At 46.6% G+C, this 57,671-nt stretch carries 40 protein-coding genes, 1 pseudogene and 1 riboswitch (1 of these 42 cut by a window edge); of the genes and pseudogenes, 21 read left to right on the top strand and 20 right to left on the bottom strand.

The genetic code is table 11. The features are described 5' to 3' along the window. The 5 genes and pseudogenes from QHH26_06465 to metW all read left to right on the top strand — a co-directional run. A protein-coding gene (locus QHH26_06465; GenBank protein MDH7481603.1) for a uroporphyrinogen decarboxylase family protein crosses the window boundary here: on the top strand, positions 1–122 show its final stretch. It extends 910 nt beyond the left edge of the window; the window shows 122 of its 1,032 coding nt (coding positions 911–1,032); the start codon falls outside the window, past its left edge; the stop codon is at positions 120–122. A 114-nt stretch (positions 123–236) separates the two neighbouring features. Further along, positions 237–343, top strand: a riboswitch (TPP riboswitch). 86 nt (positions 344–429) lie between these two features. Further along, positions 430–1,200, top strand: a complete 771-nt coding sequence (locus QHH26_06460) for a sulfide-dependent adenosine diphosphate thiazole synthase (GenBank protein MDH7481602.1) — start codon at positions 430–432, stop codon at positions 1,198–1,200. 67 nt (positions 1,201–1,267) lie between these two features. Beyond that, positions 1,268–2,575: an O-acetylhomoserine aminocarboxypropyltransferase/cysteine synthase gene (locus QHH26_06455; GenBank protein MDH7481601.1), complete on the top strand. Its 1,308-nt coding sequence runs from the start codon at positions 1,268–1,270 to the stop codon at positions 2,573–2,575. Positions 2,576–2,724: 149 nt separating this feature from the next. Next, positions 2,725–3,837 (top strand): annotated as a pseudogene (locus tag QHH26_06450) (homoserine O-acetyltransferase). Between the two features lie 29 nt (positions 3,838–3,866). Continuing rightward, a complete protein-coding gene (metW, locus tag QHH26_06445) occupies positions 3,867–4,517 on the top strand; it encodes a methionine biosynthesis protein MetW (GenBank protein MDH7481600.1) in 651 nt (216 codons plus the stop codon). Positions 4,518–4,640: 123 nt separating this feature from the next. Here metW and yfcE read toward each other — a convergent pair whose 3' ends face one another. The 5 genes from yfcE to QHH26_06420 form a co-directional block, all read right to left on the bottom strand. Then, positions 4,641–5,210, bottom strand: a complete 570-nt coding sequence (gene yfcE / locus QHH26_06440; GenBank protein MDH7481599.1) for a phosphodiesterase — start codon at positions 5,208–5,210, stop codon at positions 4,641–4,643. Between the two features lie 124 nt (positions 5,211–5,334). Then, positions 5,335–8,070, bottom strand: a complete 2,736-nt coding sequence (locus tag QHH26_06435) for a family 10 glycosylhydrolase (protein MDH7481598.1) — start codon at positions 8,068–8,070, stop codon at positions 5,335–5,337. Between the two features lie 15 nt (positions 8,071–8,085). Continuing rightward, entirely contained in the window at positions 8,086–10,866 is a 2,781-nt protein-coding gene (locus QHH26_06430) for a family 10 glycosylhydrolase (GenBank protein ID MDH7481597.1), read from the bottom strand. Between the two features lie 79 nt (positions 10,867–10,945). Next, on the bottom strand, positions 10,946–12,946 hold the full coding sequence (locus tag QHH26_06425) for a family 10 glycosylhydrolase (protein ID MDH7481596.1): 2,001 nt from the start codon (positions 12,944–12,946) through the stop codon (positions 10,946–10,948). Positions 12,947–13,071: 125 nt separating this feature from the next. Then, entirely contained in the window at positions 13,072–15,702 is a 2,631-nt protein-coding gene (locus QHH26_06420; protein ID MDH7481595.1) for a family 10 glycosylhydrolase, read from the bottom strand. Between the two features lie 694 nt (positions 15,703–16,396). Here QHH26_06420 and QHH26_06415 point away from each other — a divergent pair. Further along, positions 16,397–20,287 carry a hypothetical protein gene (locus tag QHH26_06415; GenBank protein MDH7481594.1) on the top strand — a complete coding sequence of 1,297 codons (3,891 nt, stop codon included), beginning with the start codon at positions 16,397–16,399 and terminating at the stop codon, positions 20,285–20,287. Between the two features lie 7 nt (positions 20,288–20,294). On the opposite strand, the gene QHH26_06410 is transcribed toward QHH26_06415, so the two are convergent. Beyond that, positions 20,295–20,786 carry a hypothetical protein gene (locus tag QHH26_06410; GenBank protein ID MDH7481593.1) on the bottom strand — a complete coding sequence of 164 codons (492 nt, stop codon included), beginning with the start codon at positions 20,784–20,786 and terminating at the stop codon, positions 20,295–20,297. Positions 20,787–20,942: 156 nt separating this feature from the next. Here QHH26_06410 and QHH26_06405 point away from each other — a divergent pair, with 156 nt between their 5' ends. From QHH26_06405 to QHH26_06395, 3 genes are all read left to right on the top strand, one after another. Then, on the top strand, positions 20,943–22,016 hold the full coding sequence (locus QHH26_06405) for a Clp1/GlmU family protein (GenBank protein MDH7481592.1): 1,074 nt from the start codon (positions 20,943–20,945) through the stop codon (positions 22,014–22,016). Beyond that, entirely contained in the window at positions 22,017–22,637 is a 621-nt protein-coding gene (gene cobC / locus QHH26_06400) for an alpha-ribazole phosphatase (protein MDH7481591.1), read from the top strand. Between the two features lie 76 nt (positions 22,638–22,713). Then, positions 22,714–24,696 carry a beta-galactosidase gene (locus QHH26_06395; protein ID MDH7481590.1) on the top strand — a complete coding sequence of 661 codons (1,983 nt, stop codon included), beginning with the start codon at positions 22,714–22,716 and terminating at the stop codon, positions 24,694–24,696. Between the two features lie 331 nt (positions 24,697–25,027). Here the strand turns inward: QHH26_06395 and QHH26_06390 are convergent, their stop codons facing one another. The 7 genes from QHH26_06390 to QHH26_06360 form a co-directional block, all read right to left on the bottom strand. Next, positions 25,028–25,216, bottom strand: a complete 189-nt coding sequence (locus tag QHH26_06390) for a hypothetical protein (GenBank protein MDH7481589.1) — start codon at positions 25,214–25,216, stop codon at positions 25,028–25,030. A 109-nt stretch (positions 25,217–25,325) separates the two neighbouring features. Then, positions 25,326–25,817 carry a hypothetical protein gene (locus QHH26_06385; GenBank protein ID MDH7481588.1) on the bottom strand — a complete coding sequence of 164 codons (492 nt, stop codon included), beginning with the start codon at positions 25,815–25,817 and terminating at the stop codon, positions 25,326–25,328. A gap of 54 nt (positions 25,818–25,871) precedes the next feature. Beyond that, entirely contained in the window at positions 25,872–26,249 is a 378-nt protein-coding gene (locus tag QHH26_06380; GenBank protein ID MDH7481587.1) for a response regulator, read from the bottom strand. Between the two features lie 76 nt (positions 26,250–26,325). Next, positions 26,326–28,605 (bottom strand): GAF domain-containing protein, encoded by a 2,280-nt coding sequence (locus QHH26_06375; GenBank protein MDH7481586.1) that lies wholly within the window; start codon positions 28,603–28,605, stop codon positions 26,326–26,328. 79 nt (positions 28,606–28,684) lie between these two features. Continuing rightward, the gene (locus QHH26_06370; protein MDH7481585.1) at positions 28,685–29,497 is read right to left on the bottom strand and encodes an MBL fold metallo-hydrolase; all 813 of its coding nucleotides are present in this window, start codon (positions 29,495–29,497) and stop codon (positions 28,685–28,687) included. 66 nt (positions 29,498–29,563) lie between these two features. Then, the gene (locus QHH26_06365) at positions 29,564–32,218 is read right to left on the bottom strand and encodes a glycoside hydrolase family 38 C-terminal domain-containing protein (GenBank protein ID MDH7481584.1); all 2,655 of its coding nucleotides are present in this window, start codon (positions 32,216–32,218) and stop codon (positions 29,564–29,566) included. Between the two features lie 99 nt (positions 32,219–32,317). Beyond that, positions 32,318–32,542, bottom strand: a complete 225-nt coding sequence (locus tag QHH26_06360) for a hypothetical protein (GenBank protein ID MDH7481583.1) — start codon at positions 32,540–32,542, stop codon at positions 32,318–32,320. Positions 32,543–32,854: 312 nt separating this feature from the next. On the opposite strand from QHH26_06360, the gene QHH26_06355 reads away from it, so the two are divergent. Beyond that, the gene (locus QHH26_06355; protein MDH7481582.1) at positions 32,855–35,044 is read left to right on the top strand and encodes a hypothetical protein; all 2,190 of its coding nucleotides are present in this window, start codon (positions 32,855–32,857) and stop codon (positions 35,042–35,044) included. A gap of 43 nt (positions 35,045–35,087) precedes the next feature. Beyond that, positions 35,088–35,330, top strand: coding sequence for a hypothetical protein (locus QHH26_06350; GenBank protein MDH7481581.1), 243 nt, complete (start codon positions 35,088–35,090; stop codon positions 35,328–35,330). A 160-nt stretch (positions 35,331–35,490) separates the two neighbouring features. On the opposite strand, the gene QHH26_06345 is transcribed toward QHH26_06350, so the two are convergent. After that, on the bottom strand, positions 35,491–36,660 hold the full coding sequence (locus QHH26_06345; GenBank protein MDH7481580.1) for an NDP-sugar synthase: 1,170 nt from the start codon (positions 36,658–36,660) through the stop codon (positions 35,491–35,493). A 245-nt stretch (positions 36,661–36,905) separates the two neighbouring features. On the opposite strand from QHH26_06345, the gene QHH26_06340 reads away from it, so the two are divergent. Both QHH26_06340 and QHH26_06335 read left to right on the top strand, forming a co-directional pair. Next, the gene (locus QHH26_06340; GenBank protein MDH7481579.1) at positions 36,906–37,901 is read left to right on the top strand and encodes a Gfo/Idh/MocA family oxidoreductase; all 996 of its coding nucleotides are present in this window, start codon (positions 36,906–36,908) and stop codon (positions 37,899–37,901) included. Between the two features lie 19 nt (positions 37,902–37,920). Further along, positions 37,921–38,808 carry a carbon-nitrogen hydrolase family protein gene (locus QHH26_06335; protein ID MDH7481578.1) on the top strand — a complete coding sequence of 296 codons (888 nt, stop codon included), beginning with the start codon at positions 37,921–37,923 and terminating at the stop codon, positions 38,806–38,808. Between the two features lie 31 nt (positions 38,809–38,839). Here the strand turns inward: QHH26_06335 and QHH26_06330 are convergent, their stop codons facing one another. Beyond that, positions 38,840–39,223, bottom strand: coding sequence for a tetratricopeptide repeat protein (locus QHH26_06330; protein ID MDH7481577.1), 384 nt, complete (start codon positions 39,221–39,223; stop codon positions 38,840–38,842). Positions 39,224–39,440: 217 nt separating this feature from the next. On the opposite strand from QHH26_06330, the gene QHH26_06325 reads away from it, so the two are divergent. Next, entirely contained in the window at positions 39,441–39,881 is a 441-nt protein-coding gene (locus QHH26_06325) for a universal stress protein (protein ID MDH7481576.1), read from the top strand. A gap of 9 nt (positions 39,882–39,890) precedes the next feature. Here QHH26_06325 and QHH26_06320 read toward each other — a convergent pair whose 3' ends face one another. Further along, complete coding sequence (locus tag QHH26_06320; GenBank protein MDH7481575.1) at positions 39,891–44,444, bottom strand: translocation/assembly module TamB domain-containing protein; 4,554 nt, start codon at positions 44,442–44,444, stop codon at positions 39,891–39,893. Between the two features lie 258 nt (positions 44,445–44,702). Between QHH26_06320 and QHH26_06315 the strand changes: the two genes are divergently transcribed. Further along, positions 44,703–47,177, top strand: coding sequence for an ATP-binding protein (locus QHH26_06315; GenBank protein MDH7481574.1), 2,475 nt, complete (start codon positions 44,703–44,705; stop codon positions 47,175–47,177). 60 nt (positions 47,178–47,237) lie between these two features. Here QHH26_06315 and QHH26_06310 read toward each other — a convergent pair whose 3' ends face one another. From QHH26_06310 to pfkB, 4 genes are read right to left on the bottom strand one after another with little or no spacing between them, the layout of a single operon-like run. Continuing rightward, positions 47,238–48,290: a hydroxyacid dehydrogenase gene (locus QHH26_06310; GenBank protein MDH7481573.1), complete on the bottom strand. Its 1,053-nt coding sequence runs from the start codon at positions 48,288–48,290 to the stop codon at positions 47,238–47,240. Continuing rightward, the gene (locus QHH26_06305) at positions 48,275–48,964 is read right to left on the bottom strand and encodes a BON domain-containing protein (GenBank protein MDH7481572.1); all 690 of its coding nucleotides are present in this window, start codon (positions 48,962–48,964) and stop codon (positions 48,275–48,277) included. Before QHH26_06305 ends, QHH26_06310 begins: the two co-directional genes overlap by 16 nt. Positions 48,965–48,998: 34 nt before the next feature. Then, positions 48,999–49,457, bottom strand: coding sequence for a universal stress protein (locus QHH26_06300; protein MDH7481571.1), 459 nt, complete (start codon positions 49,455–49,457; stop codon positions 48,999–49,001). Further along, a complete protein-coding gene (gene pfkB / locus QHH26_06295; GenBank protein MDH7481570.1) occupies positions 49,454–50,386 on the bottom strand; it encodes a 1-phosphofructokinase in 933 nt (310 codons plus the stop codon). The genes QHH26_06300 and pfkB overlap by 4 nt, the downstream gene beginning before the upstream one ends. Before the next feature lie 176 nt (positions 50,387–50,562). On the opposite strand from pfkB, the gene QHH26_06290 reads away from it, so the two are divergent. The 6 genes from QHH26_06290 to QHH26_06265 all read left to right on the top strand — a co-directional run bounded on the left by QHH26_06290 (position 50,563) and on the right by QHH26_06265 (position 57,592). Beyond that, complete coding sequence (locus QHH26_06290) at positions 50,563–52,314, top strand: N-acetylmuramoyl-L-alanine amidase (protein MDH7481569.1); 1,752 nt, start codon at positions 50,563–50,565, stop codon at positions 52,312–52,314. A gap of 228 nt (positions 52,315–52,542) precedes the next feature. Next, entirely contained in the window at positions 52,543–53,799 is a 1,257-nt protein-coding gene (gene xseA, locus QHH26_06285) for an exodeoxyribonuclease VII large subunit (GenBank protein ID MDH7481568.1), read from the top strand. Then, on the top strand, positions 53,792–54,022 hold the full coding sequence (locus tag QHH26_06280; protein ID MDH7481567.1) for an exodeoxyribonuclease VII small subunit: 231 nt from the start codon (positions 53,792–53,794) through the stop codon (positions 54,020–54,022). The genes xseA and QHH26_06280 overlap by 8 nt, the downstream gene beginning before the upstream one ends. A 121-nt stretch (positions 54,023–54,143) precedes the next feature. Then, on the top strand, positions 54,144–54,323 hold the full coding sequence (locus QHH26_06275; GenBank protein MDH7481566.1) for a hypothetical protein: 180 nt from the start codon (positions 54,144–54,146) through the stop codon (positions 54,321–54,323). 126 nt (positions 54,324–54,449) lie between these two features. Continuing rightward, positions 54,450–55,259, top strand: coding sequence for a TIM barrel protein (locus QHH26_06270; GenBank protein ID MDH7481565.1), 810 nt, complete (start codon positions 54,450–54,452; stop codon positions 55,257–55,259). Between the two features lie 140 nt (positions 55,260–55,399). Beyond that, entirely contained in the window at positions 55,400–57,592 is a 2,193-nt protein-coding gene (locus QHH26_06265) for a carbohydrate-binding family 9-like protein (protein ID MDH7481564.1), read from the top strand. Positions 57,593–57,671: the final 79 nt, after the last annotated feature.

Raw genomic sequence — 57,671 nt, 5'->3', positions numbered from 1 at the left:
TGAACCTGGGGAAGCCATGCCCAGGGTTTTTCATCGCAGTGGGTAACCATATTCCTCATAACGTTCCTATTGAAAATGCGCTATATTACTTTGAACTTGTTGAGAAGCTTGGCAAGCGGTAATATTGCCGCTTGGTTTTACTAGTATAAAAACTGCTTGCCTATTTAAAATTTTAATGGGTTATCAAAAAGCTTGACATTCTGGCCTGTTGCGTGTTATCATCCTAGTTGAAAGTAGAAAACCGCTAGGGGTGCTGCCGAGCAGCTGAGACTCCGACATAAGCGGAGGTCCCTTTGAACCTGATCCGGGTAATGCCGGCGTAGGGAAGCGGAGAGATCTCTTCAATCGAAGGCCTCAAAAACGAGTTTCTCGTTGTCCGCTTAGCATCCCCCTGGCATAAATTTCAATCAAACACCAAGGAGGAAGCAAATGATTGGTAAGGTTTCAGATTTAGATGTTTCACGCCTTATTATTCAAGACTATTACGAGGTGCTGAGAAATTCTCTTGAGTCGGATGTCATAATTGTGGGCGGGGGTCCAAGCGGACTGGTCGCAGGTTATACACTTGCGGAGCAGAACAAAAAGGTGGTAATTATGGAGAAAAGGCTGTCACCTGGCGGCGGCATTTGGGGTGGAGGCAAGGGTTTCAACAAGGTTGTTTTGGAATCTTCGGTTGGAGACATTCTCCGCGAGTTGGACATATCATTTGAAGAAAAGGACGGTTATATCGTAGTTTCATCAGTTCTCCTAGCAGCGTCTCTTATCAAGAAGACCGTTGAAAGTGGGGCAATTTTGCTCAATCTTTTTTCAATTGAGGATGTTTACTTTAACGAAAACCACGAAATCGCAGGTGTGGTTGTCAATGATACAGCATACAAGATGACGAACCTTCACGTAGACCCTCTCACATTTTGTAGCAAGATTGTTATGGATAGCACTGGCCATGATGCGGTTGTGTGCAATTGTCTTGCGCGGCGTGGACTAATTCAATTAAAGGGCGAGCAGCCGATGAATGCACAACTAGGCGAGGAAGGTGTGGTAGAAGGAACGAGGGAGATTTATCCAGGGCTGATAGTAACGGGCATGGCATCTGCACAGTTCCATGGGACGTGTCGAATGGGCCCAATCTTCGGAGGCATGCTTCTATCAGGCAAAAAAGCAGCAAAAATCGCTATTGAGAAACTGGCTAAGGGCTGCTAGGGCATAGGCAGTTGCTGGAATAAAGCCGGTGGAATAAAGTATTAAATAAAGATGGGAGAGCTTAGAAATGCCAGATGAACCAGGAATAGAAACTTTATCGCTGCACGCGGGCCATAAGCCAGATTCAGAGACTAATTCGCGCGCAGTCCCAATTTATCAGACTACATCCTATGTCTTTAATTCGGCAGAGCACGCTGCGAAGCTTTTTAGCCTGGAGGAGTTCGGCAACATCTACACGCGAATAATGAACCCCACAACCGATGTTCTTGAAAAGCGCCTGGCTGCAATGGATGGTGGGACAGGCGCACTGGCTGTAGCGTCTGGGCAATCAGCGATTACACTGGCGGTTCTAAACATCACTCGTGCAGGGCAAAATATAGTCTCTTCGAAATACCTTTATGGCGGTACATATACACTATTCAATTATACATTACGCAAGTTAGGCATTGAGGTCCGGTTTGTGGATTCATCAGATCCAGCTAATATTGAGGCTGCGATTGATGAAAACACGCGGCTTGTCTACGCTGAGTCAATCGCCAATCCGAAGAACAACATTGACGACTTCCCAGCAGTCGCCGAGATTGCTCACAAGCACGGGATTCCATACATTGTTGATAACACCGTTTCGCCACCACCTCTTCTGCGCCCGTTTGATTTTGGGGCGGATATAGTTGTTTACTCGCTTACGAAGTTCATTGGAGGTCATGGCACGAGTATCGGCGGTGCAATAGTCGAGTCGGGCAAATTCAATTGGGATAATGGAAAATTTCCAGAAATAACTGAGCCTGACCCGTCCTACCATGGCGTTAACTACTGGGAGTCATTTGGGCAACATGACAGGGCAAAAGTTCCTGGTATTGCTTATGTTTTTAAAGCACGAGTGCAATTACTCCGAGATCTGGGGCCTGCGCTGTCGCCTTTTAACTCGTTCTTGTTCCTGCAGGGATTGGAAACTTTGCCGCTACGCATCCGCCAGCAATCGGCAAATGCATTAGCTGTTGCAAGGTGGTTGGAGTCGCACCCGGCGGTTAGCTGGGTAAACTATCCTGGGTTGCCAAGCCATCCAAATCATGAGAGAGCAAAGCGATTCCTTAAAGAGGGTTTTGGTGCAATTATTGGCTTTGGAATTAAGGGTGGAATGGAGGCTGGTATAAAGCTGATAGATTCGGTGAAGCTGATTTCTCATCTTGCCAATATTGGCGATTCCAAGAGCCTAATAATCCATCCTGCTTCCACGACTCACCAACAACTGACCCCTGAGGAAAGAATATCGTCAGGCGTGACGGATGATTTTGTTAGGTTTTCGGTGGGTTTGGAGAGCTTGAGCGATATTTTAGCGGATTTGGACCAGGCGCTGAGGAAGTCACAGGAATAGTTGAGGACTGAGTGTTTATCTCAAGCTTGCATGACGTTATGAAATTTGCTATCCTTTACCTTTGTTAGTGCAACATTAGAGTTGAAGCTTGATGAGATAGCGATTTTTAAATTCTTTTTGTGGTTATTAGCCAGTTAATAGGTAGATAAATGTCAGAGAATGGTTCAGTAGGCTATGTTGAAACAAAATATTTCACATTCGCCGAGCCGCCGAACGAAATGCAGCTCGAATGTGGGCGGAAGCTGGGTCCTATTACCCTTGCCTATGAAACTTATGGCGAGCTAAACAAAGCAAAGGATAACGCAATCCTTGTGCTTCATGCACTTTCGGGAAGTGCTCACGTAGCGGGACCAAATCAGGGTGACCAAGATCCTCCTTGGTGGGATACTATGGTAGGACCTGGCAAGGCATTAGACACAAACAAGTATTTTATAATTTGTTCAAATGTTATCGGAGGTTGCAAGGGTTCTACAGGTCCAAGCTCTATAAATCCTGCAACTGGTAGACCCTATGCACTCTCATTCCCTGTAGTCACAATAAGTGACATGGTAAATGCACAAAAACATTTGATTGACCACCTCGGCATAGAGCGCTTGCTGTGTGTTATAGGCGGTTCAATGGGTGGTATGCAAGCCCTCCAATGGTGTGTAAGCTATCCTGACATGGTGAAGCTCGCTGTGCCAATTGCTACCACAAGTTGTCTATCGGCCCAAGCTATTGCTTTCAATGAAGTGGGCAGGCAAGCAATCATGTCCGACCCGGATTGGATGAATGGCGAGTACTACGGCAAAACAGTGCCCCGAAGAGGATTGGCTATCGCAAGGATGATAGGGCACATAACCTACTTGTCAGAAGAAGCTATGCACCGAAAATTTGGACGTCAGCTACAAGACAAAGCAGAGTATGGGTACGACTTCGTAACCGATTTCCAGGTTGAAAGCTATTTACGCTACAAAGGCGACCACTTTGTTAAGCGGTTTGATGCGAATTCTTATCTATACATCACAAAGGCTATGGATTACTTTGACCTTACTATGCCGAGTGGCTCGCTCAAGGAGACATTCAAAGTAGTAAAGGCAAAATTTCTCATCATTTCATTTTCATCCGACTGGCTCTTTCCTACACACCAGTCTAAGGAAATTGTGAGTGCATGCAGATACAATAATCTGGATGTCATTTTTACGGAGATTCAAACAGATCACGGTCATGATGCCTTTCTGCTTGAGTCAAAACAGCTTACACACTTGATCTCTAATTTCCTAGAATATGGTTGGAAAAGGACGCAATAGCTATGGCATGCGTTGAGGAAGTTCATACAAAAGACGGCCACATTCTTTATTTGGCGCCCGAGCACAAATTGATTATTGATTTAGTTGAGGAAGGCAGCCGAGTGCTTGATCTTGGGTGTGGTGGTGGTGATTTGCTGAAGGCATTGAAGGACAAGAAGGGCGTCAGAGCAGAGGGCATTGACTTATCCGAAGAATGCATCCAGGCGTGTGTAGCAAAGGGTCTCTTTAACGTTCATCACGGGGACCTAGATGAGGGTCTTGCTGATTATGCGGACCAATCAGTTGATTACGTTATCTTAACGAACACCATCCAAGTGCTCCACCGGCCGCTGTTTCTTATTAAAGAAATGGCAAGAGTCGGTAAAAAATGCATCATAAGCTTTCCGAATTTCGGCCATTGGTCAATTCGGTTTCAGTTGCTATTCAAAGGCAGGATGCCAAAAAATGCCAGGTTACCATACGAATGGTATGACACGCCAAATATTCACCTCACAACAATTGCGGACTTCTACGATTTTTGCAAGGTTGCCGATCTGCGTGTCCTTAAAGTCATTCCCCTGCGAACTGTAGGTGAAGGTGAGTGTAAAATTGTGCGCCTTCTGCCAAATTTCTTTGCCGATGCGGCAATTTTCGTCGTAGAGCCAGAAAGATAGACACTTTTAGACAAGTTATTGCCGTTTGCGGGAGTCTGCACCTTGAATTTTGCCTCTTTATGGCTTCAAGATTACTGGAATTTTCTCGGCGGCATATTTTTTAATTTATATCGCGTGTGCAGCTTAGGGCGAGGCGAGCGGAAGGGATAGTATTTCTTTGCCGCTTTCGAGCTCAAGAACGCTAACTTTCTCTTTTGAGATTATTCCTACAGTTGGTACAAGAATCCCCGCACGTTGAAATTTTGGATGGGTTGGACTCCCGGGATTGATATGAATCGCATTATCAATTTTTTCGATTACTGGCAAATGTGTGTGTCCTGTAACTAAAATATTTGCGCGGTATTTGGCGGCAACTTTCGACATTTTGTCTTCATCAAGCGTGTGTCCGTGTGTAATGACAATTCTCAATCTCCCAAACTGCACGACTGCATATGGCGAAAGTACGGGTGCCTCAAGAAGTTCTTCATATACTTCTGCGTCGCAGTTGCCGCGAGCAATTACTATGGGCACATTTGATGAATTGATTAGCTGAACAAGGGTTGGGATGTCGTATTCTTGGTTTGGCATCAGACGAGGCGGATGATACAAGACGTCTCCTGCGTGAAGTATCAGGTCAACTTCACCGAAAACATCCATGGCTTTCTGCCATGCGGAAACACTGCCATGAGTATCACTGATGACCCCAATTCTCATTTTTCCCTCTTTTTGTAATTGCAATTAACAGTAATATTTTTGCCAAAAACCACGATATTATACGACAAAAAGGGCCGGAGCTCCTTCTTCGCCCCGGCCCGTCAAATGCGCGGTATTGTGTTAGCTATTGCACAGTAAGCGTCAGATTGCTGGTGTAGGTATTTATCCAGTAACCATACCAGGGTACCAGGTATTCCGAAGCTGGCCAATCCTCGGGTAGCCCAAGAGTTTGCAGTGCCTGTGCTGAATTGTCCCACCACCAGCCAACGGAGTCCAGCCATCCATTTGTTTTAGCGGCTGTGGCGAGACTTACCGTATTGCCATCCTTAGTTACGTTTGTATCTGCCCAATACTTGCCATTTGGGAATGGACAGCCAATGAGTGCCCAGCCTGCTGCCGGTATTTGGATGTCGCGGGCAGGCGGAAAGCTTGCCCATGCCTGGTAACTAATCGTTTTCGGCCCATCAGCGAATAGCCAATAACCTTCGCCAACTCTGCAGTTGCCGAAAATCTCTGGTGTCCAGGGATCGTAAGTTATAAAAGACGCTGTAGGATTATCGTAGCGATATAGTTTGCCCTCTATGTCTATGCCATTGAACACAACTGCTGGGTCAGGATTGACCGGATCAAGCGGCAAACTAATTAAGTTCCAACCTGCGCGCACAATACCATTATAAGACGTCTTTTGGGTGTATCCGAGTGCGAAGTTCTCACGCAGATACTGCCCTGCTGCCAAAGTTTGATTGTAGTAGGTGTACGGCGGAAGGCCGGTTTTCGAACAGGTGATTGTGTACGTTCCAGGTGGAAGATCTAAGAAGGCGTAGAAGCCTGTTGCGTCGGTCTCAGTGGAACGGGTGACTGGGCCTGTTACGGTTACAGTAGCCTTATACACCCAGTTATAGTATATGGGATCATTTGGGTTTGATGCATTGGTGACCACGCCAAATATGCAGCCCGTTGTCGGATTGCTTTTCCATGGCATGTTTGGGGTGGGCACAGGAAGTGTGTACAGGTTTGACTTTACAGCAGACCAAAAGCTTTCGCTTGGCTGGCCGTCTTTGTTTGTCACGGCATAACTGTAGTTGCATATTCCGGCAAGCCCAGCATCCCTGGCAACTTGCATTTGTATGATGCTGTCAGAAATCGAGTTTAAGTAACATGCTTGACCGTCGACGCTGTGTCTGCCGGTGGTTGCTTGCATAGTAGCAAGCCAGTTAGTCCAGAGCCGGTAGTCTTGTTTCTGAGCAGTATCGTATTCTCGCTTGTAGTTCATTAGGATATTAACATCCACGATATGCTGTTCCATCCAGCCTTTTCCATCTTGGAAGACTTCTTTGTATTGGCGTGTTTGTGTGAAGTCGACATTTGGGTCAGCGCCCATCCAGCCTACCGTGTCTACAGAGGTTTTTACGTTTGGTTTCTTGGCCCAGATTTGGACATGGCATTTTTTAAGGAGGTCTGTGACCTGCCTTCGCCGGAAGTCGCTCCACGTGTTCCAGCGGGAATCCGAAGTGGAGGTAGGCGGCCAGTAGCCATATTCATTGTAAAATCTCTGCTGTGTAATTGAATTGTAGCCCCAATTGTAACCAGGATATCTGATGTAATCCCAGTTGAATCCATCGATATCATATTGATTAACGATATCCATGACAACCTTGTAGATGTAATCCTGCACGCCTGGGACTCCTGGGTCGAGATTGTAGTACTGGCCGTCAAGGTTGTTACCTGAGCTGTCGGTCATGGCCCATTCTGGGTGAAGCGTCCATATATGATTGGCTGGCGCTGCTCCCCATCCGCTGTTCCATATTCTGTACGTTACAATCCATGGGTGAACCTCAATGCCCTGAGCGTGTGCCTTTTGGATGAGGTCACCAAGTGGATCAAATGGCGGCGCGTCTATTATATTTGAGGCTCTTGGTTCAAATGTTGAGTTATAATAAGCATCGCCGCACTTCCTGACCTCGGGGATTATAACGTTGTAGTTGTAAAGTTTGTGGATATTCACGAGGTTTGTGATTTGCTCAGCGCTCAGGATGCCATCATGCCACGTGTCCACCCAATTTGCCCGATACTCAGGCGTAGGAGCAGTTGTAGTAAATGTGTAGTCGCTTGAAACAGCTTCATTATTGCTTGCATCTGCTGACTTTACTCTATAATGGTACAGCGTAGTGGGCGAAAGACCCGAAATCAGCACGCTGTGGCTGGTTACGAGATTGGTGTCTTTTGGCGTCTGGTTTCCATAGCTTGTAGTAAGTCCATATTCAACTTGCGATGTCGAGGGCTCATTGGTAGTCCAGGTTATGGTAGCTGTTGTCACCCCAGGCGAGGCCGAAACATTGGAGATTGTGGGGGGCGTCGTGTCCGTGGCCGTGGCAGAGTAGAACCGCATGCCATCTGCTACGACGTATCTCGTGGTGCTCGACCCTTGGTTTGAAATTCTCGCATAGTTGCCTGAGCCGGCATTCATTGTATATGTGCCGACTAGGAACCATGTTCCTCGGTTTGTGGTCTGGTTTACGTAAACAACAGTATCACCGGAGGCATGGTGGATTATGTACTGGGCTGCTGTGGTTTCCGACACTTCCGTGTTGCAGTACCATGTGTACACTTGCCAGTCCGGGGCAGTTTGGGGTATAAAGGGTGTATAAGTTGCCGTACTGCCACCAGCAGTTGCAATCTTACAATACCTGTAATCGCTGCCGTATTTGTCGGTAGCACTCGTGCCAGTAGTCCACGCGTTTGATCCATTTACGAAAACGGCACCTGGATTGTCAATTATAATTTCGACTGCTCCATATAGGCAGGGCGAAATTATTAGCAAGACCAGAAATGTGATTGATAGCCAAAGCCCTTTTTTCATATCAACCCTCCATTTTTATCTTAGAGTAAGTGTCAAATTGTTATAGTTAGTAGAGATCCAATAGCCATGCCAAGGTTGAATGTATTCGCTATCAGGCCAGTCTTCTGGGAGCCCAAGCGATCTAAGGCTCTGGCTGTTATTATCCCACCACCAACCCGTTGCATCTAGCCATCCGCGATCTTTTGCTGCGGTGGGGAGAGTAAGAGTTTCTCCTCCCTTTGTCACCAGAATGTCTGCCCACCGTTTCTCGCTTAGGAATGGACAACCAATGAGGTTCCATCCGGCATTTGGCAAGCTTATGTCTCGAGTTGTAGGTGTGCCTCCATATGCTTGGTAGCTTATCGTTGGATTACCGCTCGCATATAGCCAGTAGCCTTCTTCTACTCTGCAGTTACCGAATGTTTCAGGAGTCCACTGGTCGTAAACTATGAAAGACCTTGTCCCAGCGTCGTATCTGAATAGATTGCCATCTATGGCTATCCCGCTGAATACCGATGCGGGATTGGGATTTGCAGGGTCCAGTGGCAGGCTAATGAGATTCCAACCGTTCTTAATTGTTCCCGGGGGCGAAGTGCAGGTTGTGTATCCCAAATCGAAGTTTTCTCTGAGAACTTGCCCAGCAGCTATCGTCTGGTTGGTATAAGTACGGGTTTTTGTGCCTTTAGTTGCCGTTATTGTGTACGTTCCCGGCGGTAGATCAATAAAGCCATATGTGCCAGTGGCGTCTGTCTCGGTGGTTCGAGTTACAGGACCTGTAACGGTTACCGTTGCCTTGTATATCCAATTCCAGTAGATAGGGTCGTTCGGCTTTGAAGCGTCGGTAACTGTTCCGAAGATGATGCCCGTTGTAGGATTGCTCTTCCACGGCATATCCGGAACTGGTGCTTTCTGCTGGTAAATATTTGTCCTCACTGCATCTAAAAATGCGGAACGCGGCTGCCCATCCTTGTTGGTTGTGTTGTAGTCATAGTTGCATATTCCGGCAAGCCCAGCATCTCTGGCAACTTGCATTTGTATGATGCTGTCAGAAATCGAGTTTAAGTAACATGCTTGACCGTCGACGCTGTGTCTGCCGGTGGTTGCTTGCATAGTAGCAAGCCAGTTAGTCCAGAGTCGGTAGTCTTGTTTCTGAGCAGTATCGTATTCTCGCTTGTAGTTCATTAGGATATTGGTATCAATAATATGCTGTTCCATCCAGCTCTTTGCATTTTGGAATACATCTTTATATTGGGCGGTGCCTTCATAGTTAATGTTTGGGTCCACGCCCATCCATCCGACTGTGTCTACATTATGGTTCACATGCGGTTTTATTGCCATTATTTCGAGATAGACTTTCTTAATAAGGTCTGTGACTTGCCTTCTTCTAAAGTCACACCACGTGCCCCAATTTGGGCTGGATGATGAGGTTGGCGGCCAGTAGCCATATTCGTTGTAAAACCTTTGCTGTGTAATTGCATTGTAGCCCCAGTTGTTTCCAGGATACCTGATGTAGTCCCAATTTAGCCCATCGATGTCATAGCGGCTGACAATGTCAAGGGCAACTTTACATATGTAATCCTGGACGGAGGGAATGCCGGGGTCGAGGTTGTAATTGCTTCCATCATCATATGTGCCGTCGGCTTTTTTCATTGCCCAGTCTGCTCCAGGGCCGCCTGGCCTATGAACGTACCATATATGGTTCTCTGGAGGCGTGCTGGTGCCCCAGATTCGATAGGTAACTAGCCAAGCGTGAACCTGCATGCCCAAAGCATGGGCTTTATTTATGCAGTCTTGGAGAGGATCGAAGGGCGGTGGGTCTATGATGTTGCTTGCTCTAGGTTCCTGGTAATATGCGTTGTCAATCGGAACGTAGATTGGCGAGCTATTGTAGTAAGCATCTCCACGTTTGCGTACCTCTGGAATCAAGACATTGTAGTTGGCGCCGTAAGCTTCATTCACCAAGTTCGTTATCTGTGAAGCGCTTAGAAAACCATTATTCCACGTGTTTATCCAAAAAGCGCGGAACTCGCCGTTTTGGCTGGCAGGAGCGGTTGTAAAAGTATAATCCGATGATACTGCCGGGTTGCCTGACGCATCTTTTGACTTCACCCTATAATGGTAAAGAGTTGCCGGCTGTAATCCAGAAATTATTACGCTGTGATTTATGACTAATGAAGTATCCTCGGGTGTTTGGCTTCCATAATTTTGAGTAGTGCCATATTCAACCTGCGAAGTTGCCGGTTCGTCAGTGGTCCATGTGATAGTTGCTGACGTTTGACCTGCCGCTGAGGATACATTGGAGATAACTGGCGGCGTGGTATCGTTTCCGCCTGCGCTAATTGAGTAGAAGCGCACAGCATCCGCCATTACTACCTTTGTGGTCTCAGTGCCGGCATTTGTGATGCGTACATAATTGCCCGTTCCTGCGTTCATTGTATACGTAGCAATATAAACCCATTGCCCGCCGTTTGTTTGTTGGTTGACATATCTGTAATCATCGCCTGCTGACGTATGTATGATATACTGAGCGGCGGTTGGCCTGTTTGTTCCAGATGGGTACCAAGTATAGACCTGCCAATCGGAGGCAGTTTGCGGAATTGTGGGCGTGTATGTCGCCGTATTGCCATTTGAAGTTGATATAAAGCAATAGCGATAATCGCTCCCATACCTGGTTGTTGTCATTGTGCCTGTACTCCATTCGCCAACAAAATAGGCGCTTGGATTGTCAATGATGATTTCGACTTCTGCAATTGCTACTGATAGCGATAGCAGAAGTGTTGTAAGGGTAAGAGCAACAACCACTAATTTATCTTTCATTACAAGCCACCTAAATAAGATTTCCTGGCTTTGAGTTGCGCTATGCTCAAAGCCAGGTTAGCTAATTAGATACGAAAGGTTAGCGCAGCGTTAGAGTCACATCGTTTGTGTAAGTCTTTATCCAGTAGCCGTGCCAGGGTTGTAGATACTCAGTAGCTGGCCAGTCCTCTTCTAATCCTACCGTTCTTAGGCTCTGACTGCTGTTGTCCCACCACCAACCTACTGAATCAAGCCAGTTATTTTCTTTGGCGGCGATTCTTAGCGGTACTGTTGTTTCTCCACGCTTTACTTCCGCGTCTTCCCAATGTTTGTCGGTAGTGAATGGACAACCGATAATGTTCCAGCAGTTGTTGCCCAATGTAGTGCTTCTTTGAGTGGGTCCTCCTGCATACGCTTGATAGCTTATCGTTTTCGGGCCATCCGCAAATAGCCAGTAGCCTTCGTCGGTTTTGCATGGACCGAAAATTTCTGGTGTCCAGGAGTCGTATCCTATAAGTGACCAAGTCGTTCTGCAGAATCGGTAGAGCTTGCCATCTATATCTATACCGTTAAACACCGTGGCGGGATTGGTATTTACGGGGTCGAGTGGCAGACTAATCAAGTTCCAGCCAGCAGTTACTGTACCAGCAGGAGAAGTGCAGGTGGTGTAAGACAATTGGAAGTCTTCTCTCAAAGCCTCACCCGCTTTTAGTGTCTGATTTGTATAAGTTCGTGATACCATTCCTGCTTTCTCGGCAGTGATTGTATAGCCGCTCCTTGGTGGAACATCCATGAAAACGTAGTAACCTGTTTGGTCTGTAAATGTCGACATGTAAACTTCGTCAGGCGGCCCGGGGTGGTATATTGTAACGGTGGCTCGGTATACCCAATCGTGAGTATATGGATCATTTAAACCAGGCTTGGTAACTCTTCCGTGAATGATGCCAGTGGTTGGGTTAGATTTCCACGGGAGGTCAGGCACTGCATTATCAATGGTATAGTATGGTCGGCCGCTTGCTGCCACATATGAGAACCAACCTGGGCTTGTAACTGTCCCATGATAGTAGCTGTACGTTTGGCAACCCCACGGGATTCCTGCTCCCTGATTATAGCTTCGGCAATATCCAATTTGAGTACAAGCATTGGCTTGTGTTTGACCGCTTTCGCCTACACTCATGCCAGAGTATACATAGCGCCCATATCGCCTATTTAGATAATCCTGGATACGAGTAGTAAATGTTGTGTTGCTGGATGTATAATTCATCGGCACATTAATATCTAGCCAGTGGTTAAACATCCACGCATTCCAGTCTTGAAGGTATGTGCTGTTGCCAATGCTGTATTCCGGCCAAGTGTTTGCACCCACAACGATGTGTGGCTTTATCTCCATAATCTGCGCATAAACCCTGGCGACGAAGGCGTTAAGATTATTTTTTCTCCAATTTATGAAGGTTGAATCAGAATAGCTTGGATAGTAGCCTTTTTCTGCTTGGAATCGCGCAATTGCAGTTGGATTGTATCCAGAGTTCAGCTGTGGATATCGTATTCTGTCCCACTGAATGCCGTCTATGTCGTAATTCTTGACTATATCCAAGATTACATTTACCGTATATTCCTCGCCATCAGGATGGCCGGGGTCTAGCCAATAACCCTCGACATACAGCGGCGAGGTGCCTCCCTGTGACCTGGTAAGCCAGTCGGGGTGTGAGATGTAGAACCAGTCAGATGTAGTAGTGGGGCATCTGTGAGTGCAGACCCATGGGTGAACCTCAATGCCCCTTTCATGGGCCTTTTGAATCATATAGGCGAGCGGGTCAAAGTCAGGCGGTTGTACTTGCTCAGGCTTGGGCTCGCCTGTGCCGTTTGGCCCTCCATATGTTGAATTGTAGAGCGCATCGGCTTTCTTTCGTATTTGTGGAACGATGACGTTATAATGGCCTTGAGTGCAGACATATGATAGCATGGTGTCTATTTCAGATGCCGTCCACATTCCGCTGTGCCATCCGTCAATCCACACAGCTCGATATTCGGTGGCGTTTGCAATAGTTAAACAGCTTGAAAAAAGTACGCAAATAAAGATTAGCACCACCAATTTTTTCATTTTAAAAACCTCCTCTTTTCAATATGTGCCCAAGACTTCTAAACAGAGCTAAGGCAAATACTTTTTTGTTTTATAGCCGTCCATTCGGCAGCACTATAACCGTTTTGGGAGCATAATACCCCCTGCTATTCCTGCTGCACAATTAATGCCAGTTTGTCAACATTGCTTCTAAGCCAATATCCATGCCATGGATCTAGGCTTTCAGATGCCGGGAAATTTTCTGGAAAGCTGACCGTTTTGAGACTTTGGCTGGAGTTCTCCCACCACCAGCCAACGCCATCCACCCATCCTTTGTCTTCAGCGCCAACTTTAATGGGAACAGCTTCTATTCCGTTTGTAATAAGCATTTCTGCCCATGGATGGCTGGTTTGAAAAGGACTACCAATGATTGTCCAGCCAGCTTTCGGTAAACCAATGTAAAAATCTGCACCGGAGTTCTCGAATGCCTCAAACTCTGGGCGCCCGGAGGCTGAAGCATTCAACCAATAGCCTTCGCCTCTTAGGATGCTTCCGAAATCCTGTGGCGTCCATGAGTCATAAGTTCGGTATGATTGTGTTTGGGTGTCCCACTTCCATAAACAACCGTCGAGAGGTATCGCGCCGAAAACAGCAGGCGGCGATGGATTTCTTGGCGTGCAAGGAATGCTTATAAGATTCCATCCTGGAGTGATAAAATCTTGTGGAGCAGTAGTAACTGGGCATGCTTCATAGACCCAATCCGCTTGATCTCGCAGACGAATCGCTCTGTAAATGTTTCCGGATAATTTTACGGTTGAGCTCAAACCCGTTACCCGAACATAGGAATTTTGCTGTGGCGGAACAATTGTGTTGCCATCTGCGAGACAGTCGTAAAGCACACGTACACCCATTGAGCCAAAGCCGTCTTCTATTGCGCTCCCGTCATCTATGTAAAAATAGCTATTTGCCGGGTCAATTGCGGTTACTTTGCCAACGGTTTGCACAAGCAAGCCAATGTTGTTTGTGCCTCTGCCGTCAACAACCCCAGGTGTATATGCGCCAAGTGACTGTCCACCTAGGTCACGTTGCACAATTGCCATTGGGTCAGGCACACTATTCCCAGTTGATTCGATTATTACCAGTGGATTAGTAATTTGTCGCTCTCCACTCTCAGAAGTGCCCATTTGACCGCAAACCCTTACGATGTCACCAGGATGAACCTCGACGTCGCTGTTGGCGGGAAGCTGAACCAATATCCCAGATATTTGTTCAGTATCCTCAATGTAAAACTTCTCTCTTAACTGGTTTGTGCCAGCTGTTACCACCATTGGAGGAAGCACTACGCCACTTCCATCATTTATAAGCTTTGCCGCTGAAATTCCGCTGACTTCGTTTCCAGCCAGGGTAAAGTCAATTGTTTGAATTTCGCCTGCTGAGATTGTCACCGTTTTAACTTGCGGTGAATATCCTGATTTTGTTACGCTTATTGTGTATGTGCCAGGTGCAAGATTTAAGTGCGCATAAAAGCCTGTGCCATCTGTGTAGGTTCCGAACCCCACTGGTTCGACCATTACCCAAACAGCATCTACTCCTTTGCCTTGATTGGCGTCCAGGATTCTACCTTTCACGTGTCCTACTGTTGGCGAAGTTTTCCAGATCATTGGCGGCAAAGCCGTCGGCGCTGTATATACTTGGCTTGTTAGCGCGGAGTAGAAACTGGGTTCGTCATCCGCATTAAAATCTGTATCCCCACTGTGCGTATAGCAATATCTGTATATCCCTTGGCCCTGCGAACCGCGCGACCGTGCAGAGAGCAATTGCGTCATCGAGTTTGCAATTGTATTCTTATAAGCTCCCTGAAGTATGTATACATGGCGGCCGCCAGAGTTCGCCACAGCATCGTCCACTCGGCTGTTGAAAACGCTATTGCTCGTCGTGTAGACCATAGGGCAATTGGCGTCTAGATACCCGCTCATCATCCAAGTCCGCCAATCCTGAAAGCGATAATTGTACGCATCATTTCGGTCCGAGAACGTTGAGGCGCTCAGGACCATGTTTGGCTTTACGCTTAGCATGTTTGCGTAAAGCTTGCGGACGAAGAACGTCACCTGTTCTCGCCGCCATGCGCTGAAGAGGCTATCATTTGGCGCCGGAATATAGGTGGACGCTAGTCCATACCGATCTCGGAACCTCTGCAAAGCAATGGGATTATAGCCAGAGTTTTGCTGTGGATATCTAATAAAATCAAGGAACAAGCCATCCAAATCGTAATGCGTTATCAAATCCATGCAGACATTATGGTTCCATTCCATTGCGCCCGGTACACCCGGGTCCACAAAATAGCCTTCGTCAAATAACGTCTGCCCCGCATTCGACATGCAAAGCCACTCAGGATGGCGATTGTATATGTGGCTCGGATCGCTAGGCGGAATTGTAGCAATCCTGTTCACGACCACCCATGCATAAACCTTAAGACCTACACTGTGCGCTTGGTCTAGAAGCTCCTGAAGTGGATCATAACCTTCGGGAATATCAACTGCGCGCACATCGCAGTTCGGTCTTGTCGGTGTATAGTATGCATCACCAACCTTACGCACCTGCGCCGCAATAACGTTGCAATTGGCGCTTAAGGCTCGAGAAACCAAAGCGCTGACCTCCGCAGGACTCTTTATTCCAGGTCCCCATGCATAAGCCCAAAGCGCTCTGTGTTCAGGATTTTGAGCCCAGGCGGTCCGGCTTACCGCCATCATTATCAGCGAGACGGCCAGCGCGGATACAGCCTTTCTTTGCAATTTCATGCGTGACCTCTCGCGAATTTTTCTTTTTCTATGCAATCGAATGAGGCCACAGCCTCAATATCGACTAGCTTTGCGTAAGGAAATTAAACCACCGACTTCGTTCGCTTTTCGACAAGGTGTTGTGCACCCAGACTACTTGGTCGCACTACCAGTCGGGGGGTAAACTGGAGTGTACGCTAATCCGCTAGTTTGTTCTAAAAAGAACTTATTCGATTTGGATTATAGGGGTGTGCACTACTTCGTAGAAAACTTTGCCTTCCTCACACCTAATTTCACCATTTCCGCAGGGGGATTGGCTCGACCTTAACCCACCTGCATGAATGGCCTTTTTTGATATTTTCTTTAACAAAAGTATACTCTATGAAGGCCTTTTTGTCAATAAAACAGGGAAAAACCTGGTAATTATACTTGTTTTGGACGACCAGTCATGCTATTTCTCAAACCTTATTGTGCCTTCAGCGATAAAAGTATTGTCGCCATCCAAATTGAAACCCCTAGTAAAATTGCTGGTTTTTCTGACAACCAAAGTTAAACCCCCCAATGTGTTGTATAATTTAATTAGTCAAACCTTCTATGTGCTAGACGTTTAAAACTTGGCGACAAGTCAATAATGTTAATAGCTACTGCCCAGCCTTAAAGTTTGAGTTTATTAGCTTGCCGATTATCTCTTCGATTCGGCGGAAAGGAACGGGCTATGAGGTTCCAAAGGGGCACCTTTTTGATTTTTGCGGTAACTTTATTATTTGCGCTGGCTTTAGGTGCTTGCTCCGCAAAAGTTGCTATTTATGAGCCCACAGGTTGGGCGCAAAGTAGTCTTGCGAAAATAAGCTATAGGCTGAACACCACCGTTTTCTACCTCGAGTGCACAATCTACCATGCCGATGCGAATGGCAACCCAATTGGCGATCCAGTGCAGTGCGAGTCCTATTATTCGGAGTCAAAGGGTTATCACGAGCATTTCTTCTATGGTTTGGAACCAGGATCCTATGTGGCTGTGCTTGAAGCTGTCGGGCCGAATGAGACCCAGTGGCGACCTCTAGTTGGGATTTTTAAATATAATGACCCAACTGTGGAATACCCACCTCCTAATCCGCCGGTTCCTGATATGGAAGGTTGGTATGGCATTGCCATCAATACTAGGCCAAACAGTCCATACTTTGGTTGGACCTATGTGCCCCATAAAAGCTACCAAGATATTTACATTTACCGGGGAGACGGGTCGTTCGTTGGCACAATGAACGATTCAGGCATATATTGGGGCGGAAGTGCTCCATGGGATGCCAGTGTTGCCGATGATGATTATGTCTACGTTGGTGACCGAAGCAATAGATATGTTTATTGCTTCAAGCCCGACGGCTCAGGATGGGTCTCGTGTTCACCGCCAATTACATACTCTAGAGGAATTTTTGCACGCACCGATAGCTCCGGTGTCACCCATGTTTTTGTGACCGGCGGATTCGGTCAGGTTTACGAGGTTACTTTACAGCCTGATCATGCAACTTGGGGTACGCCAGCTGTGATAGCTAACCTTGGCAGTCTCAGCGAAGATAACTTCAAAATTGGTGGCGTATGGGTAAGCGCCGATCTCCAGACAATGTTCGTTTGCTACGATGGGAAGATTTACAAGTTTATAAAAAATGGGTCAATTTATGAGCAAGCTTCATCTCCGTGGCCGGTAGATATTCCTGGCGTCTGGGATGTTGATGCTAGCCCAGATGGTTCAATATTGTGGGCTTCGTGTACTGCCGCATACAATCCGCCAGCCACCTATGCAATTTATAAGGTTAATCCCGTCACCGGCTCGGTTACCCCTGTAGATGGTAACGACATTGTAACTTGGGGCCACATGATTAAGACCGATGCAGTCGGGAATCCCGGAGTAACGTATGGTAAGTTTACAAACACTTGGGGACAGTATTATTGGGCGCTCTTTACCGAACCCGGGACTTCATCGCATACGGTAAAAACAAATGTGTTTCACACCACGAGTGATCATCTTCCGGTTATGACTTTCTACTCAATAATCCCAACCAGCGTACCTGGGGATAATACAACCACCGCAACCCTAACAGCTTGGATTTATGATGGAGCAGGTTGGCAAGATGTCAGCGAAGTGCGAGTAGACTTGGACCCAGTTGGAATTCAGGAAGATGCGGTTAGCACAAGCCTTGTTAGGGATACATCCGACCCAACGGGGAGGACGGTAGTTGCTACCGTCCCAGGCATAAAAGCGGCCGTCGGCGCCAAGGTCGCCACCCACGAGTTGACAGTTACCATGATCGACAGCACGTCATCGAGCGAAGATACGATAGCGCTTAAGGTAACAGGCGTTCCCGTTACATTTACAATAAAGCACAGTATTACAAATCACCCAATTGCGGGAGCTTTTGCACGTGCTACAGGTGGCATGAGTGGTTTGCCTGGCTATCCGTTTACTTACAATTCAACCACCACCAATTCTAGCGGGCAGACGACAGTTCAACTTAGCCAGGGGACATATCAGGTCAAGGCGGTGAAAACAGGGTACGGGAGTATGGACCCAATAGAGGTTGTAGTTGGTCCTAATCCAATTTCAGTGGATATATATTTGCGTCCTTGTACCGTGGCAGAAGCTAGACAGCTTCCTGACTCAACGCCATGTAATGTTAAAGGCGTTGTTTATGCGCAGACCTGTGGGCCATATACGCCTCCCAACCCGCCTGAGGTGTTTGGGCTAGCCGAACGCAAGGATTCTGGAGATTACAACTACCAGTGGTATGTTTGCGATCCAAACGACCCCGGAAACGGCATTCTTATGATGTTTCCCGTCCCACAGGATGAATACTTTTATCAGATGGACGACCCGGAGGGAACGGACCCCGATGGTAATTCTACATATATAGGGCCTAGGCCGAGGGTCGGAGATACCGTGATGATTACAGGTATGCTTGGCACGCCAAGTGGTCATGAGCGGCGAATTAAGGCGGACATATCACTGCAATATAAGGATGATATCTATTTGAACCTTGGCAATCAAGGTGGCTTGCCAGTTAGTCCCATTGGCCTAAGCATTCCAGAGTTTATGCATGGCAATATTTCTGTTCATCCTTGCTGGGGGAAGTATGCGATTACAACCGGAGCAATTGTAGTAAAAAACGTCCCGAGTGGAGCGCCTTATGACCTAGGCGACCCAATTCCTTACATTGTAATCGCCGATGTTTCAGGAAATATTGCTGAGGTTGCAATAGAAACACCTTTGACGCTGGGCATCAGCAATTGGCCAATAACAGGAGCTACGTACAACTTCCGTGGTCCCATTGGCCGCAGAAACAGATATGGCAATGGTTGCATTCGCCCAAGAGGCCCGTCTGATATAATTTACACGGCGCCAGCCCCGCCACCAGGCAATCCTATAGGCTCGGTCCGCGAGCTACCCAATGGCGAATTTGTAAATGTACAAGGCATTGTTACCGCTGTCTTTGCAACTTGTTTCTATATCGAATCGGCTGACCGATCATCTGGAATTCGAGTAAATGCTTCTGTTGGCTCATATGTAAGCCGTGGGGATGTAGCCCAGGTTATAGGTACTTTGGGAATTACCGATGGAGAGCGCTCGATTAGTCCTAGCCAAGCGGTCATTGTGCATGGCACTACTACCGTGCCAGCGCCAATTGGGGTGAGAAACCGCGATCTTGGCGGGGCAGGAACAGGGCCGGATAATCCAGGAGTGACTGATGGCAGAGGCGCACTAAACGTTGGCCTTTTGGTGAAGGTAACTGGTACCGTAACGCATGTAGGCTCTGGTTTCTTCTATATTTGGGATGGCTCAAATAGAACAACTAGTCCGCTAGATGACGGTTCGGGTTTCAACGGAATAAGGATTACTACAAATCGCTCTGCATCTATCGGCGACCGAATGGAGATAGTAGGTATATCAAGCACAGACACATATAATGTGCCGCCCAATAACATACCAACTATTATGCCTCGAGACAATAATGATTTTGTAGTAAATCCACCTCTTAGCACTATTCAATCCCCAGAGGGCATAGTAGGTGCTGGTTGGAATTTACTAGGTATTCCAGCAATTCCTGGGAATTGGGATCCTCAAGCTGTTTTCGGTTCGATTCCTATTAATAATAGTCTTTGCAGATGGGAAGCGGAGGGCTCAAGCTTTATCTTCTATGATGAGTGGTCTGCAAGTACGTATGGCGGAATGCTTTTGGGCGACGGCTTCTGGTTATCTGTAGGTTCGCCTACGAATATATCATATCAAGGGCGATATCAGCCTGAGGACCAATGGGTTACACTTCCAAAGAGTGGGTGGACCCTAATAGGCCATACCTTCGACCATGATACATACTGGTCAGATGTAAGGGTACACAACGGGTGTGAATGTTTAAGCATGGAGGAAGCATCTCGTGAGCGGGGATGGCTAAACTCCATAGGCTGGTGGTGGGAGAATTCAAGCCAGTCGCTTAGGACACTTGGTTTACCTGACGATTGGCCAGAGTCTGAAAAACTCGAAAGGTGGCATGGCTACTGGATCTATAGCAACACAGATAGCCTTGCATTGATAATCCCAGCAAGCCCGAGCGCACCGTAAAGGTTTTTCAGAAACCAGGTACAAAGGCACCCTCGATGGATATGCTTATAATGCGCCATTTGGGTGTGTGAAAGAAAAAGTAGCGGGTCTGCCGCTCAAGCCTCAACTTTAAGCTTACAGGTGAGCTAAAAACATTTTGCCTTTCTCCCGCTCTGATTGCCGCCACCGAAACGTCGAGATTCACGACCGCAGAGTTTCCGCTGATATGTATTTTTGGATGTCCTAGAATGACGTCAAAAGCATCTGCACTTCTGAATGCTTGCATTACTTCAATACGAAGTGTTGGATAAGTAAAACCTATTGAGTCTTTGTAATCAGCGGAGACTAGAGACATTGCTTGCCGCACATTTCGGCTTTCGATAGCAGTTTCACCTTCTGCAAGCAGGGCTTGGATTTGCTCCTCATTGCTCAAATTCGGTTCACTACTTAGTTTTAGGTAAAGCGTAGCAATTGCTAGCACAAAAATCATAGAGAATATTATCCATAAGGATTTTCTCATATCAGCACCTTCCAAAAATGTTGAAGCCGAGATTTTCTAGAACTACGGTTCGGTTGTCTGTTTACTCTACATATACCCAAATCGCCTGCTTTGGGAGGAAATGGCATGGATAGCGTTTAACCGATTTTTTAGCTGACAGCTTGGAGGGTCTCTACGATGCCTCTGCACGTGCCTGAGGAATGGTTGCCCCATATAGAGGAATTGCTCCAATTGCCAGGCGTTACCATGGTCATCGGTGGCGTTGATGTTGGGAAAACAACTTTCACCACTTTGATTGCCAACCGAGCGTTTGAAGCAGGCATCCCAGTCGCCGTGATTGATGGAGATATGGGACAATCCGAAATTGGTCCTCCCACTACAGTGGGTCTTGGAATGGTCGAATTTCCAATCCAGTCGCTTGGGGAGCTTCATCCGCATGCACTCTTTTTTGTTGGGTCAACTTCCCCAGTTGGTCATCTGCTCGCCACCGCAACAGGCGTCAAAACTCTTGTCGAACGGGCATTAACCGTTGGAAAGACGCTTATTATTGTTGATACAACCGGTCTTGTGCGAGGCTCCGTTGCGCGCAAACTAAAGACCCATAAAATAGAGCTTATTCGCCCAAAACATTTGGTGGCGATTCAAAAAGCCACAGAACTTGAACACATTCTTCAGTTTTTTGACTGTTGGGTTGACTGTAAGGTTCATCGCCTTGCTGCTTCCCCAGCAGTGAAGCCGAAAAGCGTGACGCTGCGGGTGCAGAGGAGAGCTACAAAGTTCAATCAGTATTTCCGCGAAGGCCAAACATACGAGCTAAACCTTGAAAGCGTAGGCACATTCGGCACATGGTTAAGCGCTGGCCAGGTGCTTGAGCCCAAATACCTAAAATTCGCTTCAGCGGCCCTTGGAGTTGATGTCCTTCACGGGGAAATGGTTGGACGAACAGTTTACCTTGTCACCGAGCGTGATTATAATAAGAAGGGCATCGAAGAAATTCAAGAGGTATTCGCAACAAATAGTGTTGTTGTAACTACGGCATCGAAGTTTACTAATCTTATTGTTGGGCTTTCAGATAAACATCTTGAGCTTCTTGGACTTGGCATAGTAACGAGCATTGACTTTAAAAGAGCAATGATGCGAATTTTTACTCCTCTACGGTCAATCTCCCCAATATGTGCAGTTCGTTTTGGCGTTATAAAACTGCGTACTGACGGCACAGAAATTGGCCGAATCCGCCCAGGAGAAATATAGGTGAGAATAATTCTTGTTAGACATGGAGAGACGATTTATAACTTGGAACGACGGTACCAAGGACACACCGACGCCGAGCTGACCGAATTAGGGAAAAAGCAGGCTTTGCGTACTGCCGAGCGACTGAGCAGAGAAGATATCACAGCCATATACTCAAGCGATTTGATTAGGGCTAGCGAGACAGCAAGGATAATCGCTAAGTATCATAATCTTCCTGTGCAAACCGATATGCGGCTTCGAGAGTGTGCGTTCGGCGATTGGGAAGGCTTGACGGTTGACGAAATAAAAGAGCGATATCCCGAACTTTATGCGAATTACCAGCGAGATTCTGTGCAACACAGAGCTCCAAATGGTGAGCGGCTTGAATCTCTGCTTGAAAGGGTTTCTAGCGTTGTCAACAGAATCGTGAAAAAGCATCTCAACGAAACAGTGGTATTGGTTGGGCACGGAGGCACAATCCATGCATTCATATGCTATGCGCTTGATGCTCCCCTATATGCATTCCGCAAGATAAGGCTTGATAATTGCGGCATAACAATTTTTTCCAGACTGCCAAATGGTAAATGGTTTCTTGAAGTCTTGAACGAGACTTGTCACCTTGAGGGTTTGGTTAAAATTTGACCTATGAAACCTTATGCGGTAGATTATCGGTCGGCAAGTTTTGCAAGCTATTAATCAAAATTTTCGGAGATGAACGATGAAATCTTTTCAACCACCATTTCTCGGCGCAGCGTACTATCCAGAAGACTGGCCCATCGAGCAAATTGATGCTGACATTGCCTTGATGAAAGAAGCTGGCATGAATGTCATGCGAATTGGTGAGTTTGCGTGGAGCCGCATGGAGCCCAAAGAAGGGGTTTTCGACTTTGACTGGCTACACTTAGTTGTCGAGAAGCTTGGTGAAGCTGGAATTGCAGTAATCATGGGGACACCTACATGCACACCACCTGCTTGGCTTACGGAACGCTATCCAGAAATACTCTTTGTTCGTGACGACATTGGCGTTGCTATGCATGGTTCGCGAAGGCATGCATGTCCAAATAGTCCCGTTTATCGCGAGCATTGCACCCGTATTGTTACTCGATTGGCTGAAGAGTTCGGAAAGGATGAGCGGATTATAGGTTGGCAAATTGATAACGAAGTGTATCCATACGGAGGCCGCTCGTGTGTATGTCCGGTTTGTGTAAAAAAGTTTCGAGATACTATGCGCAAAAAGTTCGGCACAATCGAAGCATTGAATGCTGCTTGGGGCACGAACCTTTGGAGCATGACATACCAATCGTTCGACCAGCTTCCGATTCCTCATCGGCATACTTGGCACCATCCGTCATTGCTAACAGCATGGGCTGAGTTTACAAGCGACTCTTATGTAGAGTTTGTGAAGCACCAGGCGGATATTCTTCATAAACTAACCATACATCCAATAGGAACAGATATGATGCCTGTTCCGGGAATTGACTATGGGGATATACATCGCGCCCTTGATGTGGTGCAGTTCAACCACTACCACGGCATGTCTAACCTCTGGCAAGCGGCGTTCTGGTTTGATTTCTGCCGGCCAATTAAGGAGAGGCCTTTTTGGAATACGGAAACTGCTACCTGCTGGAATGGCTCAACCACGGCAAATGGTTACAAGGAGCCCGGATTCTGCCGAGCGAATAGTTGGCTTCCTGTTCTTATGGGCGGTGAGGCAAACCTTTATTGGCTTTGGCGACAGCACTGGAGTGGTCAGGAATTAATGCATGGCGCAGTCATTACAAGCTGTGGGAGACCCATGCATATCTTCGACGAAGTAAAGGAAATTTCGGCGGGCTTCCGGACAGCGGCCGACTTCTTGAACAATACCAAGCCTGTGAATACTGGCCTAGCTCTCCATTTTTCACATAGGGCTGCATGGATGTTTGAATATCAGCCTATGGTGAATGGTTTTAATTACCAAGTGTTCCTGCTTGAAAAGGTCTATCGTCCTATGATGCAGGCGCAATTTCGGCCTGACGTAATTCTTCCGATGAGTGACCTATCCAAATACAAAATGGTGTTCTCGCCTTTCTTGCCTGCGCTTGATGAGTTTGGTCTTCGTGAGCGTCTGAAAGCATGGATAGAAGCAGGTGGAACATGGATAGTTGGTCCTCTTTCCGATGTTCGGACTATCCATGCAACGAAATTTACACATGCGCCTTATGGGAGCTTGGAGGAATGGATGGGCATTCGATGCCGATATGAGATTCCAGCAGACCCTCACGAATTTGGGCTTCGCTGGTGGGATGGCAGGTCATCTGCTGGCTCAGTTTGGTACGACGGTCTCGAGCTTCGAGGAGCGCAAGCTCTTGCCACGTATACCGAATATCCTTTGCAGGGATTGGCTGCCGTTGCTAGGCAAAAAATTGGCAGGGGCCAAATTATCATGCTTGGCACTCTACCGCAGCCTGAAGATCTTCAGAAGCTTCTTATTGCAATTGGCAATGATGTCGGCGTTCGACCGGTTGCGGAGGCATCTCCTAACCTAGTTATTGTTCCACGTGAAGGCCAGGCAGGCAGCGGATTGGCTGTAGCTGAAGTCGAAAACCAGCCGGCAAAATTGGCGATTGGCGGTTTAATGATAGACCTGCTGACAGGTAAAAAATATGAGGGCACTGTAGAGGTTCCGCCGTACGGCGTAATGGTGCTGAAATACATATAACCCTACCTGTTTTGTGCTAAGCCTAGAAGTAGCCGATTTTAATTAAGTGGATGTGCAAGTAAGATAAGCTTCTTGGGTGGCAAAAATAAGAGGACAGGCGGTAGACTGATGTGACATCGGGCTATACTTGATTCCGACAACCGGAATCTTCTTAATTCAGCCTGAGGGAGGCTAAAGTCTACCTCCTGCCCCTTGCGCGGTATTTTAATTCTATCACCCACAATCAAGCTATGGAATCCGTATTTGTACCTGTTTTTGTCTTATTCGTAAGAAAAGCAAAGAGGCCTTCGGGCGAAGGCCTCTTGTTGAAAAAACTTGGTTAGTTTTGTTGCTAGACTTTTGCAATCACCCCTACGTTGGCATTATCTTTGTTTTCTTCAATATCGAATTCCCTACATAAGTTTGCTAGCTTACATAGGGCGCTTCTTGCTACTTCCTCATCAACCTTTGCGTAAGTCAGCAACGACATGTCAAGTAAAGCCGCCACCTCCGCATGGGTTAGTGATACGCTTTTCTCCACTCGGCGTCCTCCTCTTTGGCGCTTGTAACATTAAAACCTGCCTGAAAAATTACTTCCAAAAGGAGTATCGGTTTATTGGATGGTTATCCTACCTGTAACAATTTCCTGATTATGCGCCGACTGCATCCATTACTTCGGGGGGGAGACAGTGTTCATCCAGCATCAAGGTTAACTTGCGAAGACACTCTCTGGCGTTGGCTGCGGCGTATATCCTCATCCAGCCTTCTTCGACTGCGCATGAGAAAGCTTCTTCGTTTAGAATTGCATATTCCCAGTTTGAGTATACCTCGACCGCAAGTACTAGGTCATCGCCTTTCCAAACGCCGTTGTCATTTCTTAAAGGGGATTGGATTGAGATATGATAATGGCCAGTTGGGTTCTTTGCGCTGTCAAGGAAGGCAGTGACGCTATACCAATCCTCAATGAAGTCAAATCGAAGGGCGGTTGTGTCTTTATCCAGTGTGGCTAAGTCGTTAGATACAGTTGATTGAGTAATTAAAAGTCCCGGTAGATAGGCAACCAAATCGTTTTCAAACTTATGAACGTCGCTTTTGTATCGTCGGATTTCGAATTTGACTTTTGAAGCGTCAGGACAGGTCAATTATAAACTCCATGCTAAAGAGCTATTCTTCATAAAAAGTGCGCCTTGAACAAATCACGAGTCAATTGGCAGGCGGAGGGCTTTCTTGACCTTTACTACTAGTTTCTCCGGGTCAAAAGGTTTGACAATATAATCAGAGACCCAAAGCTGTCTGGCTTGGTCAACTGTGATACTGGTAGTTTTTGCTGTAAGCATAATCACAGGAATTTTTGACGTTAGTCGCCTCGACCTAATCTGCCTTAGCACTTCCATTCCGTCCATTAAAGGCATCATGATATCGAGGATTACAAGATCGGGTTTTTCCTCTTCAGACATTTTTAGCGCGGTTTGGCCATCACCACAGGATATTACTTCGAAGCCTTCTTTTTCTAGTCGAAATTGTATCAGGCGAACAACGTCTGCCTCATCATCAACTATGAGAATCTTTGCCATGTACCATCCCTCCATTTCGGAATCCTAACTGACGGTTTTGAGGCGACTGAGAGCATCAAAGCCAACCCAGCATCACCTAAGCGCTTTCTGCCGGAAGAGCGGATATCGTGAAGCTGAATGTGCTACCTTGACCTTTTTCGCTCTCAACCCAAATTTTTCCTCCATGCATCTCGACTAAATAGCGAGTAATGGCAAGGCCTAAGCCTGTGCCGTGTGTGGATTGAACTGCCTGGTCGCTACTACGATAGAATCGCTGAAAGAGCTTCGCACGTTCTTCTGGAGCTATGCCAATTCCTGAATCTATGACCTTTACGAGTACATTTTTCCCCAATTGGTTGGCGGTAATCTTTACTTTGGAGCGCGGCGGGCTATATTTGATTGCATTGCTTAGCAGGTTGCTGATTATCTGGCCAAGCCGGTGTGAGTCAGCTTTAACCTTGGTGAGTCCTTCCTCAAAATCTACAATTATTTGAATTTCTTTCTCATCAGCCAGGGCTTTGAGCGTTTCTATTTCACTCTGTACTACTTCGCTCAAGTCCAAAGGCTGCATGACAAGCTCAAGACGGCCTGATTCGATGCGCGAGATGTCTAGCAAGTCATTTACCAGAGCTATTAGCTTCTCGGTATTCCGGCTGACAGTGGTCAAAAATTCGCTTTGAAGGGCGTTAAGTTTTCCGGTATGACCTTCGAGGAGGAGTTTTACGTAGCCTTGTATCGAAGTTAGCGGTGTGCGAAGCTCATGAGAAACTAAAGAGACGAATTCTGTCTTAAGATGGCTTACCTCTTCCAAAGCTCGCCTAGTGACTTCTTCTCTTAGAAGACGTTCATCGAGTATCGCCCTTTGAAGCGCAATTGCTGAAGTGCGAGCAGCGGTCTGAAGTAGTTCTTGCTCACCCGGTCGAAAGCGTCGTATTTTTTTGAAATACAAGCTGAGTACCCCGATTGGTTCATCTGCGGGAATCAAAGGAACGCACACCAATGACTTGTAACCTTCCATGCGAGCGAAATCACGCCAGGCGGCAAATCTGCGATTGCGCGAAATATCTGCTACCGCGCATATTCGCTTTTCTCGAATTGCCACCGCCGCCGGGCTTTGGCCGCTAGGTGTAGCTGGGTCAAGGGTCATTTGGACATTTTCATTTGCGACTTTGGTGTACTCATCCGTAGTTCCATAGATAGCACCAGTCAGCAAAGTAGACCCTTCCTCATCAAGCAGTCGCAGGGAACCAAACTTTGCGCCGAAGGATTGTGCAAGGTGATTGACGATAAACTGGAGCAATGTTGAGACGTCGGCTGTAGATGCTAGATATTCGGCCATGCGATAGAGGATTCTCAATTCTGAGAGCTGCTTGTTTACCTGCTCATATAATCTGGCATTTTCAGTAACGACAGCGGCTTGACTTGCCAAAAGCATCAGCAGACTTTTATCTTCCTCCGTGAAGATTTTCGGCTTACTGCTGCCTGTCATCAGGACGCCAATGGTTTTGTTTTCAAGAATCATGGGCACGCAGAGAAGAGAAGCCACTCTGCCAATTTCTGCGGCATGTTTTTGTGCCTCTGGGTAGGATGCTACGTCGTTTATTATTAGCGGCTTACCTTCCTTGGCGACCTTCCCCAGTATTCCTTCGCCGACCTTCAGCTTGATGTTTCGCATTGTAGAACGGCTGATGCCCAATGTAGTGCCCACCGTGAGCTCGCGCGTTACTGGGTCAACCAATCGTATAATGCTTCTGTCGGTTCCAAGAAGGCGGTTGGCTTGATTGATGATAGCATCGAGAACTGGTTTAATCCTCGGAGAACGGCCTATAGTTTGTATAACATTGAACATTGCATCGAGGGCAATCGCTCTTCGCCTTGCTTCGCGAAGAAGGATGGCATTTTCTATTGCAGCGCCAGCTTGGTTTGCTAAAAGGAATATTGGCTCGATACATTCTGAAAGGAATTGCCTTGAGCGATCCCAAAAAACGGTTAGAACTCCAACGAGTGCTTCCTTGTAAGTTATCTTGACGATGACCGCGGCATCAAGCAAATGACGTTCGGCGGCAATTTTGAGGACTGGGTTTGATTTTAAATCAGTGAAGATAATGGGCTCTAATTCTTTGCCGGTTGTTAAAGGAATCCACTCCTTGGCTCTATCAGCCAAAATGCTCACTATGTCCTGGTCAAGGTTTTGGCTTGCCGCATACGAGAGATTTCCGGAAGTCCGGTCATATAAGGCAAACCAGCTGGCTTTTGCATTGCCCAGCGTTATCGCCGAATTTACGATTGTCCTTATTAGGTCGTCAAGTTCCGGCGATGCAGAGAGCACGCGGCCTATTTCGTAAAGTGTTGCCAGCTCCCATTGAATGTTTTCCATCGTAAACACCGCTTGGGGAGACGATGATTATGAAAGAGATAGGCATTTAGTTAAGATTAGCTACTTGCCGCAAATTAAATTATATCACTACTTCCATGCCATCATAGGCTACTATTATTCCATGGGGTTTGAGAAGTTCTTCGATTTCATCGTGCATCATGCCAATATTATGAGAGAAATGCGTAACAATGAAGGGCCCAGTGGTGTAAGAACCAAATTTCTCCAAACGCTCTTTTAGGCTAAGAACAGTCTTAAAGTTCATATGCCCACCTCCGCCTGGAAGTGGGCCGCAAGTGCACTCGGAAATCACACAATCAATCTTTGTGCTTTCTAGGTAATCCCAAGTATCGTCTTCATATTGGCCTGTATCGCAATTATAGAGTATGGTTTTACTCCCGTCGCTAGCTATGTAGTTTAAGGGTATTTCGCCGCCCTGCATATGGATTGCTCTGAGTGGAGTAAATATCATGTTGCCCGCTTGGATGGGCACGAATGGTTCAATTTTGTGGAGAATAATAGTTTCTCCTTCCAATCGCCCCCAGTGTTCCTTTAGAGTTGAGATTACTTTCTCATTGCCATACACGTGCAGAGCCCCTGTTCGGCCATGTCCGAACGGAGGAATCAGATAATGAAGTTGCTGATGATAGAAATGATCCTCGTGCGAGTGGGTGATAAATAAGTGTTCAAGTTTTGATATGTCAACGTTGAGGATTGCTTCATGGTACCAGGCGTCGGGTCCAAAATCAATGCGATGCTTTTCGCCAAATTGGATGGCAGCACGACTTCTGATATTCTTGCCGCCGAGTTGTCTAGCTTTCCGGCAAGTCTCGCAACTACAGAAGAGTGCCGGCCACCCTTCTGCGGCAGCAGTGCCAAGTATTTTAATGCGCAAGTCAACCTCCGGAGTTATTTTTTATTGATGAACGCCGAAGTGGGGGACTTGCCTTTTCTTCGGCTTCTACTTTTCTAAATTAAACTCGAGGGTAGCTATTTTCCTCCCAGGAACATCGAGAATAACTGAGCCGTCGGATTCCATAGTAAGCTCTGTTCCTGGTTCTTCGTTCAAGTTGACAGTTCGAGCTGATATAGCTTTGTCAACCCTAATTTTTACATTGTGGGCATTTTGCTCGCTTATATTGAAGAATCGCACAATCAATGAATCTCGGTCTTCTGCTTTCTTAATTGCTGTTATAACCAACGAGGGAGCGTCAACTTCAATAAAGCTGTGCTCGGCTGGAAGTTTTCCTTTGTGAACGCCTGTTTGAATGGCGAGCATTTTCACATTGAATTGGTGTGCTTGGCGCCACACCATAGCGTCTTCCCATGTACCCTTATGCGGCAGGATTGCATATTCAAACCTATGCTTACCCAAACATTGTGCGCCAGGCGTGGGTATTGCAGTTGGTGTTTCCCCGCTTCCACTTAGCCGCCCTACGCATCTGAGTAATGTAAGCGCGATAGTTCGCGCCTCATCGTCGTATACTTCATACTCAGGCAAGCCCTTATTTATAATTGTCAATCCCTTTTCGCCATCATTAACGTCCACCCACCAGCGTTGAGGATAAAATGGCGCAGCATCATGCCACTCCTTCGGCGGACGAATTGGCCTAGTGATAACGTCGAATTGTCCTTCTGCGTGCGAGACGTTGGTTTCAATGCCGCTTGGGAAAAGCACTCGAAGGCGGTGGTCTTTAGCTTGGTTTTCAAACTCAGTAATTATATCTACCCTGGGGGACTTGGCTGACACTGTAATCCAAGTAGTTACTGGGCAGTCTACTACCTCTTCAGAGCGCTCCCTTTCGTTGGGTTGTGCAGATTTTGGCAACTTTAGAGTCATATCCAATCGAAATGTTGCAGATATGGGACTGTTGTCTTCTATTGAAACCTTTGGCGCGGATTGGAGGGTGGTAATTTTGCAATCCTTTGTTGGTTGCCGATAATGGTATTCATCGCCTACATCTCCGCCATCCTCAAGAATTCCAAGGCTGCTGTATACCAGGCCGTCTTCTGCCTCGCCAGCCTCAGCCTGCTTGTCCAAAAGTGTGATGGCTCCTTCGAATATATTTACCGCTATTGTTTCATTGGATAGAACACCTTCCCAGTAAAGTTGATTAGTGAGGCAATTTTCGAATTTAGGAATCCTTGGCACAGGATTAATGGAGTAGGTTTTATAGCCACATGCCGGCACGTTTTCTGCGATAAACTCAACTAGAAACCGCCTGACCATGACCGAGCGCGGAAGTTCAATCGGGGATAGCACTTGTTTGGCAGCAATGCTTCGTTCAAGAAGTTTATACGGAATGCGCTTTCCATGAGGGTCAAGTATCTCAATTGCCTTGACGTCTTTTGAATAATCAATAGTCGGCTCCCCCCTAACGGGCTCGCCAAGTGGAAATTCAATGGTTGCTGTTACCCTATCCGTACGTGGCCAACTGAGCGGATTAAAGACAACCAGGCTTTCGTGAAGCGTGTTTATTGCAGAGGCTAGGTATTCTAGACTTCGATTGGTAAGTTCCTGGGCAATTTGTTGGACTTGAGCAAACCTCGCCATCATTTCATTGTGAACTTGGTCGATGCTACAGCCGCAAATACTGTCGTGAGGATGATTTTGCATTAGCAACTTCCAAGTGTAGCACAGAAAGTCGGATGGATATTCATTGCCAATCATCCAGGCAAATGAAGAGAGAGGCTCTGCATATTTTTCCAACCATATCTCACACTCATTATTCGCCTGTTTTAAATAAATGCGGCTGGAGAGAGTGCCTGCGAGTACTGATTCACCTCTGTCCTCACGGAGCTCACCTCTGATTACTTGAAGCTCCAACTTATTTTTCTCAATATCCCTTTGAACGGCTTCGATATATGCGGGCAGCGTACTATGGACGAGTTTGTCTTCCTTTAATTGTTCATTGACCCGCTGAATGATTTTGGAGAGACCCTCTTGCGGCTCAAGGTGGTCGACGCCGTTCATTAAAAGAAGTTGCGACGTTGTAGCATGGGGCGCCATCATATCTCGGATGCGTTTTGTGTATTCGACTGCTTCCTCTGTATCTGAAGGGAATCTTTGCGCGTTGTTGTACCAGAAAGCCATTAGGGAAGCGAGAACCTGTGAACCATCGGGCGATTCCCAGATAAATTCCATTTTTCTGCCGTCAGTGAGTTGAAGCCCTCGTCCGAATATGCAGCTTTTTATCCCAAACTCTTGCAGAATCTGAGGCATCTGAGATACGTTGCCGAACTGGTCTGGGAGATAGCCGACCTTCATTATGTTGCCAAACTTCGATGCAATGCGGTGGCCTATCAGTAGATTTCGAATTGTGGATTCACCGCTTACCAGGAACTCGTCATTTAGCTGATACCATGGACCAATGAGTATTCGTCCTTCCTGAATATATCTTCGGAGCTTTTCTTCGTCCTGCGGTCGAATTTGAAGATAGTCCTCTAAAATTATCGTTTGCCCATCGAGGTTGAAGTGTTTAAAATCTGGGTCGGTGTCAAGGATATGAAGCAAGTGGACGATGAGATCCACAAGCCTAATGCGAAATTGCTGAAATGTTAGATACCACTCGCGGTCCCAATGAGTGTGGGAGACCACATGCATGGTATAACTCATCAAATCCCTCCATTTCAAATTCTTTGAAAAAGGCGTGCTTCAAAGGCACGCTTCTCATGTTTGTTCGAATTGTGCTCTTATGTGCGTTCCACCTTAGAACTAGTATTTTGCTTTACCTATGACCTCAATCTCGCGTCCGAGTAACCGGTACACCGTTACTGTATTCGTCCGAGGATTGGCAACCGCGAACATTGGAGTATCCGGATACCCAGTGAGCTGGGTAATAGCAGGAGTAATAATTTTTGCCGATGGCAGCAGCCAAGCGCCTAGTACGGCTCCAACAAGCAGCGCAATTAGCGAGATAAGCAAGTATCTAGCCCACATGGTTTCTCCTCCTGCCAACCGTACCATTCTTGTATACAGCTGGCTTTTCCTTCTTACCCAACATGCTGCTGTTACAATCAAGTTAGCTAACTATTTTGGTTTGTAAGCGAATTCCACGTGTTTTATGGAAGAATGGAAAATGTAAATAATAACTATGAGGAGCATATGTTCCTTGTTTTTGGCTAAATGGCATGCTAAACTATCGTTGGATGGTAAAGTTACTCAGTGCTCTGTGGCTGGGGGTGAAACATCCTGCCAATGCTGGGCGTCAGAATTTATGAACACAGTAGGCAAGGGTGGAGCATCTGCACTATGTTGTATCAACGTGCTTTGGTATATGCACTTTCCATAGCGTTATTAATTGGATTTCTCTGCCCTGTCGCCTTTGGACAGGAGCTAGCAGGGCGAACGGCAAATATTAGTTCCTCGGCGAACCACTATGCGGCGAGCTCTGTCAGCGGATTACAATCTCTCACAGGTGTAGTTGACGTCTTCCTTGGCAAAAACACAAAGGGACCTTACTATTTATCCTGGCGGCCGATTGAGGAAGGTACTGAGAACGTCCAGCTTAATGGTATTCGACTTCAGCGAGGGAAAGATTACACTGTTGACTGCTCTTCTGGAACAATTGCTTTCTCCGAACCTGTTGACGAAAAAAGCATCATTCGCGTTGAGTATTCCCGTGACCCGAAAAAAGCCGTGCAGAATACCGCGCCAACGGTACTTCCGATGACATACGATCTTCTCAAAAAAGAGAATTCGAGTCTCCAATTGCTTGGCTTATATAAGCAAGGTGATCCTAATAAGCAGAAATCAGCAGACTTAACGGTTTTCGGTTTCACCGGCGAGCGAAAATCTAAGGAATCTACTATATCCTCAATGTTTCTTTACGGGAGCGGTGGCGGCTCCGGTGGACTCAATTCAGACAAGTCTTTTCTTGACCAGGCGGCGCTTAAGTTGGGCGGTTCTACCAATACAGACAATTTCCAACTAAGAACCTCTTACATGAGAGTCGGAGAGCATTTTGCTGGCGCAAAGGAATACAAGCTCCAGCAAGGCTCTGAAGCAATGGACTTGCTTGCAACATACAAGCCAACGGATATTCTTACCCTAAGTAGTTCATTCACGCGTAGCGAGAACCTCAAGGAGGAAAAGAAGGGCGAGGTTCTTTCTACCAGCGAGCATAAAATAATTGTTGACCCCAAGGATTCGTCCAAGCTGACCCTGTCGCATAAGGAAGTAAACAAGGAAAAACCTGATGTAGCTGAACAAAAGACTATCACCGACAGGCTTCAGCTTGAAGGCAAGCTGGGTGAGAGCACCTCAGCTACAGCAATCCATGAGACGACGAGTACTCTGGTAGGAGATGTTGGCAGCAAGGTGACAACAAATGAGCTAATGCTTAATACTGCTGCTGCACCAAATGTGGCGGTTAAGAGCAAAATCATGCAGAAAGACTCCAGCGAGACTGGCGAAGAAGTAAGATTAAATTTCGATGTAGACGCAACACCGTCGAAATTAGTGGGAATCAATCTTGGTATCAGCCACATAGATGCGGATACAGCTGGGCGAGACGATTCTCAAACCCTTAAGCTTACGGCAAACCCAAGCTCGCGTTTAAGCTTCGAGATGGGTTTTGCGCGCAGAGACTCTTCCCAGAAGGGCGATGAGGAAGGTCAAACCTTGAAGCTTACATCTAATTTGACGCAGAAACTTAAGCTGGAAATGGATTACGCAAACCTTGACTCGAGCATCGGAGAGTCAAGGGAGGTTGGAAACCTACGTCTCCAAACCTCGCCTATGGAATATATGACAATATTTGCAGCCCTCGGCCAGCAGGAGATTGGCGATGTTCGCAGTTTAAGCAGGGAGGCTCGGATGGAGTTGCGTCCATTCAAGCATACTGCCTTGAGCGGCGGCTATAAAGAAATCGAAAGTAACGGTTCTACAGTTGCCCGGGTTACGGAAGTTAGCGCTTCCACAAAACCAGCGGATTTTGTAGAATTCTCGGGCGCGTACAAGCAACGCGAGGCGGACAATCAAGAAGACATTGATTCTCTGAACCTAACTTTGAAGCTTGATGCAGGTGGGCCATTCAAATTCTTTGGCACGTACGTATCGAATCCGGAGGAGAAAGGCATCGTCCAGCGAACTCTTAGGCAGACGCTTGGACTCACATCTGACCTCGGCAGGCTAAGGTTGCGTGGTGGTTTAACTCTGAAGGACGATTACATGGTTAGCAAACGCAGCGAAATAACCGAAGTCGGCATGGATTACCGCCTGTCTCCAAGGTCTACGATTTCAACCGGATACAAGCTTGATGAATACGTTGGGCAAGGTGTGCTAGACACAACGAGTTACTTCTTGGGCTATACTCGCCGTGTTGGTTCAGATTTCAACCTATATTTGGGCGGAAAGTTGACAACATACGATGGCGACATGGCCTTGATGGAAAACCGCACCGAATATGAAGCTGAGGCGAGACTCGGAATAAAGTTCTAACGACCTTATGTCTTAGGAATTCTCAGCAAAAAGGAGGCATTAAGTGCCACAAACCGAATTAAGACCAATTGCTGGAGCTTGCAGGCATCTCAGAGGCCGATATAAGGTTGAGCAGAGAGGACGCTCGCCAGTCCCCGAGCTTGAACTAATAAGATATGAGTGCGAGCGTAAGTATCCAGTTGAGAGCGATGAAGAAGTGGAGAAATGCATGGCAGCAAGACTTGAGTGCTGGCGTGAAGCGGGCGTGTCTGAAAAAAGAGAATCGTCCGCTGAAGAAACTTCTTGATTCGTAATCTGCAAATAATTTATGGACTTATCATAAACAGATAGGGCTTGGTATCGGTTGGCTTTAAATCTATCCAATACCAAGCCCTATCTGCGTTGTTTTAAGGCGAGGAGAAGGAGGCTGCTCTTTGCCGACGTTTGGGCTGTCGTTTTTTCTTCTTCTACGCCGCTAGTGTTTGCATTGAGATTGATTGTTGTGCTACAAGTCTTTTGATATCAAGGCCGGACCAGGTCAAGGCGATTTCTTCTGTTAGGCGCGGACTTAGAAGTTCGGAGTTTATTTCTGCCCTCAAAATTGTATCAGACTCATCGTGTACTGCGATTTCGTCGTCCATATGCCGACCTTCTGGCAAATTGAATCCTGGTCCAAGTACCGACCCAAAGACTTTTGCGTTTCTACCGACAGTAGTTTTAGGGCTCAAGATGCTGTGGGTTATATGGGCTTTTTCGTCTACCAGACTCAGATCGCCGATAACTGCAAATCTCCCAAGTGAGGCATTGCGGCGGACAGTTGTGGCGTTGCCGACGTAGCAAGGCCCCGAAAGTTTTACCGATGGATGAATATCTGAATTAGCCCCTAACCATATTCCATTGGCAACTTGGTTTGCTGGGAGGTTGAGCTTAACCTTTCCAACCAGCGCATCAAAATGTACGTTTCGGTACTGCGCTAAGTTGCCTACATCACACCAATAGCCCTCTGTTCTGACAGCATAGAATGGCTCTTGATTCTGAAGCAACCTGGGGAATAAGTCTTTGCTAAAATCATAAAAAGCGTCATATGGTATTGAGCTCAATACCTCCGGCTCGAGCACGTATATGCCGGTATTGACGGTGTTTGTAAAGACTTCTGAGGGACTGGGTTTTTCGATAAAGCGCTTAATCTTACCGTCTTTGGCGGTTTCAACTATTCCAAATTGTGTGGGGTTTGTAACCTCATAGAGCAACATTGTAGCAATGGCTGACTTTTTACGATGAAACTCAATTGCGGCTGTTAGGTCAAGGTCGGTTACTGCGTCGCCCGAGATAACGAGAAAAGTTCCATTAAGTACAGGCTGGATTCTCCTCAATCCGCCGGCTGTTCCTTTAGGTGTATCTTCAAGCGAGTACTGGATGTTTACGCCCCATCTAGAGCCCCCTCCAAAATAATCAATGATTTGTTCTGCCTTGTACGCTAGTGTGATTACTATGTCGCGGATGTCATGTCGTTTTAAAAGCTCAATTGTGTGTTCTAAAACCGGTTTATTAAAGAGGTTGACCATTGGCTTGGGAGTGGTAGAGGTAAGGGGGTGAAGGCGCGTTCCCTTGCCGCCGGCAAGAATCACAGCTTGCATACGGTATACCTCCTTGGGGTTGTGTTAGTTAGTTTGCCCAGCAAAATTACCAGCATCTTTGCATGAGGCTCGTAAAAAAATTATCGGTTGAAATCATGCAAAAACTCAGGATATTTGGAGGTTATTTGCGAACAATATTTTCGGAGGCCCAATCTTAGCCTTTATAAAGTTTGACAAAACCCTAGCTTCTGGGTGTTAAGAAATGCCATTTGGACAATAGCTCCAAATCCATCAGGAGGTAAAAAATGTCTATCGTTACTGGAGTCATAGGTTGTGGGAGTTTTGCTCGCGGTATTCATCTTCCGAATCTAGCTAAACTTCCCCAATTTGAACTTAGAGCTGTTGCGGACTTAAATATCGAGCTTGCAGAAAAGGCGGCAAAAGATTTCGGAGCAAGTTACAGTACTTCCGAGTATGAGCGCCTTCTAAAAGACGGTGATATCGAGCTTATTGTAATTTGCACGCCTCACAACAGCCATGCTTCCTTAGCATTAGAAGCCCTGAAGGCAGGGAAGCATGTTCTTGTAGAAAAGCCCATGGCATTAAAGTTGGAAGAAATTCCTCCGCTTGCCCAGGCAGCTAAAGAATCCGGCCTGGTGTTTTCTGTTGGGCTAAACCGAAGATACTCTCCGCTAGTTCAGGAGGCAAAGAATCTTATGCGAGAGCGCTCCGGGCCTGCTATGCTTAGCTATCGGATAGTTGACCAGCTTTGGAAGCATCCGTGGGCGCTTGACCCTGAAATTGGTGGCGGGCGGATTCTTTCTGAAACAGTTCATGTTTTTGATGTTTGCTCTTACCTATTGAATTCAGAACCCGTTCGCGTGTTCGCCGAGGGTGGAGCGCTCACCCATCCAGATATGCCCGAAACTCAGGACAATGCGGTCATGGTTCTGCGATTCGACGATGGCTCAATAGCTTCAATTGTTCATGGGGATTTGGGAAACGCTGCCTATCCAAAAGAGCGCATTGAAATGTTCATTGGAGAGCGGACCATTGTAATCGACAATTTCGAGCGTCTTGAAGCCGTTGGATTTGGCGAGCCAATCCAGATAACATTACCCGAGGTTGACAAGGGGTTTTTGCAGGAACTTCAAACACTTGCATGCGCAATCAAAGGAAATGTTTCAAGTGATTTGGTGACAGTCGTTGATGGCACTCGTTCAGTTTTATGTGCGGTTAGGGCAATAGAATCAATCAAGACTGGTTTGCCACAAAATGTTGACTTAAAATCCATCATCTAAGAGTGGAGGTTTTTGAATAATGCGTAAAGTTCGCGTCGGCACCGTTTCTTTTCTTGTGGACGAACAACCGCACACAATAGAGCAAAATATTGAAAGGGGCAAGGCATACATTGATGAAGCAGCTGCACGAGGGTGCGATATTGTGTGCCTGCCAGAACATTTTAGCACAGTAAATGTTCGCTTTGACAAAAATGATGTGCTGAGAGGTGCAGAAAGCATACCAGGTCCTTTATCCGATTGCCTTTCAGCCAAAGCTTCTCAATACAAGATGTATATTGTGGCGAACTTCCCAGTCGTTGACGAAGGAAAACGATTTAACCAAACAACATTCTATGGGAGAGATGGAAGCATAGTAGGCAGGTACCGCAAAGTCCAGCCGACGGCGAGCGAATACATGGTGCATAATGTTATCCCAGGGGACGACCTCCCCGTCTTTGAGCTTGATTTTGGAAAAGTTGCGTGTATAATCTGCATGGATATTTATTTTCCTGAGATTGTGCGGATTTATTCTCTAAAGGGCGCAGAAATTGTATTTTGGCCTACCGTTGCGCATGGACCCAGCGAGTTCAACCTGGAAACACAACTTTGTGCACGAGCAATGGATTACTCTGTCTACATGGTGGAGTCGAACTTGTCCATGAAGCCCCCATATGCACCATATTCGGGAAGATTTTATCCGGGCAGAGCAAGGATTGTAGACCATGACGGGCGCATTATTGCCGATACAGGCCATCGCCCTGGTATTGCGGTCGCTGATATTGACCTTGATGAGCCACGGCTTGGGTCACAGATTGTGGGAATACGCGAGCCGGATGTAATGAAAGAAGACCTTGCCCGATTGGTTAGACTTGATCTCTACGCTAGTGAGTTTACTGTTTTAGATAAAGTTAGGAATAGAGTGTATTAGCAGAGAAAGCCGCCCCATGGTGCTTGTCCTCTTACTTTGCCGGGGTTGTCCCTCCAGTTTGCTGGTCTAAGCCTTCGAGAGCTTGTCTAGCCAACGAATATGTTGGATCCAATCCCAGTGCCCGCAAGTATTCTTCCTTAGCCCCAGTTAGGTTATTTGCTTTGTGGTATGCTACGCCTAGGTTGTAATGCACTTTTGGCGAAGTTGGTGCAACGTCAACCGCTTTTTCCAACACTTCGATGGACTTGTCGAGTTGATCTAGCTTTGCATAGGCATAGCCTAAGTAGAGGTGAATTTCTGGGTCTTTTGGATTTTCTCTCAGGGCCTCTTCAAGGAACTCAATGCTTTCATTATATAGGCCTTCGCGCAGCAGTTGAGAGGCCTTTTCACGAGCCGATGGTTCGGTGGGCGTCATTTTTAAACGCCTCCTTTGGGGAGTTTGGGTTGCAAAAGCAAATATTGTTTTGCACCTATAATCAATTCGGCGCTTAATACATATTTCCTTCTGTCAAGTCAAAATCTTAAGAAATCAATCGGTGCTTTTCGAAAATAAGGCTGCTTCAAGTAGTTTTGATTATGTGAGCTTTAATTTGGGTAGACAGTTACAAGTTGTTCGAATTTAGGTGATGCTGATGATAATGAAAATACTTTTGCCGACCGATGGATCGCCGTTTGCGATTAGAGCCGCTGAGTTCGCGGCTGACTTGGCTAAGCGGTATGGGGCTGCTGTTACTGTAATTACTGTAGTTGAAATGCCGCTTCGAATTGGGTTGTCTATAGATTCGCACGAAGACGGGGACCTGCGAAAACATTTGGAAATGCATGCTAAGGGAATACTCGAGGACACAAGGCGTGTTTTTGAGCAGGCGGAGGTTGAACCGAAAGAAGAGATTGTTTTTGGGTCTGCTGTGTCGTCAATACTGCGTTATGCTCGTGAAGGCTCATATGATTTGATTGTGATAGGTCGCAGGGGCGCTGGCACGAGCGCAATTGAGCAGATTCTCCTTGGAAGTGTTGCTGAGGGTATTCTACATGAGGCCACATGTTCAGTGTTGTTAGTACCTGCAAAGTAAACCGCTTAACTAGAACCGCCATGCGGCTTGCAGGAGATAAGTTACTTCGTTTTCGTCTTCAATAAGGATGGTAAAATCTGTCCTTCGCGAAAGCGTATAGCTTATCCCAAGGCTATTGAATAGGCGGTTTGAGACCAACGATCTGCTATAAGTTAGTGATAGCTTCGGGGTCAACGACGTGCTTACATTTAAAATTAATGGTATATCAAACCCGGGCTCAATTGCTATGACAAATGGCCCTGTTTCAAACTCTTCAAAAAGGGTTGGAAGTGCTGCTCCTAAAAGAATTTGTGGAAGCTGCCTTTGCAAAACCTGCCCGAAAGGCTCACCTCTTAGAAACGCCTCGATTTGTGTTGGTTGAAAGACTAAGCCAAGTGCTTGTTCTCTAGTTAAACCAGGTGGCGAGCTTGTTACATCTATATCGAGATTGCCGATTAGTCCTGAAATGTCAAAGTTTACAGTATACCGGGTGATTCGACCTGTTGCAGGCGAAACAGTGGTAATTCGGGTATTTGCTACCACATCAACGCTAATTCTAGACTCTGGTGGCTGGAAGACAAGAGTGGCAGTTCCGCCGGGCGCCAAGTTGAAGGTTCGCCCAGGATAACTCAGAGTGCCCTTTCTAATTGCAAAAGTTCCAACGATTGTTGGTTGGCTGAGATTTCCGCTTACATTGAGTGGGCCTACTATGCTGGCAGTAAGTTGCCCACGGCGAACCTCTACGTTTTCAGCCAGGGTCAAAGAAATGTCAAACCTTGGATTAAACATTTTGTGGACTGTTGGCGTAAAAGATGGCGGCATTTCTGGAGGAGCTTCCATAAGAGCATTGTTTACAACAATCTGCCCTTGGATGAGCGGGGAAGGCAACTCGCCCGTCACAGTTACTTGCCCGGTAGCGCTGAGCCGCATATGTTCGTCATATGCACCAGTAATGTTGGAGGTACGAAGGGTCAGGTCATTAAGCACCACGAAGTTTGTGAATACGGCTGAGGACAAATTGGGGAACACTATATTTCCGCCAACATAGAATGTTCCGCCTGACGATGATGCGCCGGTAAAATGGTCGATAAGCAACACCGAGTTTTCAAAAGTTGCGCTCACTCTCAGGTTGGTGAAGTCGTTTTCGAATCGGTCTAATCTTATGACACCATCTTTAACTTCAAGGTTGCCCTTCAGCTGTGGGTTTTCAAACGTTCCAGTTACCAGGAGGTTCATATCCAGGCTTCCGCTTGCGGCTTTGATTAAAGGGGTTAGATTTTCAAATATTGAAAGGTCGTGCTTTGGGATTTCAACTTTGATGTCAATAGGTTGGTCAGCAGGAATTCCCAGTGGTTTGAAGTTAAACGGAATCGACCCTGAAATAACAAGAGAGTTCGAATTAGTTGTGGCTATAATGCATTCTGAAGACAGCCGGTTGGTGGCGATTATGAGCCGGTCGGCTGTGACATTGTCGAAAAATAAATTGCGAATGGTGACATTTTTCGCTTCTGTGGACATTTCCACAACTGGCGCGTTTGTAGAGCCCGTTGCGGTTAGGGTAAATGTGAGTTTTCCGTCAAGGTCGGGTTGATGGAGAAGCTGCCCTAATATTTTGAGAGGGACATCCTCGCCACTGCCTGTAATGTTAATTGTCTTGTTGGGACCAATTGAGCCTTGAATGCTGGCCGTGTGGCTTTCCGAATTTAGCTGAAGTTGGTCTATAAGCCAAATGCCTTCTGAAAGGCGAGCGCTAGCATTGATTATTCCAACTTCTTGCCCTCCGATAATAACATCTAACCCAGTGAGACTTATATTTCCCGAAGGGTGTCCAAAAATGTTGGTAAACAAAGCGTTGGCTGTTATTAAACCTGATGTTGGTTTGGGAATTGATTGGAGAAACGACCGAAGCTCTTTGCCTTGGTCGGTGTCTATTATTGGTGCATTCTGAAGCACGGCAAGTAGGCGTTCTATGCTAAGCGATGTTGTTGAAGTTAGTAAGTCAAGTGATTTAGGTGCTTTAGTATAGTTTGCTTGAGAAATTTCCACAACGCCTGTTTGAAAGGAGAGAATTGCTTTTGACAAAAGAAGCCGATTGCGGTTCCATGAGAGATTCGCAGATAATTGCTCAAAAGGTTGGCTATTGATTATGGGAGCGCTTGACTCAATCATGGCGGAAATAGTTGGATTATTGAGTGTTCCAGTAATCGTTCCGCCAAATGAAACAGGACCGTCAAGCGTGAAATATGGTTTGAGGATTGGGTTCAGTAAACTAAGCATTAAGTTCTCACCTTGAAGGTTTGCCTCGATTCTGCCAGACGTTCCAATCGTTCCACTTCCAGTTATGAGCATCTCGCCTCTTTTAGCGTAAAACCTATTAATGGCAGTCTCGCGTCCAACAGTATTTAGCGTCAACCGTGCCTCGTCTATAGGTATGTTGGAGACAGTGGTATTGAGAAGTGCGACTTCACCTTCGGCCATCAGGTTGGGATAACTTCCTGTAATTGTTAAGTCCGCAGAGGCAGTTCCACTTGCTTGCAAAGGTATGTTAAACAAGGTGACCAATTGCGGCAGAGGTAGTTGACGTCCTTTCAAACTTAATTCTGCTCTTGGAGGACGTTGTTTCGCAATAATAATCTGTCCGGAGGTTGTTATCTCAGCTTCCCTGGCCCTAAGTTTTGGGTTTTCCAACATTAATTCTTGGCGTGTAGCGGCAAGTTTGCCAGTAACAAAATCATATTCGAACCCAAGTAGGGTTCCTTTGTAGAGGTTTATCTGCCCAGCAAGTTTAGGATTAGATATTGTGCCAGAGAGTGTGCCTTCGAAATTAGCAATGCCAGCAAGCTGTTCATAACCGAATGGTTGTAGAAGAATTGGCAAGCTAATGTTGCTAGCATAGACTTGCAGATTAAGGATACCGTCATTAGTTAAGCTTCCAGTTGCTTTGACCTGTCCTTTTAATGTGTTAATCGCTGCATGCCTTATCAATATTGTGCGATTCTGCAGTAAAATGCTCCCTGTTCCTTTTTCGATTAAGATGCCAGGAGCGATGCTTTGGCTTATGGTTACTTCAGCCTGTGCTAGTTTTGGTCCGGTGAAGACAATATCTGCTCGGCCTTGGCTTACCAATAAGTTGCCAAGTTTACCACTCTGTACATTAACCACCACGTTTGCCTTGCGGAGTCTTCTTAGGAAGTCAATTGAAAATTCCGCATCGGCAAACCCTGAAATTGGTTCGCGAAATTGAGGCTGAAAGGCAGCAAGGCTTATGCCTAATATTTTACCCGAAGCCGTGATGCGGTTACTTCGGACAAAAATACGCGAACTCAGTAGAATGTTTCCTTTGTATGCTCTTCCAACTAGCCTGTTAATGGTTATGACGCCGTCACGATAAAATCCTTGCGCAGATAGGTTGGTTAAATTTTTGCCCAGTATGACTGCGTGAGGAACTGTTATTGCGGCTTTTATCACGGGGCGCTGAGTCGTTCCTGTGATTAAGGCGCTCAGCTTGGCGGGAGATGGCCAGCGTAAGTTGGGCAATCTTGGAAGTGGCTTTACGGTTTTTTGGATTGTTTCGAGGTTGAGTCTTTCAGATGCAATAAGCAAGCGGAGCCGGCTAGGTGTTAAGCCATGTATTTCCCCTTGTACTGTGAGCGGTGAATTGTTTAGATGTCCATGACCAGTTATGGTTAAGTTAGTGCCAACAAATGCAATATCTGCTGTAAATGCGCGAATAGGCGATACTAGATATGGACTCGTAATGCTTGAGTTTCGAAGATTAACTTTTCCACGCGTAGTAATCGCTTTACCTTTTGGTTGGAATAGCACCACCCTAGCATCAAATCTACCTTTGCTAATGCTCCAAGAGTGTATATCTGTGAGGTAGTCAAGCCAATAAGCGGCATTTGCGTTTGAAATTCTTAAGGTTAGATTGGTTGTTGGTGTATTTAATCCCCACTTACCGAAGGCTCTAATGGCTTTAAGTTTTTGGGTCGAACCTTGTCCGGCAAGGTCTATAAGAAACCATCTGGTGGGGCCAAAATCTAAGCTTCCAGATATGCCTTTTAGTGTGTTAGTTTCAGGCAGTTTGGAAAGGCGAGCGGCATAGTCTACAATGCTGAGGTGGGCGGATTGGATGAGTACCTTCCCCCTAAAACGCTTTTCAGGCGGGGCTAGCGGAAGGCGAAGAAGATCTTCGAAGTTCCAAACACCATGCTTGTTTCTTGCTAATCTTAGGCGGGGATTTATCAAAGTTACAGTTCTAGTGTTGCGAGCAAGATTTCCATTAAGGACAAAGCGGATGAAATTTATGCGAATTACCACGCGTTCGGCGGTAAAAAAGGTTCCTTGCTCAAATGATTTGCCGTTGGCAATGCGAAGTCCAGTTATAATTAGAGTTCCGAGATTGCTAATTCTTGTAGACTTTACGCTGACTTGCCTATGGATATTTCTTTCTAACTCAGCTTCGACAGCCCGTGGAAGCAAGTTAAGAAACCGGTTAATCTGATTTGATATGGCAACCAATAGTATCCCCGCAAGAACAACGAGAGCTACGACAGTTATAAAAATGGGTATTCTTGGCCGCATAAGTAACGCTCCCGTGTGAATAGTTATATCTGAAATACCCAGCAGTTGCTTATTCCTATTACTAATCCGCAAAACAGATATGAGCCTCCTTCGAATTTCAAGATACATTCCAACAAATCGGCGCTAGCCAAGTTTTATGCCGAGGGATTCAGTTTCGCACTCATTTGTGATGGGTAACTGGTATATGAATAGTGTTGGCCAAGATAATGCTGAGTTTAAGGCAAACTACAGGAAGCGTGAGAAATGGGAGGAGTACCAATGGCTACTAGATACACCGAAGTTTCTGCAGATGAGTTAAGACGCTTTTGTGACCCAAATACCTTAAGATTCGAGACAACCAATGACATACCTGTGCTTGAGGGAACAGTCGGTCAGGACCGGGGTGTTAATGCTCTTAACTTTGGGTTTGATATTAAAATGCGTGGTTTCAATCTCTATGTCTCGGGTCCTACAGGCACTGGTCGAAATTCGACGGTTCAGGCGTTTCTTGCGGAGCAGGCGAAAACCGAACCCGTGCCAAATGACATTTGCTACGTGAATAACTTTAAGGAGCCAGACAAGCCAAACGCCATCTTTCTGCCGCCTGGGATGGGGACTCAGCTTGTTAGAGACATGGACGAACTTGTGGAGGCGGCGAAAAGGGAAATCCCTCGAGCATTTGAGGACGAAAATTACGAAAAGCGGAAGAATGAAATTTTAAATGAGGTTCAGCAGCAACGTGGAAAAATGCTTGCTGATTTGCAGAAACAAGCTGAACAGATGGGCTTGGCAATGGAGGTAACGCAAATTGGTATAATCACTGTTCCTCTAATGCATGGAAAGCCAATTTCACGCGAGGAATTCGAGCACTTGCCGGATGAGGTAAAGGAAGAGATTCAGAGGCGTAGTGAAAAGCTCCAGGAAATGATTCGGCAGAGTCTTGCCAAGGCGAGAAAATTGGAGAAAGAAGCTAGTGAGCGAATTGCCCGTCTTGACCGTGAAGTTGCATTGTTCGCAATAGGTCATCTTCTGGATGAGTTGTTCGAAAAGTATAAGGAGCATGAGGAAGTTGTTGAATACCTTGGGCAAGTGCGAGATGACATGATGGACCATTTGGAAGATTTCAAGGCACCCGAGAAAGCAAAGGTTTCAATTCCTGGCCTTGAAGAACTTCAAGCAGGGCCATCTTTTGAGCGATATAGTGTAAATCTTATTGTTGATAACTCGGAACAAAAGGGCGCGCCGATTGTAGTTGAAAACAATCCCACTTATTACAACTTGATTGGTCGCGTAGACTTCAAGGCGCGGTTGGGGGCTTTGGTGACAGATTTTACGCAAATCAAAGCTGGCGCGCTCCACAAGGCAAACGGCGGCTATTTGGTATTGCAAGCCCTTGATGTACTTCTTAGCCCAATGTCGTGGGACGCATTAAAACGCACGCTTCGGAGCGGCGAAGTACGTATAGAGAACATCGCAGAATATTATGGCTTGATTCCTACATCAACTTTGAAACCAGAACCAATCCCGGTGGATGTTAAAGTTATTCTAATCGGCAGTCCGTTGGTTTACCATATACTCTACGCAGTGGATGAAGATTTTCGCAAGCTTTTCAAGGTAAAAGCCGACTTTGATATCGAGATGAAGCGCACAGATGAAAACATTGAAAAATATGCTCAGTTTATCGCAGCTAGAGTGAAAGAATGCAATCTCCGGCCGTTCCATAAGAGCGCAGTGGCGAAAGTAGTGGAATATGGTTCGCGCTTAATTTCAGATAAGGAAAAGCTTTCCACCAGGTTTATTGAGATTGCAGACCTAGTTAGCGAGGCGAGCTTCTGGGCTAGCAAAAATGGCAATGCCGTTGTCATGGCAGAAGATGTCCAAAAAGCAATTGAAGAGAAGGTCTACCGTTCGAATTTGATTGAGCAAAAGATCCAAGAGCTAATAGAACAGGGTGTAATAATGATAGATACCGATGGCGCTGTCGTCGGCCAGGTGAATGGTCTTTCCGTTTACCAAATTGGCGACTATACGTTCGGTCGGCCTTCAAGAATCACGGCTCGGACATTTATTGGCAAGGCTGGGGTAGTTAACATTGAGCGCGAAGTCAAACTCAGCGGGCCTATTCACAACAAAGGAGTCATGATTCTTTCAAGCTATCTGGGATCGAAATTTGCGCATAATAAGCCTCTCACCCTTAGCGCGAGTCTCACCTTTGAACAGTTATATGAAGGTGTCGAGGGAGATAGCGCATCAAGCGCGGAGCTTTACGCTTTGCTGTCAAGTCTTTCTGATATTCCAATCAAGCAGGGAATTGCTGTTACTGGTTCCGTCAACCAAAAAGGCGAGATTCAGCCAATTGGTGGTGCGACGGAAAAGATTGAGGGATTCTACGCCGTTTGTAAAGCAAAGGGTCTAACAGGCGAACAAGGTGTAATCATCCCACATCAAAATGTTCGCCATTTAATGCTGAAGGAAGAAATAGTTGATGCTGTGCGGGAAGGTAAGTTTCATATTTGGCCCATTAAAACAATAGAAGAAGGGATAGAGATTCTTACAGGTGTTCCAGCGGGAGAGAGAGATTTAAAGGGAAATTACCCTCCAGATACAGTTCTCGGCCGTGCAGACGCAAAGCTTCTGCAGTTTGCAGAGGTTGTCAAAGAATACGGTCAAGCCCCTGAAGAGGAAAGGCCAGAGGAGAAAGAAGAGGAAGAGCGCATTGCAGCTAGTGGCCCTGAAGAGAGGATATTAAAATAGTAAAATATGCATGTTTACAATGGGGATTAGGGATGAAACGATGGCCCAATCCCCATTGTGTCATGCTGCGACTAGGTTTATCTTTTTTCCTTCTAAGAAGCTCATGATATTCTCTTCTGTTGTTTGCATTATGCGAAGAAGAGCTTCCTCGGAATAAAATCCAATGTGAGGTGTGATAACAACGTTGTCACGGTGGAGAAGGGCATAGCTTAAAAGTATTTCTCGGAGTTTCTCACGTGGCAGCTTTTGAACCAGCAGGGCAGTTTCTTCTTTCACTGATTCTTCGCCTTCAAAGACGTCGAGTCCCGCACCACTTAGAATGCCTTGGTCGAGTGCCGTTAGGAGAGCTTCCGTCTCGACTATTGCTCCCCTAGCGGTATTTATCAAAATTGCTCCATGCTTGATGAGATTTATATTGCTGCTATTTATCATATGATAAGTTGCATTAGTGAGAGGAACATGCAAAGTTATAATGTCCGAGCGCTGAAGGAGATCCTCGAACGGGACATAGGTGAATCCCAGAACCTCTGCTAGCAGTGGTTCTTGGCGAACGTCATATACAAGAACCTCCATTCCAAATCCTTTAGCAATGCGTACTACATGCAGACCAATTCTTCCGGCTCCGACGACGCCAATGGTCTTGCCTTTCAGGTCGAAACCACGCAAGTTCTCAAGCGAAAAGTCAAGTCGCGAAGTGCGCATTGTTGCCTTGTGAATTTTGCGAGAAAGAGAAAGAATCAGTCCGAAGGCATGTTCGGCAACTGTATTTTCGCCGTAAAACGGGACATTCGCTACAGCAATTCCCCTCCGCTCGCATTCTCGAAGGTCAATGTGGTCGTAACCTGTCGAGCGGGTAGCGATCATTCGTAACTTTGGTAACTTGTCAAGCGTTGGTTTCTTGAGGTCGGAATATATGAAGACTGACACGATTTCTGCATCTTCAGCCAGGACTGCTGTATCTTCGGTTAGTCGCTCGCGGTAAAGCCGAGGATTGTATTCTTTTAGGCGGCTTGTTCGAATGAATTCGTCCTCCCAATCTTCGGCTTCAAAAAAAACAATGAGGTTATTTTGCTTTGCTTGACCGCCCTCAAGAACTATCAGCTTCTTTTCCATCTAACGCTTAAATCCTCCTTAACACTGCGTATGCCTGGCGTTCCTAGCGCCGCTAGCTCAGCTTCTTTTTTCTGGTAGAAAAAGTCAACTGTTCCGCTCAGCGTAGCGATTCCCTCTTTGACTGTTACGTTTATTCCCCGCGGGTCAAGTCTTGGAACCCGTGTGAGCTCGGCTTTAATCAGCTCTTCTAATAGATGATCTGACACTGATTCCGATGGCAGCACCGCTATTTTATCCACAACGCTAACGACGCCATATGTGTATTTTGCAATGTCAAGCGCCGCCCACTTCTCCATCGGAGTTACTACTTCGCCGGCTAAGGTCGCAACGCCATTCTCAACCTTAACACATATGTCGTCTGTTCGAACGCGAACGTCCCTCTTGAGTGCTCGTCGGATATTGTCGGCTATCTCTTCATCGCTGACCGGCTTTTGCGGACGCACAACTATGTTGCTAATCACTTCAGTCACACCAGCAAGGCGGCTTGCATCTTCCTCGGCGGCGCTTTTTTCTGCAAAGCTCTCAACGGTGCCTGAAAGATACACGACGCCGCCCTCCACAGTAACGCGCACCTCGGGATAGTGGACGCGGCTGTCCCAAGCAATTGCCTCCATCACCTGACGGGCAATTTCCTCGTCGGTCAATTCCTCGTTTGTTACTGCTTCACGAGGCATTGGTATACCTCCTTTGTGTTCTCAACTAAACCAACTATGTCCGAGCCACTAGGACGGGGCAAGGTGCGCTGCCAAGCACACGCTCAGCCACACTGCCAATCCCAAGGAATACGCGCCTCAGTGTGCCACTTGTCCCGCGACTTCCCATTGCTATTAGGTCGTAATGCCCAGATTTAGCTTCATCAAGGATAACATCAGCAGCAAATCCTTCAATAATTTTTGAGCGGACGGCGATATCGGCTTCGAGAAATGGCTTTTTCGCTCGTTCGATGATTAGCATTCCTGTCTCATGGATATCTTTGCTTAATGGTTCACTTAGTGGAAATGCCATCCTAACAAATTCAGTTACACTAGTGGCTTCTGCAGCGTAAATTAGAGTAACCTCAGCTTTGTTACATTTTGCAATTTCTGCGGCGTATTGAGCTGCTTTCAAAGACGGCTCTGAACCGTCGGTGGCAACCAGTATCTTTTGAATTAGGCGCGAACTAATCATTTTATTTTCTCCACTCTAATCAGAGGAAGTAGTTCTTGAACTTGATCTGGCGTTCCTAATTCAGTCCTTTCGTTCATTACTGTTGCGGTAGCGGCAGCCGTTCCGAGTGCGAGGCTGTCGGGCAAGCTCATATGTTCGGCAATGCCAATGACAAGACCGGCCATCATAGAGTCACCAGCACCAATTGTACTGCCCACTTTCACGTTTGGAGATATTGCCTTCCACACACCTTTTTCATCTACAGCTATTGCGCCTCTTTTGCCCATCGAAATTACTACAACCGAGATGCCCCGGGAACGTAGTTCTTCCGCGGCGGCGATTACATCTTCGTCGGTTGTCAACGTTCGGCCAAGGAGGTCTTGTGCCTCGCGGATGTTTGGTTTAATGAGGTATGGCTGAGCTTTTATTCCCTCTCTTAATGCTTCTCCACTTGAGTCAAGCGCGGTCCTAATGCCTGATTCGTTTATCCATCGGATAAGCCTCGCATAGGTATCAGAAGGTGCTCCGGGCGGTAAGCTGCCACCCATTGCCATTACGTCCATTTCTTGAAGCCATCCTGCTATTTTCGCTTCTACAGCGAGAAGGTCTGTAGGGTCAATTTCAGCTCCCTCCTGATTGAAGTTTGTTTGGATGCCGGAGGACTCATCCAGGATGCTGATGTTAATGCGCGTTGTGCCTCGAATCTCAACAAGGTCGGTTTCGACACCTTCGTGTTCCAATCGGTGGCGGATATAATGACCAGTTGGTCCGCCTACAAGCGCAATTGTGACTGCAGGTCTGCCTAGGCGCTTGAGCATCCGTGCAACATTTAGTCCCTTCCCGCCTGGATCAATATCGGTTGCACGAACGCGATTAGTTTCGCCCAGCCTTACCTCTGGTACTAGCAGTGTCTGGTCAACGGCCGGATTTAACGTAAGTGTGATTATCAAGGCTGTACTCCCGTGAAATTCTGTTGAGTTAATACCCCGTATTACTGCACCAAAAACCTAGAATTGGTTACTTCCAACTTAATCGCTTGACATGTTCCCGCCTCTTGAGTAAGCTGGAGTTGACCTAGAGGGGATTGCTTTACTCTTTCTCATTTTGCTAATGGGCGGAGGACGCTATGAACATAGTATTTTTGGTGGCAGCTTTCCTTTTGACGATTGTGGTTTCAGTACAGTCTATCGCCAGCCCCAGCATAAGTCTCAATTATCCTGAAGATGGCGCAAGCATTTCTTCTAAGCGCATTCGGATTGCCGGCAAAGCAACACCTAACTCGAAGGTCATGGTGAATGGCAAGGAGATGTATGTTCATTCGTCAGGCACTTTTGCTGGGATTGTGGACCTCGTCCCTGGCGAAAATACTCTGAGGGCGACAGCAACCCTCGATGGACAAACTGCGGAGGTTGTACTGAGGGTTACTTGCACGGTTCCATCTCCGCCTGACCCAGCGGGCGTGGAAATCCTAAAGGAATCAATTGAACCTAGTGGCGACTTGGAGTTTCGGCCTGGAGATGAGGTTGTTGTTTCCTTCCGCGGAACACCTGGTCGCACCGCAAGCTTTGCCATTGAGGGGCTGAGTGATAATGTGGCTATGGTAGAAGCCGAAGGTTCAAATGGATGGTCACTCTATAAGGGGTCCTATAGAATCACGAATTCCGACAATCTTAAGGGCGCGCAGATAAAGGTTGCGCTCACCGATGGCAAGTTGACTGAAACGGCGTTTGCTTCAGGCAAGCTTAGTGTTCGCTCCAGCCGCATTCCCGAGATAGCTGAAGTTACTGGACGGCGTGCTATTGTCAGAAGCTCTCCAGACGGCGCATGGGATATGATTTGGCCTTCTGGGATTGTTGCCGAAGTAACAGGCAGGGTGGGGCATATGCTGAGACTATCAATGCCTGGCGGTAAAGAGGGTTGGGTCTATGATGAAGCGGTGAGGATTCTTCCGGCTGGAACTCCAATTCCAAGAGCGGCGATTGGCACTGTTAGTGTAATTCCATCGGACTATGGAGTGAAAATAAACCTGGGAGTATCCCAAAAACTCCCTTTTGAAATTACCGAAACCGTCGCTCCTCCGACAATCGAACTCACTATTTACGGTGGGTATTCAGATACTGATTGGATTAGCCGTCAACTTGATGGGATGATAAAAGAACTTCAGTGGCTTCAGCCGGCAAAGGATGTTTACCGGTTGAGGGTTGTCTTAAATCAGAAGCATCTTTGGGGCTACGATGCCCATTACGAGGATGGGGCGCTAGTGCTTGAAATCAAGAAGGCACCGAAACTTGCAGCGCCACCATATTCACCTTTGCGCGACCTTGTGGTTGTTCTTGATGCTGGCCACGGAGGCAGAGAGAGCGGCGCAATTGGGCCTGGCGGCCTCATGGAAAAAGAGGTCAACTTGGATATTACCCGTCGTTTGGCAAGAGAGCTGAGGAAGAAAGGCGCACGGGTTGTTCTTACTCGAACCAAAGATGTAACCGTTTCGCTTGACGAACGTCCTCTTATAGCTGCTGCCGCCAAAGCGGATATATTAATCTCCATTCACAACAATTCGGTGCCTAGCTCTGCAGACCCAATCAAAGCTCGAGGTGTAAGTACATACTGGTACCACCCACAGGCAATGGAGCTATCGGAATACATATACAGGAGGGCACTAGAGGTTGGTGTGCCTGGGTTTGGAAATATCTATTCAAACCTTGCGATTATTCGGCCGCATCGCATGATAGCTGTACTTATTGAAGGTGCATTTATGTCCAATCCCGATGAGGAAGCTCTTCTTGCAACGCAGGAATTTCGCCAGAAGCTTGCTGATTCGATTCTTAAAGGTCTTGAGGATTGGCTGGAAAAGATAAGAATTGAAGCCACAGAGTAATTGAATGGTAGAACGATGGAGTAATATGTAGTTTAGCATTTCCAAATTCTAACATCCTTTCAATAAACCCGCAAAAACTCCTCTTTCAATTGCAATGCATGGAAAGGTCAGCGGCGCGGCACCGCCATATTCTCTTCATGAATCCTATGTCATAGTCCAAACAGTTGCTTGACCAAGAATAGCCAGCCATTTATACTGACAGAAGAATACACACGGAGAGCCTGTAGATTGTTTGAAGTATTCCCTGAAAATCAACCGAAAGCACCACAAGGGATGAGCATTCTCACCGTCACAGAGCTAACCCGTTGTATCCGAGCGGTGATTGAGGCTGAAGACTTATTTGCGGACGTTTGGGTCCGTGGCGAAGTTAGCAACCTTAAAGAACATACCTCTGGCCATATATATTTCTCTCTTAAGGATGAAAATGCACTAATTAGGTGTGTAATCTGGCGGAACTCTACTAGTGGCATGCAGTTCAACCTGGCCGATGGCATGAGTGTCATACTCCATGGCAGAGTGACGGTTTATGAGAAGCAAGGCCAGTACGAGCTTGTGGTCAGCGAGGTCACTCCTGACGGCATAGGGGCGTTATTTACAGCATACGAACAGTTAAAAGCGAGGCTCCAGGCAGAGGGTCTTTTCGACAAGAGCAGAAAAAAGCAACTGCCCGAATTCCCGCGGCGTATTGCGCTAATTACGTCGCCTACGGGTGCCGCCCTGCAAGACATGCTTACCATTGCTGTCAGGCGACTGCCGTGTATTAACATTATCCTTATCCCAACGCTTATGCAAGGAGAAGACTCGCAAGCTAGCGTTGTAGATTCGCTAAAGCTCGCAGAAAGCATACCAGATGTTGACGTCATTATTATTGGCCGCGGAGGTGGCTCGATAGAAGACTTGTGGACCTTCAATTCGGAGAGTGTAGTCCGTGCAATATGCGCTTGTCAAAAGCCCGTTGTATCTGCAATCGGACATGAGACAGATTTTACACTTGCCGATTTCGCCGCTGATTTGCGTGCGCCAACTCCCTCGGCTGCTGCTGAACTTGTTGTGCCTGATAAGGACGAAATATTGTCGAGAATCTCGACGCTTAGTGATGCAATGAAATCTGCTATTACCGCTCTAATAATGAATAAAAAAGCTTGCTTTAACATGATGATGAAGTCACGGGTTTTCGCACATCCCGAGGTATTAGTTCAGGAGCGCTGGCAAGCTTTGGATACGCTAACAATGCGGCTCGCAAACAGCCTCGACCGGCAAATCAGCAATTGTAGTGCACGACTAGGTGAGGTAACGGCAAAACTTCATGCGCTTAGTCCGCTTCAAGTGTTATCGAGAGGATATGCGATAGTCAGACATGATGGGCAGCTGGTTAAGAAAATATCAGACGTAGAGGTTGGAGATAGCACGGAAACTCTTATTTCGGATGGGCGGTTGGTTTCAGAGATTAAAGAAATTAAGGAAGGATGGGGCGAGGATGGCTGAAGGCAATGAGATAAGCTTCGAGGCCGCCATTAAGCGGCTTGAAGAGATAGTTAAGCAGCTGGAGCAAGGAGAACTTCCACTAAGCGAATCGCTTGAGCTGTTTGAAGAGGGAATCAAGCTTGCTCGCGAATGCTCAAGACAGCTTACGGAAGCCCAGGGACGCATTGAAGCACTGGTGAAGAAATCCGATGGCACAATGGTTGAAGAGCCCTTCAATGTCTAGAGATGAGGAATTTTATGCTTGCCCGATTATTTAAAGGTTTGGTATATTAATGATTAATTGCCTTACTCCACTTTGGTAAGTAGCTAGTCGAGGCTACTTGTAGTTTGGGAATGGTATATTCATGGCAAGCATGCGTTGGTTCTATTTAGTCATAATCTCGGCTGCCAGTGCAGTTATAATACTAAGCCTCCAGAGATTGTTCAATTGGCCTAGAACAATCTACTTTGAAACCATTGTAGCTGTTGCAATTGCTGCTACTGTCATTTCCTTGTTTGGATTTATCTCAAAGCTTCGCGAATAGGGGAGGTTTTGGACTCTTCTCCCCTTAGAAACTTCAATCTCTCTTCTAAAAAACTGCAAAACGCTTGCAAATCGCTTTGTCGGCAGTTATCATGTATACGATTACAGCTCTTCAGGAGGTTCCCAAATGGCCACACCAAGCGTCTGTATAGAGAAGTTACTAACCGAATTCCCTTTTTTGGAAAGAATAAACCAGGCTGCAAAGCTCGGATATCCCGCAGTAGAGTTTTGGTTTGCTGGGCAGAACAATAATAACAAAGCGGCTGAGGAGAAGGCATTTGGGGATATTGCTAATGCATGTGCAAAGGTTGGCGTATCAGTTGCAGCTTTCGTAATCAATTCTCCGGATGGAAGCATCGGAGGAAGCCTGATAAACCCTGAAGAACGCGATGTGTATCTAAAGCGTTTGGAGCGGGTGGTCGAACTTGCTAAGATTGTAAATTGCCGAATGATTATCACGTGTGCTGGCAATTGCCAGCCAGGAAAATCAAAAGAGGAGCAAGTACAAACTATTATTGATACCCTCAAAGAGGCGGCACCCATTGCTGAGAATGGAGGCATTACTCTCTTACTTGAACCTCTAAACTCATTAGTAAACCATCCCGGATATTTCTTGGACTCGAGCGCTCTTGGAGCAGAGATTGTCAAAGCGGTTGGCAGTCCAAATGTGAAGCTACTCTACGATATCTACCACATGCAAATCATGGAAGGAAACATAATTTCTACAATTCGCAAGTATATCGATATCATTGGTCACTTTCACTCAGCAGGTGTTCCTGGCAGGCACGAGCTTACCTCTGGTGAGCTGAACTACCATGACATAATCGCTGAAATTGATTCGCTGGGATACACTGGCTACTTTGGCCTCGAATATTCGCCTTTGCTAGAATCGGTGCAGTCTCTTGGATTACTGCGGGAAAGCCTGATGTTATGGTAGGAACTTGCTCCGCGAAGTTGGTGACTGGCATTGAGTATTAAATAAATTAGATAGCCTATCAAATAATTTTCTATAGCTCCCTGGAGGAAAGTTAAGAGTTTTCAATTCCTTTCAGTCGAGCTATCGCAAAAGGATTATCCATGAGACAAATCGCGGTCTTTTTACTTCTAGGCTTCCTATTTGCCGAAGGCATTCCATCACGTGGAGCAGTAGGCAAAGAAGTTGTTGTTCCACGCATGAAATCTCAGATAAAAATTGACGGACGACTTAGCGAGCCAGCTTGGGCACGGGCGGGGAAGATTTCTTCGTTTAAGCATTATTTGGGGGAGGGAGATATTAAAAATCAAACCGAGGTCCGACTCCTTTTTGACGACAAAGCGCTTTATATTGCCTTCACGTGCAACGAAACAAATATGAAAGCCGTGAAAGCATTGGTGAAAGAGCGTGATGGAAACTTATGGAACGACGATTGCGTTGAGGTGTTCCTTGATATAAAAGGCGACCGGCTGAGTTATTTGCATTTCATTCTCAATGTGTGCGGTACCCAATATGATGCGATTGGAAACAATCCGCATATTTGGAACCCCCGTTGGGAGGCAAAGGTTTGTGTATTCGACAGGCTGTGGAAAGCTGAGATAAAGATTCCTTTCAGTGAACTAGGATTGAGCATGCCGCCCAAGCCGGGTGCTTTTTGGTATGGAAACTTTTGTCGTGAGGAGCAGCCGTCCAAAGAGCTTTCATGTTGGTTGCCCACAATGGGAGGGTTCGATGCTCCAGGATATTTCGGCAAAATTTTGTTTGGCTCCCTTGGGGCGGATGGCATCGAGCTGGCAAAACAAGAAAAGAGAATCCAATCTAGTAAGACTTGCGAATATCTAGTGTGGGAGACCACCCCGTGGAGGCATTTTTCAGCTAATGAAGACACCTCTAGCGTAGTGAGGGATACTGCTTCAATTGATGTCTTTGTCCTAGCTGGACAGACTGAGTCAAAGGCTTTGATGGTTAGCAATTTTACTGATGAGACATTGGCGGCACGCCTTATCCTTGAAGGCTTCGAAGGCGTGATGGTGGAGATTCTGATTCCTACCTTCGTTAGAACCGCAGATGGCCGTCCTTTTCCTGATGCCCTTGTGCCTCCCGACCCCATTGGACAGATTATCATTCCGCCAGGTGAGACCCGCCAAGTATGGTTGAATATCAAGGGCGTAAAAGGTGGGGAATTTGAAGGCGAGCTTATTATTAGTCCGTTGACAGCTTCAAAGGCGGATAAACGGGTAAAATTCAACATCCATGTTGTCTCCGCCCAAATTGAAATGCCGCATCCACTAGCTTTTACGTGGGATTTTCTGGGCGATGCTGTCCGCCTTGGCCTTGAGAAGGAGTATATCGAGACAATGGTGGACCATGGCATTCGTGTTTTCATGATTTCTGGCCTCCATTATATGCCTAGACCAAAGGCGAGCGATAGCGGAGAATTCCTTGAACCAGTGGATTGGGGGAAGTTCCGGCGACAGGTGGAGCTCGTTTGGAAGCCTGGTAGGAAGCTTTATATTAATTTGGATATCTGGGAGAAATATTCCGAGCGGCCAATGTTCAACGGGCGATTTGGCTCGCCTGGCTGGTGTGTCGCTTTCAAAAAGATAATTAGCGAGATGATTGCGGAGCTTGCAAAGCTAGGGCTCTCATATGATGACTATGTTGTCAATCCATTGGATGAGTCTATTGACAACCGTTTTGTGACAATTGCTCGCTTGGTTAAAGAGGTTGATCCCAAAGTTCAAATTGTCGAAGACACAGTTGGTTCAAATCTGGCCGAGGTTAAAGTGGCAGATAAGTACGTAGATTGGTGGATTCCTCACTTTAAGTCGTTAAACTCGGCATCAGCTAAAGACCAGATAGACTATATAAAAGCTACAGGCGAGCCAGTAGGGTTCTATTTTTATAGTGAGGGAGCAAACGAAAAAGCTCAGGATTCATACAGCCATTACCTTTGGAAATTCTGGTGGGCTTACTCGCAAGGGCTAAATGGTATATTCGGCTACTGGACTGCAACTCAGCACTACGGCGATCCATGGAACCGGCACCAAACTAAAGCTGCCTATGACCCATCGCTTTTCTATTATGGAGATGGTTGCGTAATAACTGGGCGGCGCTGGGAGGCCTGGCGGCGAGGCATCGAAGACTATGCGCTTCTTGAGTTATGTCGAAAAGCTGGCGTGGATAAGACAGTAATCTCTAGCACGGTGAAATCCGTCCTCGATTCTCCAAACGACCCAACTGTTGCTGATCGTGCGAGGCAGAATTTAGTTAGATTGCTTGCTTCTAAATACTGACCGGACGCGGATACATTTTTATTAATGATTGCAGGCTCTTAACTCCATATTCCTTGCCAAAGTCAATTTCGAAAGGCTA

It is taken from the genome of Armatimonadota bacterium (assembly GCA_029907255.1).
Classification (GTDB): domain Bacteria; phylum Armatimonadota; class UBA5829; order DTJY01; family DTJY01; genus JAIMAU01.
The sequence above is the reverse complement of the archived record's forward strand: the minus strand, read 5'-3'. Positions and strand labels throughout refer to the sequence as shown.

Excerpts from the sequence above, each read along its gene's own strand:
- QHH26_06460 (MDH7481602.1), top strand. The coding sequence starts at position 430 with ATGATTGGTAAGGTTTCAGATTTAGATGTTTCACGCCTTATTATTCAA.
- QHH26_06455 (MDH7481601.1), top strand. The coding sequence starts at position 1,268 with ATGCCAGATGAACCAGGAATAGAAACTTTATCGCTGCACGCGGGCCAT.
- metW (MDH7481600.1), top strand. The coding sequence starts at position 3,867 with ATGGCATGCGTTGAGGAAGTTCATACAAAAGACGGCCACATTCTTTAT.
- yfcE (MDH7481599.1), bottom strand. The coding sequence starts at position 5,210 with ATGAGAATTGGGGTCATCAGTGATACTCATGGCAGTGTTTCCGCATGG.
- QHH26_06435 (MDH7481598.1), bottom strand. The coding sequence starts at position 8,070 with ATGAAAAAAGGGCTTTGGCTATCAATCACATTTCTGGTCTTGCTAATA.
- QHH26_06430 (MDH7481597.1), bottom strand. The coding sequence starts at position 10,866 with ATGAAAGATAAATTAGTGGTTGTTGCTCTTACCCTTACAACACTTCTG.
- QHH26_06425 (MDH7481596.1), bottom strand. The coding sequence starts at position 12,946 with ATGAAAAAATTGGTGGTGCTAATCTTTATTTGCGTACTTTTTTCAAGC.
- QHH26_06420 (MDH7481595.1), bottom strand. The coding sequence starts at position 15,702 with ATGAAATTGCAAAGAAAGGCTGTATCCGCGCTGGCCGTCTCGCTGATA.
- QHH26_06415 (MDH7481594.1), top strand. The coding sequence starts at position 16,397 with ATGAGGTTCCAAAGGGGCACCTTTTTGATTTTTGCGGTAACTTTATTA.
- QHH26_06410 (MDH7481593.1), bottom strand. The coding sequence starts at position 20,786 with ATGAGAAAATCCTTATGGATAATATTCTCTATGATTTTTGTGCTAGCA.
- QHH26_06405 (MDH7481592.1), top strand. The coding sequence starts at position 20,943 with ATGCCTCTGCACGTGCCTGAGGAATGGTTGCCCCATATAGAGGAATTG.
- QHH26_06395 (MDH7481590.1), top strand. The coding sequence starts at position 22,714 with ATGAAATCTTTTCAACCACCATTTCTCGGCGCAGCGTACTATCCAGAA.
- QHH26_06380 (MDH7481587.1), bottom strand. The coding sequence starts at position 26,249 with ATGGCAAAGATTCTCATAGTTGATGATGAGGCAGACGTTGTTCGCCTG.
- QHH26_06375 (MDH7481586.1), bottom strand. The coding sequence starts at position 28,605 with ATGGAAAACATTCAATGGGAGCTGGCAACACTTTACGAAATAGGCCGC.
- QHH26_06365 (MDH7481584.1), bottom strand. The coding sequence starts at position 32,218 with ATGAGTTATACCATGCATGTGGTCTCCCACACTCATTGGGACCGCGAG.
- QHH26_06360 (MDH7481583.1), bottom strand. The coding sequence starts at position 32,542 with ATGTGGGCTAGATACTTGCTTATCTCGCTAATTGCGCTGCTTGTTGGA.
- QHH26_06355 (MDH7481582.1), top strand. The coding sequence starts at position 32,855 with ATGTTGTATCAACGTGCTTTGGTATATGCACTTTCCATAGCGTTATTA.
- QHH26_06345 (MDH7481580.1), bottom strand. The coding sequence starts at position 36,660 with ATGCAAGCTGTGATTCTTGCCGGCGGCAAGGGAACGCGCCTTCACCCC.
- QHH26_06340 (MDH7481579.1), top strand. The coding sequence starts at position 36,906 with ATGTCTATCGTTACTGGAGTCATAGGTTGTGGGAGTTTTGCTCGCGGT.
- QHH26_06335 (MDH7481578.1), top strand. The coding sequence starts at position 37,921 with ATGCGTAAAGTTCGCGTCGGCACCGTTTCTTTTCTTGTGGACGAACAA.
- QHH26_06330 (MDH7481577.1), bottom strand. The coding sequence starts at position 39,223 with ATGACGCCCACCGAACCATCGGCTCGTGAAAAGGCCTCTCAACTGCTG.
- QHH26_06325 (MDH7481576.1), top strand. The coding sequence starts at position 39,441 with ATGATAATGAAAATACTTTTGCCGACCGATGGATCGCCGTTTGCGATT.
- QHH26_06320 (MDH7481575.1), bottom strand. The coding sequence starts at position 44,444 with ATGCGGCCAAGAATACCCATTTTTATAACTGTCGTAGCTCTCGTTGTT.
- QHH26_06315 (MDH7481574.1), top strand. The coding sequence starts at position 44,703 with ATGGCTACTAGATACACCGAAGTTTCTGCAGATGAGTTAAGACGCTTT.
- QHH26_06310 (MDH7481573.1), bottom strand. The coding sequence starts at position 48,290 with ATGGAAAAGAAGCTGATAGTTCTTGAGGGCGGTCAAGCAAAGCAAAAT.
- QHH26_06305 (MDH7481572.1), bottom strand. The coding sequence starts at position 48,964 with ATGCCTCGTGAAGCAGTAACAAACGAGGAATTGACCGACGAGGAAATT.
- QHH26_06300 (MDH7481571.1), bottom strand. The coding sequence starts at position 49,457 with ATGATTAGTTCGCGCCTAATTCAAAAGATACTGGTTGCCACCGACGGT.
- QHH26_06290 (MDH7481569.1), top strand. The coding sequence starts at position 50,563 with ATGAACATAGTATTTTTGGTGGCAGCTTTCCTTTTGACGATTGTGGTT.
- QHH26_06280 (MDH7481567.1), top strand. The coding sequence starts at position 53,792 with ATGGCTGAAGGCAATGAGATAAGCTTCGAGGCCGCCATTAAGCGGCTT.
- QHH26_06275 (MDH7481566.1), top strand. The coding sequence starts at position 54,144 with ATGGCAAGCATGCGTTGGTTCTATTTAGTCATAATCTCGGCTGCCAGT.
- QHH26_06270 (MDH7481565.1), top strand. The coding sequence starts at position 54,450 with ATGGCCACACCAAGCGTCTGTATAGAGAAGTTACTAACCGAATTCCCT.
- QHH26_06265 (MDH7481564.1), top strand. The coding sequence starts at position 55,400 with ATGAGACAAATCGCGGTCTTTTTACTTCTAGGCTTCCTATTTGCCGAA.